The sequence below is a fragment of the Pseudomonas sp. UTLPPB19802 genome, from assembly GCF_059730225.1.
This window is the reverse complement of record NZ_AP048545.1, coordinates 6940627-6996919: the sequence shown is the minus strand read 5'-3', so window position 1 is coordinate 6996919 and position 56293 is coordinate 6940627. Positions and strand designations below refer to the sequence as shown.

Below are 56293 nucleotides of genomic sequence, written 5' to 3'. Positions count from 1 at the left end.
CAGCAGCTTCAGGTCTCCCGGAGCGAATACACGGGGGCCGCGGCCGCCGCGCTCGCGACCGGGGCGACGTTCGAAGCCGTCGTGGCCGTCGCCGAATTCGCGGTGGTGGGGAGGGTGTGGGTGATGCTCTCTCATTTTCTCTTTCTCCTCTGTGTCTTAGATATACCTTAAGATATATCTTAATTCTGAGGCAAGAAAAACCGACGAGCGTGCGTCGACGGCAGAGTTGTTGTTTTTTCTTGTGTCCTTTGGAGGTTATTCCTACATGAGCTTGCGAAAAGCACTCTGAGCAAGCGTGGGACCGCTCCGTACCATGCCGCCAGGTTTCAAAAAGGCGGTGTTTATCATGTCCCGGTTATTACCAGTCGTGCTGTCACTGTGGTTCCTGGCGGGCTCCTGGTCAGCCCAGGCCAGCCTCAATCCTGTGCAGCACTCTCCGGCCAAGGTCGCCAAGACCCGGGCCACCGAAGTGGATTCGCAGTCATCGATCAGTAATGTCATCGACCGTGCCCACCAGTTGATCGGTACGCCCTATCGATGGGGAGGCATGTCGGTCAAGGGGTTCGATTGCAGTGGGTTGCTGGTCTACCTGTTCCAGCACGAAGCCGATATCAGCTTGCCCCGGACCACGGTGGGCATGCGTCGCTCCAGTGCCAAGACCATCCAGCGTGGCAGCCTGAAGCCTGGCGATGCGGTGTTCTTCAACCGCAATGGCCAGGGCAATGTGAGCCATGTCGGGCTTTACGTGGGTGGAGGCAAGTTCATTCACTCACCGCGCAGCGGCAAGACCGTGCGCATCGACTCACTGAGCAATTCCTACTGGAAAAAGAGCTACACCCTGGCGAAGCGGTTTCACAGTGCCAACTGAAGGGTAGAGGTGTTGTTCTTGCTGGCCTCTTCGCGGATAAACCGGGACGCCGGCTCCCGTAGTTATGCGGCGTTTGCCGCAGTTCCTGGGAGCCTGTGCGATGGATCAAAGACAGTTGGCTCCCACAAGGCTGCTGTGGGAGCCGGCTTGCTGGCGATCCGTCGCAGGCGGCCATCCTTCACTCCAGGTGTGCAACGTTTTGTGGCTTGCACAGCGTATTGCTGTCCGGCTGCAGGTAGGCAGTCAGGATCGGTGCCATGCCCTTGAGTACCTGCACCGGCAACGCCGAAGTGAATTTGAAGTTCTCGGCCGAGCGTCCGGGAACGAAGGCGGTCAGGGTGCCAAAGTGATGGGCGCCGATGTAGAAGACGAACGTCGCGGTGCGATTGATCGACTTGGAATTCAGCACCCGTCCGCCGGTGCCGATGCTCTCGATCCGGTTATCCCCGGTGCCGGTCTTGCCACCCATGGCCAGCGACGTGCCGTCAGGCTGCTTGAAGCTGCCTGACACCCGCCGTGCGGTGCCCGCATCGACCACCTGCGACAAGGCTCCGCGCAGGGCCGTGGCCACTTCCGATGGCATCACCCGCTTACCCTTGCCCGGATCGTTGACCAGTTGCGTTTCGTACGGTGTATCGGCGGCGAAGTGCAGGCTGTCGATACGCAGGGTCGGCAGGCGCACGCCGTCATTGAGGATGATGCCGGTCAGTTCGGCCAACGCTGCCGGGCGATCACCGGAGCTGCCGATGGCGGTCGCCAGCGACGGCACCAGATGATCGAACGGATAGCCGACCTGCTGCCAGCGCCGGTGGATATCGAGGAACGCCTCGATCTCGACCATTACCCGGATCCGGCTGTCGCGGGCACTCTTGTGCTTGCTCTTGAACAGCCAGCCATAGACTTCCTGGCGTTCGAACTCGCTGGCGGCGACCGCCTGGCTGAACCTGGCCTGTGGATTTTTCAGCAAATAGCCCAGCAGCCACAGGTCGAGCGGGTGGACCTTGGCGATATAGCCCTGGTCCGGCAGGTCATAGGCGCCGGGGCCATAACCCTGGTAGAGCTTGGCCAGGCGCTCGTCGCTGACCTTCTCGGTCTTCAGGTGGGCCCGTACGAACGTATTGAATGCCTTCTGCGGCGCCTCCGGCAGCAGGTAGCGATGCACCGCCGCGAGGCGAATCGGCGTCGGGTGCATGCTGTCGAGGAAGGTGTCCAGGCGCTCCTGGGAATCCTTGTTCCGATACTTTTTCCAGAACCGCAGCATGAACGCCGTGCCTTCCCGGTCGGCGAAACGCGCCAGGTATTCCTGCCGACGCGGGTTGTCGTCGTCCTTGAGCAACTCGGCACTGTTGTTCGGGCCTTGGTAGGTGCTGTAGCGCACCAGGTCGCGCATCAGGCGGATGAAGGGCAGGTTGATCGACTCGCGCAGGGCATCGAGCAGGGTCGGGCTGCGACCATTGTCTTCGTTGCGAAAGTTGTGGAAGCGGTGCATGCCGCCGCCGGTGAAGAAGCTTTCGCCGGGGCTCGCCGAATACTGCCGGTTCAGCGCCGCGTCGAGCATGGCGGGCAGGTTGCGGTCGCTGTTCTGGGCCAGGTAGTCGACAGCCCAGCGGGTGAGCCGGTCCTGGTCGTCAACCTCGACTTTTTTCAGTTGCGCCGGGGATTGCTCGCCGTAGCGATCATGCAGCTCGGCGATGATCTGCAGGTAGGTGGTCAGCACCCGCAGCTTGGCGGTGGAGCCCAGTTCCAGCTTGCTGCCTTCGTTGATGTCGAATGGCTGGTCGGTGCTGTCGGTCTGCACCCGCACCCGGTAGCTGTCCGGGGTCAGCTCGAACAGGGTGAAGCTGTAGCGCACCTGCTGGGTGCTGTTGGCAGTGAGCAGGCGGTCGCCGAGCAGCCCGATGGACTTGGCGAAGTCGGGATTTGCCAGGCGCTTGAGGTAGTCGCTGACCTGGCCCTGCAGATCCGCCTGCAGGGTGCTGGTGGCCGACAGGTCGAGCCGGTCGAGGTCATAGAGTGGGCGGTCGAGCATCGCCGCCAGGCGGCTGCGGGCGGTGCTGATCCCCTTGTTCGATTCGACGGGCTGGATCGTCGGCTCCTGGATCCAGTCGCGGTAGCTGACCTTGCTCGCCAGGGCGGCATCGGCCAACTGGGCATCGATGACCGCATTCTGCGCGAGCAGGCGCAGGTGGCTGTCGGTCAGTTCGGCCAGTTCGTCGCGACCCTTGGCCAGGTAGTGGGAGGGCCGGCGTTGGGCGATCATCAGCGAGAGTACTTCGCGCAGGGCGAGACCGCGCCTGGCCAGGCTCTGCGGATCGTTGGCGGTGCTGTTCAACTGTTTGTTGACCGCCGCGAAGTCCGCGCCGTACCAGACCCGCAGCCCCTCGGCCAGGCCATGCACCTCGCCATGCCCCGGCACGGCCGACAGCGGCACGCTATTGAGGTAGTCGCGGACGACGTCCTGTCGCACCGCCAGGGTCTGCGGTCCGCCCTGGTAGGCCCGCACGCTGGCGGAAATCATCTGGCGGATCTTCTCGCCGCCAGACAGGGTCAGGCCATCCGGCGAGTGTCGATACTTCTCCAGTTGCGTCGCCAGGGTGCTGCCGCCAGCGCTCTGGCCGCCGACATGCAGGACCTTGGCGATCTGCGACAGCACCGCCTTGCCGAAGCGCGGCCAGTCCACCGCAGGGTTGGCCTGGGGCTGGTCGGGGTCGAGCAGGTCGCGGTTCTCGATGAACAGCAGGCTGTTGACCACCAGTGGCGGAATGGCCGAGAAGCTCGCGTAGAGTTGCTGCGGGTAGTTGTACTGGTAGAGGTCGGCGCCGCGGCAGTCGGTGATCGACAGCCCGGCCTGGATCTTTTCCGCGTAGGGCACGAAGAAGCCGGCCTTGCCGTAGTCGAGCAGGGCCGGGGAGAAGCGCGCCTGCGTCTCGACCAGGTAGCCGCGCTTGGCCAGCCGGCCAAGAAAGGTGCCCAGGTCGCTGTAGCCCAGGCGCTTGTCGAAGGGACCGGCGCCGGGATAGAGCATTGAGTCGCTGGGGCCCTGGGCCATGGTGTAGCCCAGGTCACTGGCAAAGCGGCTGATCTCCCGGGCCTGGAGTTTGGCGGTACGCATCTCGCGGGAGGCGGCGAAACCGAGCAGCAGCACTGCGATCAACAGCACCAACCAGAACAGTCGCCACCAGAGTCGTCGCCGACGTGGTCTTTTCGGGACGGGCGCTTCATCCGGACTGTCGGTTGCGGTCACAGTCCCGGTCGAATCGGAGTTCCACAGAGCGCCCATAGTCGATTCATCCATTCACGCAGATTGATCGCACTTGCCTGAAGCTTAGACGCTGTGACTGAACCGCGAAAATTTTGTTAACACGGTCAGTTATTTCCTACACATGGCCGTGGTTTGCCAGGACGGCGTCGGGAACACGACGTCTGTCCCGCGTCGTGGCCGGCCTGCCGGGAAATTCGCCAGCGGTAAAAGGTGCAGGCATGACGTCACCTCCCTGGCGTGCAATACTCGCCCGCGTTTTTCGTACGGCAGTACCGGCTTCAGCCAGCTAATGCACCTCTGCTTTCCGCGCTTTTGCCGAGATTTCCCGCTGAATCTTCCAGCGTTTAGAGTGAAAAGCCCTGCCGTCGGCTTTCTATACTGCACGCCCCGCCGATCCCGCAGATTTTTCCCGTGGGACGGGGCCGCTCACGACGCGGTCCCGCTGTCGGGAGACCGGGCTTACCCGTCCGTCGCTCCCTTGTTCGGTGGTTCATACCCAATAACAAGACGAGGTTGTCCCCATGCCAGTTGGCACCCATCCACCCTGCGGCGAGACCGCTAACGGCGGCCCACTCAAACGTGAACTCGGTGAACGGCACATCCGGCTGATGGCGCTTGGCGCCTGTATCGGTGTCGGCCTGTTCCTCGGCTCGGCCAAGGCCATCGAAATGGCTGGCCCGGCGATCATGCTCTCCTACATCATCGGTGGCCTGGCGATCCTGGTGATCATGCGCGCCCTTGGCGAAATGGCCGTGCACAACCCGGTGGCCGGCTCCTTCAGCCGTTATGCCCAGGACTATCTCGGCCCGCTGGCGGGCTTTCTCACCGGCTGGAACTACTGGTTCCTGTGGCTGGTGACCTGCGTCGCGGAGATCACCGCTGTCGCGGTGTACATGGGCGTCTGGTTCCCCGACGTGCCGCGCTGGATCTGGGCGCTGGCGGCGCTGGTGAGCATGGGCACCATCAACCTGATCGCGGTCAAGGCCTTTGGCGAGTTCGAGTTCTGGTTCGCCCTGATCAAGATCGTCACCATCATTGCCATGGTGATTGGCGGTGTCGGGGTGATCGCCTTCGGCTTCGGAAACGACGGGGTGGCCCTCGGCATCTCCAACCTGTGGGCCCACGGCGGCTTCATGCCCAACGGTGTCAGCGGCGTGCTGATGTCGCTGCAGATGGTGATGTTCGCCTACCTGGGCGTGGAAATGATCGGCCTGACCGCCGGTGAGGCGCGCAACCCGCAGAAGACCATTCCCAATGCCATCGGCTCGGTGTTCTGGCGCATCCTGCTGTTCTACGTCGGTGCCCTGTTCGTGATCCTCTCGATCTACCCGTGGAACGCCATCGGCACCCAGGGCAGCCCGTTCGTGATGACCTTCGAGCGCCTGGGGATCAAGACCGCCGCCGGCATCATCAATTTCGTGGTGATCACTGCCGCGCTGTCGTCGTGCAATGGCGGCATCTTCAGCACCGGGCGCATGCTCTACAGCCTGGCGCAGAACGGCCAGGCTCCGGCGACCTTCGCCAGGACCTCAAGCAATGGCGTGCCACGCCGCGCCCTGCTGCTGTCGATCGGGGCCTTGCTGCTGGGCGTGCTGCTCAACTACCTGGTACCGGAGAAGGTGTTCGTCTGGGTGACCTCCATCGCCACCTTCGGCGCGATCTGGACCTGGGTGATGATCCTGCTGGCCCAGCTGAAATTCCGCAAAGGGCTGAGCAGCTCCCAGGTCGCAGGCCTGCAGTATCGGATGTGGCTGTATCCGCTCAGCTCGTACCTGGCGCTGGCGTTCCTGGTGCTGGTGGTCGGCCTGATGGCGTACTTCCCCGACACCCGCGTCGCGCTATATATCGGCCCGGCCTTCCTGGTGCTGCTGACGCTGTTGTTCCATGTGTTCAAGTTGCAACCGAACGACATGCCGCCAGTCGCCGACCCGGTCAGGTAATCGGCAGTTGGAAAAACAAAGCCCCGGTCGAGTGACCGGGGCTTTTTGTTTGCGCGGCGAACAGTTCAGGCGGCGACGGTTCGCATTGGCTGTCCCAGGCGCTTGTTGAAGTCCAGCCAGGCGCCCAGCAGGGCCAGCAGTCCGGCACCTGCCAGTGCGGTGAAGACCTGCATGGCGAAGGCGTCGTTGGCGAGGGCGTTGACCATGTCCGCCAGCGGGGCCAGCAACACGCCCAGGCAGAACACCTCCAGCGAGTAGCGGCCCATGCGGCAGGTTTGTTGCGCCAGCCAGTTGCGGGTCCAGCTGCCCATGGGCAGCAGCTTTGCGGTCACGTAGGCCAGCGCCAGGAAATGCAGGAGGCGCACCGGCGACAGGTCGGTCTTGCTGATCGGGTACAGCCAGTTGCTGAGGGCGGCCGGCATCACCGCGTCATGAATCTCTGGCCAACGCCAGGAGACGGTGAGGACTCCGGCAAGCAGCGAATAGGCCGCCGCCGCGACGAACAGTGGCTGGCGCAGCAGCGGGCGGCTGTCCGGCAGGCGTGGCCGTTGGCTGTGAAGCGCCGCGGCACCGCCGAGAATGAACAGCAGTTGCCAGGTGACGGGGTTGAAGTACCACACGCCATCGCCGATCGCCGCCAGGTTCCAGCCCAGCAGCGGTGCCAGCAGGTACACCGCCAATGATACCGCGACCACCGCCAGCGGCTGGCGCAACAGCAGGGGCAGCACCAGCGGAAGGCCGAGCAGCAGCACGATGTACAGGGGCAGCGGGTCCATCAGGTTCGGCTTGAAGCGCAGCAGCAACTCATCCGTCAGGGCCTGTTCCGGGTGGCTGACAAAGTGCTGCAGGCCCATTTCCTGGATCAGGTCGCGGGTTTCCACATGGCTGTTGGCGAAGAACACGATGCCCATCAGCATCGCCAGCAGGAAGATATGCACCACGTAGAGCACCCAGGCACGGCGCAGGATTTTCACGCAGGCTATCAGGTAGCCATCGCGTTGCAGGATCTTGCCGTAGGCAAGGATCGCCGCGTAGCCGGCGAGGAACACGAAGACTTCCGCCGCATCGCTGAAGCCGATGTTGCGCAGGGTGATCTGGCCGAGTGGGTTGTGGGGCACGTGATCCCAGAAAATGAAGATCAGCGCCAGTCCGCGAAAAAAGTCGATGCGTGGGTCGCGTCCGTTCAGCATGGCAGCGGGCTCTGTGGGCGAATGTTGAATATGACCGTGGCGGCTGTCGGAAATTGCACTGCACGGCGGCGGCGCGCAGGGTGGCGTGAATTGTGAAGAATTGCAAAGGCGGGGTATTACTGAATGTCACATTTGTTTGGTAGCCGCTGTCCGGCCGTTGACGGTTGGACTATCCGGTCCGGACCCGCCAGGCCGGACAGTCCGGCGGCTATTTGCTGTCGAGGAAGTTCAGCAGGGCGGCATTGAAGAGCGCCGGGTCCTGCAGGAACGCGAAGTGGCTGGCATTGGGCAGGATCAGCAGCCCTGCACCGGGAATGACCGCGGCCATGTACTCGGTGTTCTCGCGCTTGATCGCTTCGTCGTGGTCGCCGTCGACGATCAGGACCGGAGTCTTGATCTTCGCCAGGTCGGCGTCGGTCCAGTTCGGCTGGCTGGCCCACATATGGCTGATCTGTTCGACGAAGGCGTCGTATTCCCCGGGGGTTGGCGACAGCTTCAGGTATTCCTTGCCGGCCCGCTCGATGTAGGCGGCGAAGGTCGGGTTCTTCTCGACGTTTTCCTTGACTCCGGCCGTGTTGCTGTTGGCGGCGAAGGCGAAGATCTTGCCAACGCGGGTCGGGTGACGGATCGCCAGGTCGAGGCCGAGGATCGCCCCGTCGCTCCAGCCGACGATGTCGGCCTTGGGGATCTTCAGGCTGTCGAGCACGGCGACCACGTCGTCGGCCATCAGGTCGTAGCCGTAGGGTTGGGTATCCCGCGAGCTGCGGCCATGGCCGCGGCTATCGAGAGTGATCACCGTATGCTTCGCCGCCAGGGCCTTGACCTGGTTGCCCCAATAGTCGGAGTTGGCGAGGCCGCCGTGCAACAGCAGCACGGGTGAGCCGTGGCCAGTGCGGGTGTAGTAGAGCTTGATGCCGTTGACCTTGGCGTAGCCACTCTGGACGCCAGCGACCGGGGCCGGTGTGGGCGGCAGGGTTTCCCAGCGTTCGGCGGCATGGGCCAGGTTGAACGACAGCATCAGGCAGGCGGCAGCGATGAAACGATTTCGCATGGTCATCTCCGGTGGAGGGGAAGTGTCGGACGGGGCTTGTCCGGCCAGGGCATGGATGACACAGCCTTGCGGGTATTGCCCAAGATCTTTTCGACCTATGTTTATATCGATGCCTTCAATGTGGTGATCCCGGCCCGGCGATCCGCCCTGTCGAGAACAGGGAGGGCCTTGCCTACGCTGCGTTCGGCTCGAAACTGTCGGCCCGGGCCATCTGCCACATGCGCGAGTAGAACTCGCCGTCGACCTCGCCGGTCAGCAGCTCGCCGGGCTTGAGGAACGTATGCAGTTGCGAGAACAGCTTGATCTCGGTGGCCGACATGCGTCGTACCAGATGCTTGGCCTCCAGTTGCGAAGGATGCTGGAGCCCTGCGGCGGCGAGCATTTCGGCCAAGGCCTTGAGGGTGTTGCGGTGGAAGCTGAACACCCGCTGGGCCTTGTCCGGGACCACCAGGGCGCGCTGGCGCAACTTGTCCTGGGTGGCGACGCCGGTCGGGCATTTGTTGGTGTGGCAGCTCTGCGACTGGATGCAGCCGATGGCGAACATGAAGCCGCGCGCCGAGTTGGCCCAGTCGGCGCCGATGGCCAGGACGCTGGCGATGTCGAAGGCGCTGACGATCTTGCCACTGGCACCGAGCTTGATCTTGTCGCGCAGGTTCAGGCCGACCAGGGTGTTGTGCACGAACAGCAGGCCTTCGCGCATCGGCGAACCCATGTGGTCGGTGAACTCCACCGGTGCGGCACCGGTGCCGCCTTCCTTGCCGTCGACGACGATGAAGTCGGGCAGGATGCCGGTCTCCAGCATCGCCTTGGCGATGCCCATGAATTCCCACGGGTGGCCCAGGCAGAACTTGAAGCCTACCGGCTTGCCGCCGGACAGCTCACGCAACTGCGCGATGAAGTGCATCATCTCGATCGGTGTCGAGAAGGCGCTGTGGCTCGACGGCGACACACAGTCTTCGCCCATCGGGATACCCCGCGTGTCGGCGATTTCCCGGGTGACCTTGTGCTTGGGCAGGATGCCGCCATGGCCGGGCTTGGCCCCCTGGCTCATCTTGATTTCGATCATGCGCACCTGCGGGCTCTGCGCCTGGGTGGCGAATTTCTCCGGGTCGAAGCGTCCGTCGCTGGTGCGGCAACCGAAGTAGCCGCTGCCGAGTTCCCAGGTCAGGTCGCCGCCATGTTCGCGGTGATAGGGGCTGATGCTGCCTTCGCCGGTGTCGTGGGCGAAATTGCCGAGCTTGGCGCCCTGGTTCAGCGCGCGGATGGCGTTGGCGCTGAGGGAGCCGAAGCTCATCGCCGAGATATTGAACACCGAGGCCGAATACGGCTGCTTGCACTGCGGCCCGCCGACGATCACCCGGAAGCTGCCGGGATCGCTCAACGGCGCCGGGCGCATCGAGTGGCCGATGAATTCGAAGCCTGATTCATACACATCGATCAGCGTGCCGAAGGGCTTGTCGCCGCCTTCGTTCTTGGCCCGTGCATACACCAGCGAGCGCTGGGAGCGCGAGAAGGGCAGGGCATCGCTGTCGGATTCGAGCAGGTACTGACGGATTTCCGGGCGAATGCCTTCGACCAGGTAGCGGATGTTGCCGAGGATCGGATAGTTGCGGCGTACCGCGTGACGGCTCTGCAGCAGGTCGAACAGGCCCAGCAGGCTCAACAACCCGGTGAGCAGGGTAAATGGCCAGAGCCAGTCGTGTTCCAGGAACGGCAGGCTGGCGAGGGTGAAGATCACGCAGCCGGCAAAGAAGGCGTAGCGGCTCAGCAGGGACAGGCTCATACGGTTTCCTTGTGTTCGGACTCTTCGGGAGGTCAGGCATTCTGCGCTTGCAGAAATATCGAGAACAGCTCGGACTGGGACTTGATCCCCAGCTTGCTGTACATGTGTTTCTTATGGACTTTCACGGTTTCGATGGAGATTTCCAGCTTGCGGGCGATCTCCTTGCTGGAGCAGCCGCTGAGCATCAGGCGGCCGACATCCAGTTCGCGGGCGGTCAGTTGCGCGCCCTTGAGCTGCTGCACCGAGGCTTCCAGCTGGATGCGCCAATCGCCCTGCTGCGGAGTGGGCGGCGTGGTGCTTTCCGGTTGTAGCTCATGCGGCAGGCGCTGACGCAAGAGGCCCAGCACCCAGGGCTGGATCAGCGAGAGCAGGGCGATCTGTTCGGCGCTGAAGGGATGCGTGGAACCCAGCGACAGGCACAGGGTGCGGTCGCCGTCGAGCTGGCAGTTGAACTGGATCTCGTCGGCCACTACGTTCAGGCGGAAGTAGCGCTGGTAGTACTCGGTCAGCTCGAAGTGTTCCGGGGCAACCTCGGCCAGGCGGTACAGGCCGGTACGCGAGTGCTCGCGGCTGGCGATGTAGAACGGGTCGAGCAGGTACAGGCCCTTGAGGTAATCCTGGAACAACTGGTCGGGGCTGCCGTCTTCGCCTGGGCACTCGGCGAACACTTCCGGGCGCCCCTGGGCGCTGAACAGCAGGGCGACCCAGCTGTCGAACGGCACGTACTGGTTGAGCAGGCGCACCAGTTGCGTCCAGAAATTGGGCCGGTCCAGGGCCTCGATCATTTGCCCCACCGAACGGTGCCAGGCGATGTCATCCAGCGACAGTGTCATTCATCTACCCCTATCGAGTTACCCCGGCGGCGTGATTCCCATGGCCCGGCGCGGGTGCGCATACTGCGGCCACCGCTAATGACCGCGCGCCCATTCTGCCAGTTCGGCGGGTCTTACCGGTTGAACAGAACAAGGAATACCCATGAAAATCGAACTTGCCCAGCTCGCGGGCCGGGATAACGATACAGCTTACAACCTCGAGCGCGCCCTTGCCGCTATCGCCGGCTGTAGTGCCGATACCCGGATGCTGGTGTTTCCGGAAACCCACCTGATGGGTTTCCCTTCCGCCGAGACCGTCGCCCAGGTCGCCGAGCCGCTGGATGGCCCGACCGTGCGGGCGCTGCAGCAGGCCGCCCGCGAGCGCGACCTGACGGTGGTGATCGGCATGGCCGAAAACGACAACGGCCAGTTCTATAACACCACCCTGATGATCACCCCCGAAGGCATTGCCCTGAGTTATCGCAAGACCCATTTGTGGGCCTCGGATCGCGGTGTGTTCAACCCCGGTGATCGCTATGCGACCTGCGAGTGGAACGGCGTGCGCGTCGGCCTGCTGATCTGCTACGACATCGAGTTCCCGGAAAGCGCCCGCGCGCTGGCGCAGTTGGGGGCTGAACTGCTGATCGTCACCAACGGCAACATGGACCCGTACGGGCCGACCCACCGCACCGCGATCATGGCCCGCGCCCAGGAAAACCAGGCGTTCGCGCTGATGGTCAACCGCGTTGGCGAGGGTGATGGCGGGCTGCTGTTCGCCGGTGGCAGTGCCCTGGTCGATCCGTTCGGGACTTTGCTCAAGGAGGCCGGGCGTGAGGAAAGCCATTTCAGCGTCGAGCTGGACCTCGGCCAGTTGGCCGCTGCGCGGCGCGACTACAGCTACCTGAACGACCAGCGCCTGCGTCTGCCGGGCGAGGTGGTCGAGCATGCAGACGGGCTGCGGGAGCTGTTGATTCCTCTGGGTTGATTCACCGGGGAGCCTTGTGCTGTTCCGGCCGGCCCTTTCGCGGGCAAGCCCTGCTCCTACAGCCATATTGCCCCCCCCTGTAGGAGCAGGGCTTGCCCGCTAAGGCGTCAGCTCTCACACCCGCAACCCCGATCCGCGCACATATAAAAATGACGCAACACCGCTAGACCTTCGCCGAACTCGGCTCTGCCATAAATCCAATAACATTCGGAGTAGTCGCCTCATGGCTCGTTTGCAACGCACCCTTTCGCTGGGGTCGGTGGTGCTGTTCGGCATCGCCTACATGACGCCGATCATCGTGCTCGGCACCTTCGGTATCCTCGCCCAGTCCACCGCCGGCATGGTGCCGGCCGCCTACCTCGCGGCACTGGTGGCGATGTTCTTCACCGCCATGAGCTACGGGCGCATGGCCGCCGCCTTTCCGGTGGCCGGTTCGGCCTATAGCTACGTGCGCAAGGCCATCAGCCCGAAACTCGGGTTCATCGCCGGCTGGGCGGTGTTGCTCGACTATCTGTTCCTGCCCATGGCGATCTGGCTGATCGGTGCGGCCTACCTCAACTCGGCGTTCCCTTCGGTACCGCAGCCGCTGTGGGTGTTGGCGTTCATCGTCATCACCAGCCTGATCAACATCGCCGGCCTGCGCCTGGCCAACGGCATCAACTCGCTGCTGATGCTGGTGCAGTTCCTGGTATTGCTGGCCTTCGTCGCCCTGGCGATCCACTACATCGGCGGTGATGCGAGCAAACCGCTGTGGACCCTGGCACCGTTCTTCAGCGGCGACATGCAGATGCCACTGGTGATGAGCGGCGCGGCCATCGCTTGCTACTCGTTCCTCGGTTTCGACGCGGTCAGCACCCTGACCGAGGAAACCCGCGATCCGCGGCGTACCATTCCGCGGGCGATCATGCTGATCACCCTGATTGGCGGGCTGATCTTCGTCGCGGTGTCGTACTTCGTGCAGTTGGCCCATCCGGCGTCCGTCTTCGACAACGTCGACTCGGCTGCCTACGAAATCGCCCGCAATATCGGCGGCGACCTGTTCGTCAGCATCTTCCTGATCGGCCTGATCGTCGGCCAGTTCGCCTCGGGGCTGTCGGCCCAGGCCAGCGGCTCGCGGCTGCTCTATGCGATGGGCCGCGACGGAGTGTTGCCGAAGTCGTTCTTCGGTGGCTTGAGCGAGCGCTTCGGCACGCCGGTCAACAGCATCCTGCTCTGCGCCGTGGTGGCCTTGCTGGCGCTGAAACTGGACGTCACCACCTCCACCTCGTTCATCAACTTCGGTGCGTTCCTGGCCTTCAGCCTGGTGAACCTGTCGGTGATTTTTCACTACTGGATTGGCGCACAGCAGCGCGGCCCGCGCGAGCTGCTGCTGTTCCTGGTCTGCCCACTGATCGGCCTGCTGGCGGACCTGTGGCTGATGGTCAGCCTCGACCACCTGGCGATCTACCTGGGGCTGAGCTGGCTGGCCATTGGCCTGGTGTACCTGGCGTTCCTCACCGGCGGTTTCCGCCAGCAGCCACCGGAGATGGATTTCCAGGAAGCAGGCTGAGTTCAGGGAAGCCCCCAGCAGGCGGGCGCGGGGCCGAAGGATGGGTTTGTTGCAAGTGGTTATCGTTTGCGGATTGATATGTTATTGTATAACAAATTAACTCGCTTCCGATTGCTGGAGACAACCATGAAACCCGGTATCCATCCCAACTACCGCACCGTCCTGTTCCATGACACGGCAGCCGATGTGCATTTCCTGATCGGCTCCACCGTCGACACCGATCGCACCCAGCTGCATAGCGATGGCAACACCTATCCCTATGTGGCTCTCGACGTGTCCAGCGCCTCCCATCCGGTGTACACCGGCCAGCAGCGCAAGACCCAGTCCGAAGGCCGTATCGCCGGTTTCAACAAGCGTTTCGCGACTTTCGGCTCGACGGGCCGCAAGGCTGACGCTTGAGCGGCACCGGTCCGCTGGCACCTGACCGCTCATGGCGTCGTTCGGTTCTGGCGGATCGGTAGCTCGATCCTGAATGTCGTGCCCACTCCCACCTCGCTGCTGACCGCATCCATGACCTCTACCCGTCGACCCTGCGGATTCGGCCGACCAGTTGCGTCAACCGAGCGCGAACGGTATCGCGGTTATCCCAAGCAGAGCGAGTCGCTACCGATGACGTTGGAGCCGATGCAGGACGCGGCCCGGCTGATCCTGCATCACCAGGAGCGGTGGGACGGCAGCGAAGCCATGTAGGGCGCCAAATACAGTGTGTTCGTCAAGGTGCCGGAGGAGCTTGCGCCGCTGGAGCAGGCCACCTGAATCCCGTCTGGCAAGCCTGCCTTTGGTGGGCTTGCCAGTTTCTCCCGCGGGTGTGATCCTGCCGCCTTTTGCCGGGATCGCGTTGACGCCATGACTGTTTCTGTTGCCTCCAAGACCATCCGCATTGCCGCGGCCCTGCTGATCGGCCCCGACGGCCGCACCCTGTTGGTACGCAAGCGCGGTACCCAGGCCTTCATGCAGCCAGGCGGCAAGATCGAGCCGCACGAGCAGCCAGCCAATGCCCTGGCTCGTGAACTCGAGGAAGAGTTGGGACTGCTGGTCGATCCAACCTCTGCCCGCTACCTCGGCCGGTTTTCCGCCCCGGCGGCCAACGAGCCGGGCTTCGAGGTGCAGGCCGAATTGTTCCTGCTGCAGATTGCCGAAACCGTCGAGCCGGCCGCCGAGATCGAGGAAGTGCAGTGGATCGACCCGGCGACCGACGGCAACCTGTGCCTGGCGCCATTGACACGGGACCTGATCCTGCCGTTCTATCGGGCTTCGCTTGAGCCCACCGCCTGATCGAGACCGAACAAGGACTGTCCATGATCCCCGCCCAAGACCTGTTGATCTTCGCCGCTGCTTCGCTGTTGATGGTCCTGACGCCGGGACCGAACATGATCTACCTGATCTCCCGTTCGATCTGCCAGGGGCCGAAGGCCGGGGTGGTGTCGCTGCTTGGGGTGGTGGGTGGCTTCTTCGTCCATCTGTTTGCCGCCGCATTGGGGCTGACCGCGGTATTCATGGCGGTGCCGCTGGCCTATGAAGTGCTCAAGTGGGCGGGTGCGCTGTACCTGCTGTGGCTGGCCTGGCAGGCGCTCAAGCCTGGCGCGCGCTCGCCGTTCGAACCGCGACAGTTGCCGCCGGACTCGTCGGTACGGCTGATGACCATGGGCTTTCTCACCAGTGCCCTGAATCCGAAGATCGCAGTGTTCTATCTCTCGGTGTTCCCGCAGTTCATCACTCCGGAACACGGCTCGGTGTTCGCCCAGAGCCTGGTTCTCGGCGTCACCCAGATCAGTGTGAGCTTCACTGTCAATCTGCTGATCGCGCTGTTTGCCGGCGGCCTGGCCAGCTGGTTCGTGCACAACCCGCGCTGGCTGGCGCTGCAGCGCTATGTCATGGGCTTCGTATTGGGCGGCCTGGCGGTGCGGTTGATGCTCGAGCAACGCCGTTCGGCCTGAGCCGGGGACGGCTGTGGCAGGACGCGACGGGGTGGGCGCAAGGCCGACCCCGTTGTTGTTTCAGCGCACCGCGCTGACGCCGTCGAGGGTCGAGAACGAAGTGTCCTTGGCCGTCAGCAGGAAGTCACGCATGTAGGGCACGTCCAGCATGTCGGTGCGAATCGCCGCGTACAGCGTGGCAAACAGGCCTTTTTCGCCCAGGCGCTTGGCCCTCACGTAACCCCGCGAGCTGTATTCGTGCAGCGCCCAGTGGGGCATGCCGCACACGCCGCGGCCGCTGGCCACCAACTGCATCATCATCACCGACAGTTCTGAAGTCCGCACCTGCGCCGGTTCGACATCGGCCGGCTCCAGGAAGCGGGTGAAGATGTCCAGCCGATCGCGTTCCACCGGGTAGGTGATCAGGGTCTCCCGGGCCAGGTCCTCGGGCATGATGTAGGGTTTGCTCGCCAGGGGATGCTGGTTGGCCACGGCGAGCATCGCCTCATAGGTGAACAGCGGCACGTAGGTGATGCCCGCCAGGTCCAGAGGGTCGGAAGTGACCACCAGGTCCAGGTCGCCACGGGCCAGGGCCGGCAGCGGGGCGAAGGCGAAGCCGGAGGCCAGGTCCAGTTCGACTTCCGGCCAGGCATCGCGGAACTGGTCGATGGTCGGCATCAGCCACTGGAAGCAGCTGTGGCATTCGATCGCCATGTGCAGTCGCCCGGCCGTGCCGCCGGCCAGCCGGGAGATATCCCGTTCGGCCGCGCGCAGCAGTGGCAGGGTGGCATCCGCCAGTTGCAGCAGGCGCAAGCCGGCGCTGGTGAAGCGTACCGGTTTGGTCTTGCGCACGAACAGCGCCATGCCCAGGCGTTCTTCCAGTTCCTTGAACTGGTGGGACAGCGCCGACTGGGTCAGGTGCAGCCGCTCGGCGGCCTCCACCAGGCTGTCGGCCTCGCGCAAGGCATGCAGGGTTTTCAAGTGACGGATTTCCAGCACCAGGGGCTCCATGAGCAAATGTTGGCAAAAAGTGCGAGGTGATTGAGTTTGTCTCATGTTGGCGCGCCTGTCGACCCGCGCGCCGATCAGTCACCACGTTCACCTGCCTGAAGGAACGATGCCGCTGGTGCAATCTTCATCAAACTGTCATTGAACTGTGGCAGCGCGCTTGAACGAATATCATCAGACTCGCGCTCCACTGGGGTTCTGCGTTTCGGTATTTTCCATGCATTCACGTTTTCTTTCTGCGGCAGTCCTGCTGGCCGCCTTGCTGTTCGGCTTGCCAGCGTTTGCCGCTGGCCGCTGCGATGTCAATGTTCCCACCGAGCATGTCGACCTGGACCAGGTCAGCCTGGCCTACCAGAGCATCGGCCGTGCTTCCGACCCGGCGCTGTTACTGATCATGGGCCTGGGTGGCCAGTTGATCCACTGGCCGGATGAGGTAGTGGTCGCGTTGTGCCAACAGGGCTTTCGGGTGATTCGCTACGACAACCGCGACGTCGGCCTGTCGACCTGGCGCCAGGCGCCGGCGGGTGCGAACCTGACATTCGAGGTACTGCGCTACAAGCTCGGCCTGCCGGTGGCGGCGCCCTACACCTTGACCGACATGGCCGGCGATGCACTGGGCTTGATGAGTGCGTTGCGGGTCGAGCGCTTTCATGTGTTGGGCGCCAGCATGGGCGGGATGATCGCCCAGCGGGTGGCGGCCATGGCGCCGCAGCGGGTCGAGAGCCTGACGCTGGTGATGAGCAGTTCCGGTGCCGAGGGCCTGCCGGCACCGAGTGCGGCGCTGGTTCAGTTGCTGTCGCGGCGCGGTGCGCCGAATCGCCAGGTGGCCCTCGAACAGCAGGCCGACCTGCTGGCGGCACTGGGCAGCCCCGAGGTCAAGGATGACCGGCACAAGCTGCTGCAACAGGCGGCGATGGCCTATGACCGGGCGTTCAATCCGGAAGGGGTGAAGCGCCAGATCATGGCGATCCTGGCGGAGCCGAGCCGGGTGCCGCTGCTCAACCAGTTGCGGGTGCCGACCCTGGTGGTGCACGGCACCGCCGATCCGTTGTTGCCGGTGATGCACGGGGTGCACCTGGCGGCGCATATCCAGGGCAGCCAGTTGGTGCTGATTCCGGGGTTGGCCCATCGCTTCCAGGAGGCGTTCAAGGCGCCGTTGCTGGCCGCCGTGCTGCCTTATCTGCGTCAGCATCAGCAGGATGTCAGCCACGTCGCGCAGCTCTGAGAGGAAAATACGCAGGGCATGTGGTTAGCGCGGTCCCTGTGGGAGCCGGCTTGCTGGCGATGACGGTATATCAGCCAGCAAGGATGTTGACTGCCAGGTCGCTATCGCCAGCAAGCCAGCTCCCACAAGGTCCAGAGGCACTTAGCGGATGATTTTCTCTACCTGGATCGCCAGTTTCTTCAGGCGATACCAGAAGCTGCGCTCGGAAATCCCGATCATTTGCGCGGCGGCGGCCTGGACGCCATTGGCTTCCTGCAAGGCCGCCATGATGTAGCCTTTCTCGACTTCCGCGAGTGCCGCGTCGAGATCCTTGGGGATCGCCGCGCCGGCATTCAGTGCGACGGCCGGGGTGCCCGGCTCGGCCGGTTGCCCGGTGAACAGGTAGGCCGGCAGGTCGCTTTCCTCGATCGTCTGGCTGGTGGCGACGATGGTCGCGCGCTCCACGCAGTTCTGCAGCTCGCGAATGTTGCCCGGCCAGCTGTAGTTGGCCATCGCCTGCAGTGCCTGGGGGCTGAAGCCGCTGATACGTTTGCCGGCGCTGGCGCCCAGCGAGTGGGCGAAATGCCGGGCCAGCGGGGCGATGTCTTCGACCCGTTCACGCAGGGCCGGCAGGGGAATCGGGAAGACGTTCAGGCGATAGTAGAGGTCCTCGCGAAACTCCTTGTTGGCCACCGCTTCGAGCAGGTTCTTGTTGGTCGCGGCAATCACCCGCACATCGACCTTGCGTTCGCGCGGGTCGCCGACCGGCTCGATCACCCGTTCCTGTAGCGCGCGCAGGATTTTCGCCTGCAGGGCCAACGGCATGTCGCCGACTTCATCAAGGAACAGCGTGCCCTTGTCCGCCTGCAGGAAGCGCCCGACCCGATCCGAAACGGCGCCGGTGAACGCGCCCTTGCGATGGCCGAACATTTCGCTTTCCAGCAGGCCTTCGGGGATCGCCGCGCAGTTGACCGCGACGAAGGGTTTGTCGGCGCGGTTGCCGTGCTTGTGGATCGCTCGGGCGACCATTTCCTTGCCGGTGCCGCTTTCGCCGGTCAGCAGGATGGTGGCGCTGCTTTCGCGCACCGAGTCGACGGCTTGCAGTACCCGGCGAAAGGTCGGGCTGTCGCCCACCAGGCTGTCGATCTGCTGGTGCTCGTCAAGCTCGGCACGCATCCGCGCATTGTCACGCAGGATGTCGCGAAACTGCAGGGCCTTGCTGACGGTGATGTCCAGCTCGTCGATGTCGAACGGCTTGGCGATGTAGTCGAAGGCGCCATTGCGCATCGATTGCACGGCGTTTTTCACCGTGCTGTAGGCGGTCATCACGATCACCGGCAAGTACGGGAAGCGCGACTTGATCTCGGCCAGCAGTTGCGGGCCGTCCATGCCGGGCATGCGCCAGTCGCTGATGACCAGGTCGATTTCCTCCTGGTCCAGCACCACCAGGGCCTGCAGGCCGTTGCCGGCGGTGAACACCTCGATATCGCCCTGACTCAGGGCCGAGCTGAGCAGGTCGCAGAGCTTGGGTTCGTCATCGACCACCAGGACCTTATGCGTCATCGTCGTGTTCCTCATCCTCGGCGTCCAGGTTTTCGCCATGGGCCGGAATGTACAACTTGAAGCTCGCGCCTGCATCTTTCTCGCTGGTGCATTCGATCCGCCCGTCATGGTTTTCCATGATCGAGTAGACCTTGGCCAGCCCCAGGCCGGTACCGGAGGCTTTGGTGGTGACGAATGGCGTGAAGATGCGTTCGATCATGTCCGGCTCGATGCCCTGGCCGGTGTCGGTGACACTGATGAGGGTGTAGTCCTGGTCACTGGCGATGCCCAGGGTCAGGCGGCCGCCGTTGGGCATGGCGTCGATGGCGTTGAGGATCAGGTTCAGGCAGGCCTGTTTCAATTGGCCTGCATCGGCATACAGGGTGGCCCCCGGCGCCTGGTCGTCGATCCGCGCATCGATGTTGTGGGTCGCCAGTTCCGGGGCGCAGAAGCCGAGAATCTCCTCGGCCAGGGCGCGGGCCGGCTGGGTCGCGCGAATCGGCGCGCTCGGCTTGGCGAAATCGAGGAATTCGGTGATCAGGTCGTTGATCCGCGAGACCTCGCTGATCACGTATTCCAGGTGGCGCTTGTCGTTGTCCGGCAGGTTGGCGCGCCGGTGCAGCAACTGCGTCGCGGTCTTGATGATGCCCAGCGGGTTGCGGATCTCGTGGGCCAGGCCCATGGCGACCTCGCCCAGCGCGTGCAGGCGGTCGCGGCGGCGCAGTTGGGCTTCCAGGTGATGCAGTTCGCCCAGGCGCTCGGTCATGTGGTTGAAGGTATGGCTGAGTTCGGCCAGTTCGTCGCTGCCTATCACCGGAATGCGTTTGTTGTAGTTGCCGGAGATGACCGCCCCGACCCCGTCGGCAAGGCCGCGCAGTGGCAGCGTGAGGCGCCGCGAGACCAGCCAGCCGGCACTGAGCGACAGGGCCGAGCCAACCAGGAAGATCAGGATGAACAGGTTGCTCTGGTTCACCAGCCCGACCAGGCTGCTGTGGCGCAACAGGCCGCTGAAGATCACCCCCTGCAGGTCACCGGCGTCGTTGAAGATCGGCCAGTACAGGCCGCTGTAGCGGTTGGTGAACAGCTCGCTGGGCAGGCGGGTCTCGCGCAGGGCCTTCTCGATTTTCGTCGGGACCTGCAGCGGGTGATCCTCGAAGCGCTGGGTCGAGAAGATTTCGGCGAAACCCTTGGGGTTCGCCAGGTACAGGCGCAGGTCGAGGGAATGCACGTCGGCCACGCTGTTGAGGAAGCTGCTGTCCAGGTAGGTGGCGATCATCAACTGGTAGTCGACGCCTTCCTGGGTGCTCTGGAAAGTCGAGACCACCACACCGGTCGGTACACCCGCCACCTTGATGGTCTGCAGGACGGCATTGGGCGTGGTGTTGATCTGTTCGACGATGTCTTCCGAGGCGGTGCTGAACACCACCTTGTGGTCCTGGGTACGGATCAGGGCGACCACGTCGATGCCCATCGCGTCGGCGATATCGGCGGTCAGCTTGTCGTGCTTGGCCGCCTGGCGCGATGTCGGCGGCCGGGTGTACAGCAGGAACAGTTGTGCGACCCGTGCGTTGTCACGCTGGATCTCGCTGATCTCGTCCTTGACGATCTTGGTCGACTCCTGCAGCCAGATACGCACGTTGCTGTCGAAGATCTGCGACAGGGTGGTCGCCGCCAGTTCGGCGGCGATCATGGTCGGCACGACACTGACCAGCCAGAACGCCAGTAACAGTTTGCGCTGCACGCTCCAGCGCGAGATCGAGAAGGGGCGGCGTTTACGGCGGCGTTCTGGAATGGAGTTCATCAGGTTTCGTTTATCGCAGCAGCCATGGCAGGGTCGAATCGATCCGGGCGGACAACCAACTTGACCAGTTTCAGGACATTGTTGACCAGCCGGTTGCGATGATGGAAGAACAGGTTGTTGCCCTGGAAGGTACAGCCCAGGCGGATTTTACTCGCATAGCCGGCCTGCCCGCATTCGTACAGGGTAATGCCCTGTTCGATACAGTACTCGACATTGGCCAGCCAACTGCGGAAATAGAGGTTGTGTTGACGGGTTTCGTTCAGGTCGTGGCCGAAAAATTTATCGATCAGCCGTTCCTTGTCCAGCAGGATCAGGTTGAACGCCACCAACCGGTCGTCGATCCAGTACAGGACACAGGCGGCGCGTTGCTCCAGATGTTCGAGCACGCCGGTGAAGTAGTCCGCCGGCAGGCGTTCGAACTGGGTCTCGCTGCGTGCCAGGGTCGACTCGTATAGGCGCATCACCTGCGGCAGCACGTCGTCGATGTTGCGTCGCCACTCGATCCGCGGGCCCGGTGCGCGCAGCTTGCGCCGCAGATCCTTGCGGGTGGATTTGCCCAGCGAGCCCAGGTACGCATCGATCGAACCGAAGGGCAGCGGCAACGTCGAGCCGGGCAGGCTGGGTAACTGCTGGAAACCGGCGATCTTGCAGGCGCTGTTCCAATCGTTGTCGGCACTGGGCGCGTCCTTGACCGCCGTGAGGCTGATTTTCCGGCTGGCGGCGTCTTCCCGCGCCAGTCGCAGCAGGCCTTCGAGCAGGGCCTGGCGGCCTTGGGCGGGTACATGGCTGGCGATACCGGCATGGCATTGCTCGGAGACGGGCGAGCCGATGGCGTAGAGCCCCAGTTCGAGCAGCCCCGGTAGCACCCGGTTGACCCAGCCGGTGATGCGCTTGGTCACGCCCTGCACCGTGGTGTCGAGCTTGTAGCGGGTGATGAAGGCGGGAGCGACGGCCAGCAGGCGGTCGCCTTCGAACAACGCCAGGTAGCGCCATTCGAAGTCGTCGATGCCGGCCTTTTCCACGGCCCGGTAGTACTCCCAATTTTCCAGTACGGCCGGGAAACAGTCGTTCCAGGCCGTGCGGTCGATCGCCTCGATGCTGGAGAAGGCTTGGGCGGTAATCACGTGGTCTGTCCCTAGGCCTGTTGCCGATAGTCTTCGCGTACGCTCGTGACGCCGCTCTGGCGTTGGATGAAGCCGGCGCTCAACTCGATCACCTCGCGATACTGCAGGTCGACGGTGATCATGTGGTAACAGTTGTCGAGCATGACCTTGGTGACCGGGCCACCCAGGTGCTTCTCGACATAATTGGCGTTCCACGGGCTGGTGATGTCGTCCTCGACGGAGTGGATCACCAGCGCCGGGGTCTTGATCGACGGCATGCGGCGCATGACCACGGCATTCATCCGGTGCAGTTCGCGCACCGTGATGCCCTCCATGGTCAGCAGCCCGGCGTCGCTGCTCTGGCCGGCCTTCATCTGGCGCTCGACGATTGCCCGCAGGCGCTCGTTCTTGATGCCGTACGGTGGCTTCTCCTCGAACCGACAGATATGTACGCCGAACGGGATCTTCATCAGCAACGGCGTCAGGAACGCCAGCTTGTTGATGCTCCAGCCGTCATAGCGCAGGGTGGTCGAGTACATCAACAACCCTGCGACCTGGCCGGGGAACTCGGAGGCCACGTACATGGACATGACTGCGCCCATGGACAGGCCGCCGACGAACACCTGCTCGTGACGCTGCTTCACGCCGACGAAGGTCTTGCGTACGCCTTCGTACCAGTCCTGCCAGCCGGTCGCCTGCAGGTCGGCATTGCCGCCGCAATGGCCAGGCAAGGTCGGTACGTACACCGTGCACGTACCGTCCTTGACCAGGCCCTGGGCGACCTTGCGCAGCTCCGTCGGCGTGCCGGTCAGGCCGTGGATCAGCAAGATCCCGACCGGACCGTCGCCGAGGACGAAGCCGGCATCGCCTTCGCCCAGATCGATCGTTGCCATGTTCACCGCTTCATGGCCCGGTTCAGCAACTGTTCGAGCAGCTTCAGGCCCAAGTCGATTTCCGGGTAGCTGATTTCCAGCGATGGAGCCAGGGTGATCACGTTCTTGTAGTAGCCGCCGACGTCGAGGATCAGGCCGAGTTTCTGGCCATCCACCACCATATCGCCCTTCATGCCTTCTTCGACCATGAAGTCCAGGGTGGCCTTGTCTGGCGTGAAACCGTCCGGGCCACAGATTTCGCAGCGCAGGGCCAGGCCCAGGCCGTCGACGTCGCCAATGATCGGGAAGCGCTTCTGCAGGTCCTGCAGGCCTTCGAGGAAGTACTTGCCCTTGGCCATGACCATTGCGCCGTAGTCGACTTCGCTGGTCATCTTGAACATTTCCAGGCCTACCGCGGTACCCAACGGGTTGGAGGCGAAGGTGGAGTGGGTCGATCCTGGCGGGAACACGGTCGGGTTGATCAGTTCTTCACGGGCCCAGATGCCGCCCAGCGGGTTCAGGCCGTTGGTCAGCGCCTTGCCGAAGACGATCACGTCCGGCTGCACGTCGAAGTGTTCGATCGACCACAGCTTGCCGGTGCGGTAGAAGCCCATCTGGATTTCGTCGACCACCAGCAGGATGCCGTGCTGGTCCAGGACCTGCTTCAGCTCGCGGTAGAAGTTCATCGGCGGGATCACGTAGCCGCCGGTGCCCTGGATCGGCTCGGCGTAGAACGCGGCGTATTCGCTGGCGCCGACCTTGGGGTCCCAGACACCGTTGTATTCGGTTTCGAACAGACGGGCGAACTGCCTGACGCACTCGCTGCCGTACTCTTCCTTGGTCATGCCTTTCGGGCCGCGGAAGTGGTAAGGGAACGGGATGAACTGCGCGCGCTCGCCGAAATGGCCGTAGCGGCGACGGTAGCGGTAGCTCGAGGTGATCGAGGATGCGCCCAGGGTACGACCGTGGTAGCCGCCTTCGAAGGCGAACATCAGGCTCTTGCCGTTGCTGGCGTTACGCACGACTTTCAGCGAGTCTTCGACCGATTGCGAACCGCCGACGTTGAAGTGCACGCGACCGTCGAGGCCGAACTTCTTCTTGGCGTCGACCGCAATCATTTCCGACAGCTCGATCTTGCCCTTGTGCAGGTACTGGCTGGCGATTTGCGGCAGGGTATCGATCTGCTGCTTCAGGGCGTTGTTCAGGCGTGGGTTGGCGTAGCCGAAGTTCACGGCCGAGTACCACATCTGCAGGTCGAGGTAGGCCTGGTCCTCGGTGTCCCAGACGTAGGAGCCTTCGCAGCGGCTGAAAATACGCGGTGGCTCGATGTAGTGGACGGTATCGCCGTAGGAGCAGTACTTGGCTTCTTTATCCAGAAGCACCTGGTCTTCGGCGGTAGCGATGCGAATCTCAGACATGGTGGAAGAGTTCCTGAGTTTGTGAAGAGTTTTCGGCGCTGTCGAGCGCGAAAGTGGTGGCGTTGGCGGCTTCGCTGCTAGGCAGCAGGGCCAGCAATGCCGGGAGTTCGGAGAACGAGTCGAAGCGCGCGTAGGGGATGCCGTTGCGTTCGCAGTGCTCGGCGAGGCGGCCCTTGGCGAACACGAAGTCGGCGGTGCCGGCCACGCACATGTCCGATTGACCGTCACCGATCACCAGCACGCGCTTGCCCTTGGGCGTGGACTTGCACTTGCAGTTGCCGGAGGCGGCGCGGCAGGCATCGCTGGCGTACGGGAAGTCGATGCGCCAGCTGTCCTGGTCGACCTGGCGCAGGCGGTTGGCCAGGATCGGCAGCAGGGTCACGTAGTTGCGTGACAGAATCCGCGCGATGCCTTGCTCGATACCATCACTGACCACTTCGATGGTTGCGCCCAGGCCCATCACGTGGTCGACGAAGTCGGGGAAGTCCGGGTCGATATCGACGGTGTCGAAGTAGGCCAGCAATTGGGCCGGGGTGGCCTTGACCAGGGCCAGTTGGCGGCTGAGGCATTCACGCGAGCCGATGTGACCGTCCAGCCATTCCTGTTCGATCGTTTCCCAGCTCGGGTCGGCGAAGCGTTCCAGAATGTTGTCGATCGCGTCGGTGCGGGAAATGGTCCCGTCGAAGTCACACACGATATGCCAGTGCATCATCTGCAGTTACCTGTTGAATAAGCGCGCAGCTTGCGCATATCAGGGCTAGAGCATGGAGCGTGCCAAGCCGCTGCAGGCCCTGTATTCACGGGGTTTGCAGATGGTTTGTATGAAATTGGCTACAATGAGCTACAATTTTTGTAGCTTGCTACAAACAAGATCAGTGCTTGCCTAGGGCAGGCACTCTGGTGATTGATGCGCGCATGTTCAGTACAAGGAAACGCCTCATGGCCAGGTTTACTCCCACATTGCTGCTTGCCGGTCTGCTGGCCCTGGGCGGCTGGAATACCGCTACGCTGGCCGAGGACGGGCTCGGCGGGCAGGTCGGACTCGGCATTGGCTACCAGCCCCACGATCCGTCGGGCAGCAGCTACGACACGGTGCCGTTGCCCTACCTCGACCTGGACTGGGGCGACGTCAGCCTCAATGGTGATGATGGCCTGACCTGGGATGCCTTCAAGGACAGCGGCTTCACCGCCGGTCCATTCATCAACTACCTGTCGGGACGCAACGCCAATGGCGATCTGCGCGGCCTGCGAAATGTTCCGGACATGGCCCAGGTCGGCGGCTATGTGCAGTATGCGCCGGATGACTTCTGGCGGGTGTTCGTGCAGGTCGGCAGCGCGGTGGGCGGTGGCAACGCCCAGGGCGGCCTGCTGGGCAAGGTCGGTGGCGAGCTGGGTTATCCACTGGGCATGGGCATCATCGGCAGCAGCAACCTGAGTGCGCATTTCGCCGATGCCCGGCAGACCCGGACCTTTTTCGGTGTGACGGCCGAGGAGGCCCAGGCTTCGGGGATCGAGCAGTACAAGCCGGGCGGCGGCCTGCAGAACTTCACCCTGACCCAGAACTTCGCGATTCCGCTGGGCGGCAGCTGGTCGCTGATGACCAGCGCCAGCTGGATTCACCTGGTGGGCAACGCGGCGGACAGCAGCATCGTCCGGGAGCGTGGCGATAACAACCAGGGGCAGGTCCAGACCGCGATCAGCTACAAGTTCTGACACCTTGTGCATCTGGCGATCAGGTCCATGGCGGCGTGGGCTGATGGTTGCCAGGCGAGTTTTGCCAGCGCCGCCTGAACTGGTCTGGCGTTTGCAGTGGACGACCCGGTAATCACTGTCCGGGAAACTTTCAGATGGCTCGTCCTGCTTATCGCCTGTTGGCCTATTCGCTCTGGGACCTGGTGCCCATTGTCATGGCACTGGCTCATTTCGCCTTCGTACTGTGGCTGGTGCTGGGTTTTCACGACCACTCCTGGTGGCTGATCATCCCGACGGCGCTGCTCTATGCGGTCAGCCTGTCGTGGAGCATCAACAGCATCTCCCACAACCAGATCCACAATCCCTATTTCACCCCGCACTGGCTGAACCGTGGTTTCGACCTGCTGCTGTCGCTGACCATCGGGTTTTCCCAGACGATGTACCGCGATATCCACAACCGCCACCATCGCGGCAACTCCGACCTGCCGCGTGAAGACGGCACCACCATCGACCCGCTGTCGATCTACCTGCATGGCAAGGACGGCCAGCCGGATAACGTCTGGGCCTACACTTTCCTCAGCTTCTTTCGCGACGATCCCAAGGCCTACTACGAGGAAATGAAGCGCAAGCATCCGGCGGATGCGCGCTGGGTCAAGGTCGAGATCTATGGGACGGTGGCGTTCTACCTGGCGCTGGCGGCCTATGACTGGCATGCGGTGCTGGTGCTGCTGCCGTTCTGGTACCTGGGGCAGTCGCTGTCTTCGCTCAATGGCTACTACGAGCACCTGGGCGGCAATCCGGACCTGCCGATCGCCTGGGGCGTGAGTTCCTACAGCAGGCTCTATAACGTGATCTGGATGAATAACGGCTATCACGCCGAACACCACTACCGGCCGAAGATGCACTGGACCAAGGTCAAGGCGTTCCATGCGCAGATCCGGGAGCAGCAGCGCGAGGCGGGGGTGAAGGTGATTCCGCTATCCCATGGGCTGGGATTTTTGCTTAAACACGACAGGTAGACCTCAGCCCCGGTTTTTGAGGCACACCAGGTAATCCTCAGGCCAGATTTTGTGGCGAGGGGGCTTGCCCCCGCTCGGCTGCGAAGCAGTCGTAGATCGGCCAATGCGTTCTGTCTGATGGACCGGGTTGGTTGGTCTGGGGCCGCTGCGCGGCCCAGCGGGGGCAAGCCCCCTCGCCACACTTCAGTTTTTCGCGCCTTTGGGGGAGATCGGTCAATACGCTTTGTCTGATGGACCGGATTGGTGGATTTGGGGCCGCTGTGCGGCCCAGCGGGGGCAAGCCCCCTCGCCACACTTCAGTTTTTCGCGCCTTTGGGGGAGATCGGTCAATACGCTTTGTCTGATGGACCGGATTGGTGGATTTGGGGCCGCTGTGCGGCCCAGCGGGGGCAAGCCCCCTCGCCACACTTCAGTTTTTCGCGCCTTTGGGGGAGATCGGTCAATACGCTTTGTCTGATGGACCGGATTGGTGGATTTGGGGCCGCTGTGCGGCCCAGCGGGGGCAAGCCCCCTCGCCACACCTCAGTTTTCCTCGCCTTCGGCGAGCAGCGCGATCCCGCCGATGATCACCAGTACGCCGACCCAGTGCAGTGTGCTGATCTGTTCGCCCAAGCCCAGCCACGAGCCGAGCAGCACCGCGATGAACACCAGTGAACTCAGGGGGAACGCCAGGGACAGGCTGCTGCGCCGCAAGATCAGCATCCAGACGAAAAATGCGCCGATGTAGCAGGCGATCGCGACCCAGACCCCCGGGTTGACCAGCACCGCAGTAAGCCATTGCAGATTGAAATCCACCTGGCCCAACTGGTCGCCACCCACTTTGGTGGCAATCTGTCCGGCACTTTCGAAAAGGATCAGCAGGGCCCAGAGGACAAGGGTACCCAGGCGGCCGTGAAGCCAGTCGATGTGTTTGGCACTACTCATAATCAGCTTCCTTCAACTTTCATCAACTGCCAGAGATGGCAACCAGCATGACGCCCAGGGTGATCACCAGGGTGCCCATCCAGCGGCGGCGGCTGACGGTTTCTCCCAGCACCACCTTGCCCGCCAGCACCACGCCGCAATAGCCCAGCGCGGCGGCCGGGAACAGCAGGCTCAGTGGCGCGCGGGACAGGGCTTCGAGCCAGACCAGGAACTCCACCGCATAGGCGCCGATACCGCACCACAGCAGAGGGGCATTGAATACCTGGCCCCAGAAGGCATTCAGGCGAAAGCCGCCTTCCAGCTCCGGCAGGCGGTCCAGGCCGATCTTGAAACAGAGTTGGCCGACCACGTCGAGGACGATGGAGAAAGCCACCAGCAGAACAACGGTCAGGGTCACGGAAACAGCTCCTCGAACAGCGAAATCAACGCTTGGTTGGTGGTCGCGTTGCGTTGCAGGTCGGCCGCGCTCCAGCGTTCGGCCGGCGGTTGGTCGGACTTGGCTTCCCAGCGCTTGAAGGCGTTGCTGAAGGCCGGCTTGGCGAATTCGCCGCAGATATCGATGCCCAGCACGCGCTTGCTTGCCGCCAGAGCGCGAAGGGCGTCGAGCAGGTGGACCAGGCGCATGCCGCCCTGGTCCCAGTTGGTGGCGGCGTCCTCGCTGGCCAGCACGTCCTTGTCGATGGTGATCCAGATCGCTTCGGTGGGCAGGCCCTGGATCAGTTGCTCGAGGAAGTTCGGCCAGTGCTCGTCGGCGAGGTTGCGCCAGTGCAGGTGGTTTTCCTGCTGCTGGTGCCCGGCGCCATCGCCGATTCGGCCCCAGACCTTGGACGGCGCATGCTGCCAGGGGAACAGTTGCAGCTTGCCGCGGCGCAGGGCGCCGAGGTTGCCACCGCGCAGTTGCGGGGTATCGAGGTCTTCGCTGCACGGGCCGAGGGTGACGATGCGCTCGATGTTTGGCAGCTTCAGGGCGCGGTTGACCCACGAACCGCAGTGCCGGCGCGGGGCCAGGTGGACCCAGTCGGGGTGGTTGTCGAAGTGGATCAGGCTGACCGGCTCCGGCAGGTCGCCGAGGAAAGCCGGGGTCAGGTGGTGGTAGTCGCCGGAGCCGACGAAGATGATCTGCGGCTTGCCGTCAGCCGGCCTGGCGAGCTGGCCCAGGCGTGCGGTGAAGCGTCGGTACTGGCGTTCGGTGGTCCACAGGCGCAGTTTCGGGCCCAGGTCGAGCAGGTCCAGGCGCGTGGCCCGGCCGTTGTCGAGCAGGCTGCGGATCGGCGCCTGGGCCGTGAGGCTGTGGTCGAGATCTAGAATGTTCAAAACGTTGATTTACCCATGGCAGCGCCCGCATGTCAGGTTGCCTGTCTCGGCTGGAGGCCAGGCAATTCGGGCTTTGGCGGGTAAATGCAAGGGGCGGGCCAGCCTCCGTGGCGGGTGATGTCGTACAGCGTATTGGTGTACAGCGCAGGAGCTTTGTAGGAGCGGGCGCTGCGGCGATCCGACTTGCCCGCGAATAGGCCAGCAAGCCCTGTATCGCCCAAGCTGCCGCCTTCGCGGGCAAGCCCTGCTCCTACAGGATCGGTGTCAGGCACGGAGCACGGGGTCAGTGCAGGCGCAGCCACAGACTGACCAGCACCGTTGCGGCGATCAGCCAGGCCACCACGGCCACCGCCAGGGACAATTCCAGGCGCAGGCGGTCGAGCATCACGTAGAGCACCGCCAGGTAGATGAAGTACGGGATGATCGACCACATGCCGAAAACAATGGTGGTCTTGAGGTCTTCCACCGAACGACCCTTGCCGACGATGTAGTGGGCGATCAGGGCAAAGGTTGGGAACAGCGGGACGAGCCCGGCGATGTAGTAGTTGCGGGTTTTCGACAGTGCGGCGAGCAACAGCACCACTACGGCGCCAAGGGCCGCCTTGAGTATCAGGTCCATATTCAGTGGCTCAAACCGTATTTTTTCACTTTGTCGAACAGGGTGGTCTTGGCCATGCCCAGTTCCTGGCTGGCCTGGGTGAGGTTGCCGCCAGTGCGTTGCAGGGCATCATTGAGCAGGTTGCGCTCGAAGGCCTCGACCGCTTCGGCGAAGCCCAGGCCGCCGGCGCTTTGCGTGCCGGATTTCTTGAAGGCCGGCAGGCCGAGGGCGAAACGTTCGGCGACGTTGCGCAGCTCGCGTACGTTGCCCGGCCAGTCGTGGCTCATCAGGCTCGACAGGGTCTGGTTGTCCAGCTCCGGTGCGGTACGATCGAAGCGTAGCGAAGACTGCTGCAGGAAGTGCTCGAACAGTTGCAGGATATCTTCGCGCCGCTCGCGCAGGGGCGGCAGTTCGAGAGTCACCACGTTCAGGCGGTAGTAGAGGTCGCTGCGGAATGCGCCGGCCTTGCCCAGCTCGTCGAGGTCGGACTTGGTCGCGGCGATCACCCGGCAGTCGACCGCCACGCTCTGGTTCGAACCCAGGCGTTCCAGGGTGCGTTCCTGCAGGACCCGCAACAGCTTGATCTGTAGCGGAATCGGCATGCTTTCCACTTCATCGAGAAACAGCGTGCCGCCATGGGCGTGTTCGATCTTGCCGATCCGTCGCTTGCCGGCGCCGGTGAAGGCGTTGGCCTCGTGGCCGAAAATCTCGCTTTCGAAGAGGTTTTCCGGCAGGCCGCCGCAGTTGAGCGCAACGAACTGTTGCGACTGGCGCCGGCTGAAATCGTGCAGGCAGCGGGCGACCAGTTCCTTGCCGGTGCCGGTCTCGCCTTCGATCAGCACGTTGGCCGAGGTGTCGGCGACGTTGGCGATCAACTCCCGCAGGTTCTGCATGGCGGGCGAGCGGCCGATGATCCGGCCCTCCAGGCTGTCGCGTTCGGCCAGTTGCCGGCGTAGCGACCAGACTTCCCGCGCCAGCCCGCGTTGCTCCAGGGCACGACGGGCGACGTCGACCAGCCGCTCGGGCGAGAAGGGCTTCTCCATGAAGTCGTAGGCGCCGGCGCGCATCGCGCCGACCGCCATGGATATGTCTCCGTGGCCGGTGATCAGCACCACCGGCAGGCTGCGGTCGCGAGCCTTGAGGCGTGTCAGCAGTTCCAGGCCGTCGATGCCCGGCAGGCGGATGTCGCTGATGACGATCCCGGGGAAGTTGTCGCCGATCCGTTCCAGGGCCGCTTCGGCACTGGCGACGCCCTCGCAGGGAATATCTTCCAGGGAGAGCGCCTGCTGGCAGCCGAGCAGCACATGGGGGTCGTCCTCGACGATGAGGACGGTCAGGTCGTTGTTCATATCGGCTCGGCCTTGGCAGGGTTGACCCGCGGTAAATGGAGGACAAAAGCGGTACCGCCGCCGTCCGGGTGTTCCACGCCCAGGTTGCCGCCAGCCGCGGCCGCCAGGCTCGCCGAGAGTGTCAGGCCGAGGCCGAGGCCCTGGGCTCCGGGCTTGGTGGTGAAGAACGGTTCGAACAGGTGCTTGCGGGCTTCCAGGCCGATGCCATGGCCGTTGTCGCGCACCTGCAGGCGATACTTGCCTTCGGCGAAGTCGCCTTCCAGCCACAGCTCCGGCAACGGCTGCGCCTGCATGGCGTCGAGGGCGTTGCTGAGCAGGTTGACCAGGATCTGCTCCAGGCGGGTCTGGTCGATCGCCAGTTGAACGTCGTCATGCTCGCGATGGATCTCCAGGTGCATGGCTTCGATGCGGCTACCCAGTACCTGCAGCGCTGCATCGATGGACTTGCCCAGGTTGGCCTCGCCCTTGTCTTCGCCACGACGGGCGAAGGCTCGCAGGCTGGCGGTGATGCGTCCCATGCGGTCGATCAGGTCGTTGATGGTCCGCAGGTTGGTGCTGGCAATCTCCAGTTCGCCGCGTTCGAGAAACCGAACGGTGTTGCCGGACAACGTGCGCAGCGCTGCCAGCGGCTGGTTCAGTTCGTGGGCAATACTGGTGGACATCTGGCCTATGGCGGCCAGCTTGCCGGCCTGGACCAGTTCGTCCTGGGCCCGGCGCAGGGTTTCCTCGGCCTGGCGCCGTTCGCGGATCTCGTCCTTGAGCCGGTCGTTGCTGGCGCGCAGGTCGGCGGTGCGTTCGGTGATCCGCCGTTCCAGCTGGCTGTTGGCTTCCTGCAGGGCTTCCCGTGCAGCGAGGCGGGTGGCAAGCACCTTGCGCCGTTCGTTCCAGGCGATCAGCAGGAACGCCACCAGGGCAAAGGCCACCGCGACCAGGATGCCCTGGTTGGCGGCTTCACGGCGCAGGTCCTGCAGGGGCGTGAGCAGGGTGAAATGCCAGGGGGTGTCGGCGAGTCCGCGGGTCTGGGCCAGGTAGCTGACGTTGTCGCCATCCTTGACCAGTTCCGTATTGGAGGGGAAGGTCAGGGTCTCGACGCCGTCACCGAGGCGTTCGCGAGCCAGCGGCTGCAACTCGTTGAGCGGCCACCAGTAGTATTGCAGGCTGCGGGCCAGGCGATCCTTGACCTCTGGCGTCAGCGGGCGGACCGACTTGAGGCGCCGGCTCGGGTCGCTGGAGAGGATGATGATGCCATTCTCGTCACTGACGAAAGCTTCCAGGCGAGCGCGCTGCCAGCGTTCTTCCAAGGCTTCGAGGCGTACCTTGATCACGGCTACGCCGATGATCTTGCCTTGCTCCTCGAGACCATGCGCCAGGTAGTAGCCGGGTTCGCCGAGGGTGCTGCCGATGCCGTAGAAACGTCCCGGCAGGCCCCTTACGGCGTCCTGGAAATAGGCGCGGAACGACAGGTCCTCGCCCAGGTAGCTGTCGCTGTCGCGCCAGTTGCTGGTGGCCAGCACCCGGCCAGTGGTGTCCAGCACGTAGATGGCCCGGCTGCGGCTGCGGCGATTGAGGCCTTCGAGGTATTCGTTGACGGTCTGGCGGTGGTCGGCATCGGGGTCGCGCAACAGGTCCGAGACGCTGGATTCAAGCTCCAGCAGGCTGGGCAGGTAGGTGTACTTGCTGATCTCGCTTTCGACGGTGCGCGCGTGCAGTTCCAGCGCGCGCTGGCCGTTTTCGCTGAGGGTGCGGATGCCGTAGTGCTCGCTGATGCGATAGCCGGCATAGCCGAGGCCGATCATGAGCAGGATGATCAGTGGCGGCAGGAACAGGTGACGGATCAGGCGGGGTTTCACGGCGAGTGATGGCGGCGTCGCACGAAAGAGATTGGGGTCGCATTTCATCACAGATGCCTTGGGTCAACCAGATCGCATTGGGGCTGATTGGGGTGTGGGAGCCAACGGCCTTGCACCCACATCCAAACTGTGGGGGCCGGATTCCGTGGGAGCGGGACTGTGGGAGCCGGATTGACCGATGCGTCGGACCGCCGCGAAGGCGTCCATGAGACTGCTAAAAGCTTCGCGGATGAATCCGGCTCCCACAATCCTGATCCCAAGGCCTGCCCCTACAGTCCGGTTCCTGCAGGCGGCTAAGCAGGGTTTCAGTGCTGCAGGATTTTTTCGAGGAAGTGCTGCGCGCGATCGGAGCGGGCGCTGATGTCGCCGAAGAACTCTTCCTTGTTGCAGTCTTCGATGATCTTGCCCTGGTCCATGAAGATCACGCGGCTGGCGACCTTGCGTGCGAAGCCCATCTCGTGGGTCACGCACATCATGGTCATGCCTTCCTGAGCCAGTTGGACCATGACGTCGAGCACTTCGTTGACCATTTCCGGGTCGAGGGCCGAGGTCGGTTCGTCGAACAGCATGACGATCGGGTCCATCGCCAGCGCCCGGGCGATTGCCACGCGCTGCTGCTGGCCGCCGGAAAGCTGGCCAGGATGCTTGTGCGCATGGGCCGACAGGCCAACGCGGTCAAGCAGTTGCAGGCCCTTCTTGGTCGCTTCTTCCTTGCTGCGGCCCAGTACCTTGATCTGCGCGATGGTCAGGTTCTCGGTGATGGTCAGGTGCGGGAACAGCTCGAAATGCTGGAACACCATGCCCACCCGCGAACGCAGTTTCGGCAGGTCGGTCTTCGGGTCGGCGATGGAGGTGCCGTCGACCACGATGTCGCCTTTCTGGAACGGTTCCAGGGCGTTGACGCACTTGATCAGGGTCGACTTGCCCGAGCCCGAGGGACCGCAGACCACCACCACTTCACCTTTTTTGACTTCGGTGCTGCAATCGGTCAGCACCTGGAAGTCGCCATACCACTTGTTGACGTTCTTGATAGAGATCATACGGCAAACCTTTTTTGCAGACGCTTGACCAGCTGCGAGGCGGCAAAGCTGATGATGAAGTAGACCAGACCGGCGAAGATCAGGAATTCGTTGGAGCGACCGACGATGTCACCGCTCGAGCGCGCGGAGTTGAGGAAGTCCACCAGGCCGACGGTGTAGACCAGCGAGGTGTCCTGAAACAGGATGATACTTTGCTGCAGCAGCAGCGGGGTCATCTTGCGGAACGCCTGCGGCAGGATGATCAGGCGCATGGTCTGGCCATAGCTCATGCCCAGTGCCTGGGCGGCACCCATCTGGCCCTTGGGGATCGACTGCACGCCAGCGCGGACGATTTCGCAGAAGTACGCCGCCTCGAACATCATGAAGGCGATGATGCAGGAGGTGAAGGCGCCGATCGGTGTGTCTTCGCCGGTGATCCAGCGCAGCACGAACGGTACAGCCAGGTAGAACCAGGTGATCACCAGCAGCAACGGGATCGAACGGAAGTAGTTGACGTAGGCACCGGCAATTCTCGACAGCAGCTTGCTGTGGGACAGGCGCATGAGTGCCAGGATGGTGCCGATGATGATCCCGCCGACGACGCCGAGGACCATCAGTTGCAGGGTCATCAGCATGCCGTTCCACAGGCCGGGGATGGCCGGGACAATGTCACTGAAGTCGAATTCCATTATTTACCCCCCACGGAGATCAGGCCGGGCACCGCAACTTTCTTCTCGACCAGGCGCATGAGCAGCATCAGGCTCATGTTCAGGGTGAAGTAGATCAGTGTCGCCAGGGTGAAGGCTTCGAACAGGTTGGCGGAGAACTCGGCGGTCTGCTTGGTCTGCGCGAGCAGTTCCATCAGGCCGATCAGCGAGGCCACGGACGAGTTCTTGAAGATGTTGAGGAATTCCGAGGTCAGTGGCGGAATGATGATCCGGTAGGCCTGGGGCAGCAGCACATTCCAGTAGATCTGCGGCAGCTTGAAGCCCATGGCGCGGGCCGCCGATTCCTGGCCGCGGGGCAGCGCCTGGATACCGGTGCGGACCTGTTCGCAGACCCGTGCGGCGGTGAACAGGCCGAGGCAGATCACGACGCTGATGTAGGCCGAGGTGGTCGGGTTCAGGTCCTGCTTGAACCAGTCCTGCAGGTTCTGCGGCAGCAGGTCGGGTACCAGGAAGTACCAGATGAACAGTTGCACCAGCAGCGGCACGTTGCGGAACAATTCGACGTAGCAGGTCGCGATGCCAGCCACCAGGCGGTTGGGTACGGTGCGCATCACGCCGAGTACGGAGCCCAGGCTTAATGCAATGATCCAGCCCACGATGGCGATCGCAATGGTCCAGCCCAGCCCGGAGATGAACCAGTCGAGATAGGTCTCGCTGCCCACGCCGGTGGTCTTGAAGAACACGCCCCAATCCCAGTTGTAATTCATTCGGGTCTCCCCTCAGGTCGATCGATGTACGAGCACGTGCTTCCGGGACTCCGCCCCGCCCGCCAGTGTCTGTCGGGCACACCGGTACCGCTCGCGGTCCGAGTGTTGTTCCATTGCGATTCAGAAGAAGCCAGTACAGCAGGTGTCCAGCAGACTTCCCAGGCTGCGCTGGCAGCCCTGGGAAGTAAGGTTAGCCGTGACTCAGATCTTTGCGTCAGGCGCTGGCTTGTCGTTCGGGTTGGCGATCAGGGCCTTGAGCTTGTCGCTCATCGGGAACTGCAGGTTCAGGCCTTTTGGTGGAATCGGCTGGGTGAACCACTTGTCGTAGATCTTGTTGATCTCGCCCGACTTGTAGAGGCCGACAATGGCGTCATCCACGGCTTTCTTGAACGCCGCGTCGTCCTTGCGGACCATGCAGCCATAGATTTCGTAGGACTGTGGAGTACCGGTCACGGCCCAGTCGGTCGGCTTCTTGGCCTTGGCCATCTCGCCGGCCAGCAGCGCGTCATCCATCATGAAGGCCACGGCACGGCCGCCTTCGAGCATCTGGAAGGACTCGCCGTGGTCCTTGGCAGAGATGACGTTCATGCCCATCTGCTTGTCGGCGTTCATGGCCTTGAGGATGCGCTCGGACGTGGTGCCGGCGGTGGTCACGACGTTCTTGCCCTTGAGGTTGTCGAAATCCTTGTATTCGGAATCCTTCTTGGCCAGCAGGCGGGTGCCGACTTCGAAGATACCGACCGAGAAATCGACCTGCTGGGCGCGTTCGGCGTTGTTGGTGGTGGAACCACACTCGACGTCGACGGTGCCGTTCTGCACCAGCGGGATACGGGTCTGGGAGGTGACCAGATTGTACTTGACCTTCAGGTCAGGCAGGTTCAGGTCTTTCTTGATGCCCTCGACGATGGCCAGCTGGATGTCGTGGGAGTAGCCCACAGGCTTGCCGGAGCTATCTGCGATGTAGGAGAACGGAATGGAACTGTCACGATGGCCGAGGGTGATGGTCCCGGACTCTTTGATCTTCTTCAGAGTGCCGGTCAGTTCGGCGGCGGAAACTGGAGTGCTGATCAGAGCGGCGGCGATTGCTGCGCCCAGGATGTGGGGAACGATGCGCATCGGTTACTTTCCTCGAGATTGTTTTTCTTATGGAGCCGTTCAGTCGGCCCTCGGATACTGCGAACAGCTCGCAGGCCCCTAGAGGCTGAGTGAGCATTCGGTGATGGAGTATAGAGCAGGACTCGTGCCATACCCGGCGAATCGAGTCTTCTATTTGATTTATAAGGGTTTTTATTTCATTTTGGCGAAATTCAAGGCGGCTTGCGTCCGGATCGCCGAATGGTGGCCGAATGAGCGTTCGGAAAACCGAATGGGGGGCGGGGATATGAAGAGGGGAATGTCTTTGCTGTGGGGCCAACAGGCTGGCCCCGCAGTGATATCGGTAGCAGCGGCCTGGACTCAGGCCGCTTCGATCTTGCCGCGAGCCTGCTCGGCCTTGTCCAGGTAGTCCTGCAGTTTCTGCTGTTGCTCGGGGCTGGTGAACAGGCCCAGTTTGCTGCGACGCCAGAGAATGTCCTGGGCCGCAGTCGCCCACTCTTCACTGCACAGGTAGTCCACCTCGCGGGTGTAGAGACCGCCGCCGATGTGCTCGCCGAGGTCGCCGAGTTCCTGGACGCCTTCGAGCAGGCGCCAGGTGCGGCTGCCGTAGGTGCTGGCCCAGCGCCGTGCGATCTCGCTTGGTACCCAGTCGAAGCGGCCGCGGATCGCCTGGGCCAGGGCTTGCGGCGTGCTCATGTCCTCACCGCCCGGCAGGGTCGAAGTGGCGGTCCAGCTTGGTCGCATCTGAGTGAAGAATGGCGCCAGCTGGGCCATCGCCGATTCCGCCAGTTTGCGGTAGGTGGTCAGCTTGCCGCCGAATACCGACAACAGTGGGGTTTCTTCGGCATTGGCCGACAACGCCAGGGTGTAGTCGCGGGTCACCGCCGAAGGGTTGTCCGACTCGTCGTTGCACAGCGGTCGAACACCGGAATAGCTGTGCAGGATGTCGCCACGACTCAGTTGCTTCTTGAAGTGCGCGTTGACCACGTTGATCAGGTAGTCGGTTTCCGCTTCGGTGATCGCCACCTTGGCTGGGTCGCCCTGGTATTCGCGATCGGTGGTGCCGATGATCGTGAAGCGCTCCAGGTACGGGATGGTGAACACGATGCGCTGGTCCTCGTTCTGCAGGATATGCGCGTGTTCGCCTTCGTACAGTCGCGGCACGATCAGGTGACTGCCCTGGATCAGGCGGATGCCGTACGGCGAATCGAGCTTGAGGTCTTCCTTGATGAACCTGGCGACCCACGGGCCGGCCGCGTTCACCAGGGCCTTGGCCTGGATAGAGAAGCGGACGCCGTCGGCGCGTTCCATCTCAAGGTGCCACAGGCCCTTGGTGCGACGGGCGCTGGTGCAGCGGGTGCGGGTGTGGATGTGTGCACCCTTTTCCCGGGCGGCCATGGCATTGAGTACCACCAGGCGAGCATCGTCGACCCAGCAGTCGGAATATTCGAAGCCACGACCGATTTCCGCCTTGAGCGGGCTATCGGGGCCGAACTTGAGGCTGCGTGAACCGGCGAGCTTTTCGCGCTTGCCCAGGTGGTCGTAGAGGAACAGGCCGGCGCGAATCATCCAGGCCGGCCGCAGGTGTGGCCGGTGCGGCAGGACGAAGCGCATGGGCTTGACGATATGCGGGGCCTTGGCCAGCAGCACTTCACGTTCGGCGAGGGCTTCGCGCACCAGGCGGAACTCGTAGTGTTCCAGGTAGCGCAGGCCACCATGGATCAGCTTGCTGCTGGCAGAGGAGGTATGGCTGGCCAGATCGTCCTTTTCACAAAGGAACACCGAAAGACCACGACCGGCTGCGTCCGCGGCGATCCCGACACCATTGATACCACCGCCTATCACGGCAATGTCATAGATCTCGGCAAGGGGTTGTGCAGGCAAGGTGGTGGAAGTCATCGGCGGCCTCGCTGGGTCTTCTATATTTGAATTCGAACATTTATGTTCATTTTCGAAAATATTAGCGGATAAGTGCGCCCACAGCCACCCGGTCTTGATTGAAAAAATTCATCAAGAATGGCTGAAAGGAAAATTATCGAACATGAGCAAGGAAGAAAGAGCGCTTGTGGGAGCGGGCTTGCCCGCAAGGCTTTTACTGGCCCTGCGGGCCTCTCGCGGACGAGCCCGCTCCCACGAATGCGATGCACGAATACCGGAGGACCTGATGGGCTCAGACCACCTCGAGACGGATCTTGTGCTGGTTGAGCAGTTGCGCCAGGGCGGGAACCGGTGCCTGATCGGTCACCAGGCAGTCGATCAGGGTGATCGGCCCCAGCCGTACCATGGCGTTGCGCCCGAATTTGCTGGAGTCGGCGGCCAGGATCACCTGGCGGGCATTGGCAATGATCGCCTGGGACACCCGCACTTCCTGGTAGTCGAAATCCAGCAGGCTGCCATCTTCGTCGATGCCGCTGATGCCCACCAGGGCGAAGTCCACCTTGAACTGGTTGATGAAGTCGACGCTGGCCTGGCCTACCACGCCACCATCGCGGCGCACGTTGCCGCCGGCCAGTTGTACTTCGAAGTCGTCCTTGGCGCTGAGGATCGAGGCGACGTGCAGGTTGTTGGTGATGATCTTCAGGTGGTTGTGGTTGAGCAGGGCGCGGGCGATCGATTCGGTGGTGGTGCCGATGTTGATGAACAGCGAGGCGTGGTCGGGGATCTGGCCAGCGATGGATTCGGCGATACGCTGCTTCTCGTCGCGCATCTGGTCGGCGCGCATGGCGTAGGCAGTGTTCTCCACGCTGGAGTCGTAGGCGGCGCCGCCATGGTAGCGACGCAACAGGTTGGAGTCTGCCAACTGGTTGATATCGCGGCGGATGGTTTGTGGGGTCACGACGAACAGCTGGGCCATTTCCTCGATGCTGACATAGCCGCGTTCGCGGACCAGTTCGAGGATTTGTTGCTGGCGGGGAGGCAGATTCATTGGGCGTCCTTTGGGCTGCCGTACAAATTCCACCATGATGCCGCAGGAAGAACCGGTCTGCCACTTGCAGGGCCGCTGAAACGTTTCTCAGGTCGCAAACCGGGCCGGTGCCGGTCGCTTGAGATGGGTGACTGGAGACGGTTCGGCTGGTCGGGGCAGGCTTGAGGTCCCATTCGCGGGCAAGCCCTGCTCCTACAGGGCCTGTGTCGTACGCAAGGTTGGTGTACACACACACTTCCTGTAGGAGCAGGGCTTGCCCGCGAATAGGCCTTCAAGCCCTGCTCATGTGTCTTACTCGCTGCCTTCGTGCGGTTCCCAGTCGCGGGTGCGGCTCACGGCTTTTTTCCAGCCACCGTAGAGCTTTTCCTTCTCGGCTTCGGCCAGTTGTGGTTCGAACTCGCGCTCGATCACGGCCTTGCCGCGCAGCTCTTCCAGGCTGCCCCAGAACCCGCAGGCCAGGCCCGCCAGGTAGGCGGCGCCGAGGGCGGTGGTCTCGCGCATTTGCGGGCGCTCGACCTGGGTGCCGAGAATGTCGGCCTGGAACTGCATCAGGAAGTTGTTGGCAACCGCGCCACCGTCCACGCGCAGGGCCTTGAGGCGCTCACCGGCGTCCTGTTGCATGGCGTCCAGCACGTCGCGGGTCTGGTAGGCGATCGACTCCAGCGCGGCGCGGATGATGTGGTCGACCTTGACCCCGCGGGTCAGGCCGAACAGTGCGCCACGGGCATAGGGGTCCCAGTACGGTGCGCCGAGGCCGGTGAAGGCAGGTACGAGGTAGACGCCGTTGCTGTCCTTGACCTTATTGGCGAAGTACTCGGTGTCGTAGGCGTCGTTGACGATTTTCAGTTCGTCACGCAGCCACTGCACGGTGGAGCCGCCGTTGAATACCGCGCCTTCCAGGGCGTAGGCCACTTCGCCGCGAGGACCGCAGGCGATGGTGGTGAGCATGCCGTGGTTGGATTTCACGGCCTTGGTACCGGTGTTCATCAGCAGGAAGCAGCCGGTGCCATAGGTGTTCTTGGCCTGGCCTGGCTCGACGCACATCTGGCCGAACAGCGCGGCCTGCTGGTCGCCAGCGATACCGCCGATGGCGATTCCGCTCTTGGTGCGGCCGTAGATTTCCGAGGACGATTTCACTTCCGGCAGCATCTCCCGGGGAATATCCAGGATTTCCAGCATCTTCGAATCCCACTCCAGGGAGTGGATGTTGAAGAGCAGGGTGCGCGAGGCGTTGGTGTAGTCGGTGACGTGAGTCTTGCCGCCGGTGAATTTCCAGATCAGCCAGCTATCGACGGTGCCGAACAGCAACTCGCCGTTGCGTGCACGCTCACGGCTGCCTTCGACGTTGTCGAGGATCCACTTGAGCTTGGTGCCGGAGAAGTACGGGTCGGTGACCAGGCCGGTGGTTTCGCGGATGTACTCTTCGTGCCCGTCGCGCTTGAGCTGCTGGCAGATCTCGGTGCTGCGACGGCATTGCCAGACGATGGCGTTGTAGATCGGCCGGCCGGTGGTCTTGTCCCAGACCACGGTGGTTTCCCGCTGGTTGGTGATACCGATGGCGGCGACCTGGTCATGATGCAGGCCGGCTTGCGCCAGGGCCTCGACCATGACCGCGCTCTGGGTGGCGAAGATTTCCATCGGGTCGTGTTCGACCCAGCCAGCCTGCGGGTAGTGCTGCTGGAATTCACGTTGGGCGGTGCAGACGACGTTGGCGTCGCGGTCGAAGATGATCGCCCGGGAGCTGGTAGTACCCTGATCGAGGGCAATGATGTAGTTCTTATTCTGAATGTCGGTCATTTTCGATTGCCTTGGACTGATATAGGGAAAAAAGCTCGGCGGGAGTCATCAGGGAAACGATGCCCGCCGGGACTGGCGTATTGCGGTGAATCAGGAAGCCTGGACCTTTTTGGCAGCGGTCGCAGGATCTTCCTCTACGGCGGCGCTGGGCAGATGGCGGGCAATCATCCCGCGATACAGCGCAGCGCCGAGGCTGGCACCGAGAATCGGTGCAAAAATCGGAATCAGGAAGTAGGGAATGTCACGTCCGCCGGTAAAGGCGACTTCACCCCAGCCAGCGAAGAATGTCATCAGCTTGGGACCGAAATCCCGTGCCGGGTTCATCGCGAAACCGGTCAGCGGGCCCATCGCGCTACCGATCACGGCGATCAGCAGGCCGATCAGCAGCGGCGCCAGCGGACCATTGGGCAAGCCATTGTTGTCGTCGGTCAGGGACATGATCACGCCCATCAGGATAGCGGTGATCACTACTTCGACCAGGAACGCCTGGGCGGTGGTCAGGGCGGCATTCGGGTAGGTGGAGAACACCGAGGCCAGTTCCAGGCTTGCCTGCGAACCTCGCACCATGTGGTGGGTCTGTTCGAAATCGAAGAAAAGATTGCTGTAGAGCGTGTAAACCAACGCGGCGGCACAGAAGGCACCGGCGATCTGGGCAATGATGTAGAACGGCAGCTTGCGCTTCTCGAAGTCGGCGAACAGGCACAGTGCAATGCTGACTGCCGGGTTGAGGTGCGCGCCGGAAACGCCTGCGGTCAGGTAGATCGCCATGCTCACGCCGATCCCCCAGATGATGCTGATTTCCCACAGGCCAAAACTGGCGCCCGCGACCTTGAGCGCGGCAACACAACCCGTACCAAAGAAAATCAGCAGCGCGGTGCCGAGAAATTCGGCGATGCATTGTCCCGAGAGCGATGGTTGTTTCAGAGCGGTAGTCATTGGACACCTCGATTTTTGTTGTTGTGTGACGCCAAGCCCGATGGTTGGCGTGGTCTTGCATCGACTTTCGGGGATCCCCATCCCTGAAGCCGACTTACCGCTGGGTACTGCTGGATTAGGACTATGATCTTCAGATTCGAAAAAATATAGACAAGAAACACTGCTGTCAAAGGTCGAAAGTGAACTGTCATCCACATTGTGACTATTGATTGAGTGAATGGCGTGGTTTTGCCTGTAGGAACACGTTGTCCAGAGCGCTCTCACTAAATTGTATCGAGCCTTGAAATAGACGGTTTTGTCTTGGCTGTGCAGCCTTTTCCCCGGCGATGGCCTAAAATCCGCGCTTATCTTTCTGTTTGCCAGGAATGACCATGACGCCCGCCTTGGACCTGTTGAAAAAAGTTCGTGCCGAACATCGCGTACATAGTTACGAACACGATCCGAAAGCCGCCTCCTACGGCCTGGAGGCGGCGGAAAAGCTCGGGCTCGCGCCGGCGCAGGTGTTCAAGACGCTGCTGGCGAGCAGTGAAAAGGCCGAGTTGCTGGTGGCCGTGGTACCCGTCGTCGGAACGCTCGATCTCAAGGCGCTGGCCCAGGCTGCCGGGGTCAAGAAAGTCGAAATGGCCGATCCTGTCGCCGCCCAGCGGGCCACTGGCTATCTATTGGGCGGGATCAGCCCGCTGGGGCAGAAGAAGCGCCTGCGCACGTTCATCGACCAGAGCGCACAAGCATTCGCGACCCTCTTCGTCAGTGCCGGGCGTCGCGGCCTGGAGGTGGAGCTGGCACCGGCGGTGCTGGCCGAGCACACCCAGGCGAAGTTCGCGGACATCGGCCGCGCCTGAGAGGCCTGTATGGTGCAAATTCACTGCTTCTGTCACTGGGAGCCGAACAATGACAGAGGCACACTGGCGTTCTTGGACAATAAAGAGAGGACGTCATGCAGCTTGAATTTCACCAGGTCGATGCTTTCAGTTCGCGGCCCTTCAGTGGCAACCCGGCGATGGTCTATCGACTCGACGCCTGGTTGGCCGATGAGTTGATGCAGCAGATCGCCGCCGAACACAATCTGGCGGAGACCGCTTTTCTGGTGCCTGAAGGTGCTGCCTGGCGCATCCGCTGGTTTACCCCCACCACCGAAGTGCCGCTGTGCGGCCACGCCACCCTGGCCAGTGCCTTCGTGCTGTTCGAGGTCTATGGCGAACAGTCGGAACGGATCGACTTCATCTGCCAGTCCGGAGCCTTGAGTGTCAGTCGTGAAGCTGATCGGTTATGGCTGGATTTCCCGGTGATCGTGCCGAGTGAAGTCGGCGTGACCCTCGACGTCGAGCGGGCGCTTGGTGCCCCGGTTGTCGATGTCTTGGGCGGTCACGAGTTGTTCGTGGTGCTGGGATCCGAACAGGCGGTGCGCGACTGTACGCCCGACTGGGCAGCCGTGGCGAAATTGCCCTGGCCAGGGGTGATCGTTACCGCCCCGGGCGAGCAGCATGATTTTGTTTCGCGCTATTTCGCTCCGGCCATTGGCATCAATGAGGACCCGGTCACCGGCTCGACCCACTGTGCGCTGATCCCTTACTGGGCGAGGCGCCTGGGCAAGTCCGAGTTGACGGCCTATCAATGTTCGCGGCGGGGCGGTGAGCTGTTCTGTCGACTTGAAGGTGATCGGGTGAAAATCGGTGGCCAGGCTACCCTGGTGGCCAGCGGACGATTGACGCTGGGTTGAGTCGATTGGTTAGCGTTGCGTTTCGCGGGCTTGCCCGCGAAGAACGATAACCCGGTCTAGCTCTGGAACAGCACCAGGTGTTCTGCCGCCACGCGAATCCCGACTTCCTCGCCGGGCTGATGATCGGCATGGCTGGGGAAGATCGACTCCAACTGGCTGCCGCTCGGCAATTGCAGGCGATAGAGGGTCGAGGAGCCGAGAAAGGTCTTGCTGGTGACACGTGCCTTCAGTGGACCTTCCGGTTCCGGAACGATGTCGTCCGGGCGCAACAGCACATCGACCGGGCTGCCTGCTGGCCAGGCGTAGGCGCGATTGCCGCGCAATACGCCCAGTTCGGTCTGCACCGATTCTGGTGTTTGCAACTGCCCGCGGATGAAATAGCCCTGGCCGATAAAACTGGCAACGAACGGTGTCGCCGGCTCGTGATAGAGGTTGTAGGGCGTATCCCACTGCTCCAGGCGGCCTTCCTTGAACACCCCGACATGATCGCTGACAGCAAAGGCTTCTTCCTGGTCGTGAGTTACCAGGATCGCGCTGGTGCCTCGCAGCTTGAGTATGTCGCGGACCTCATGACTGAGCTTGCGCCGTAATTCGCCATCAAGGTTGGAGAAGGGTTCATCGAGCAGCAGCAACTGCGGTTCCGGCGCCAATGCCCGGGCCAGTGCCACCCGTTGTTGCTGGCCGCCGGAGAGTTCGTGGGGATAGCGCTGGCCCAGGCCCTTGAGGTTCACCAGTTCCAGCAGTTCGTCGACGATCCGCTCCAGCCGTGGATGCTTGCGAATACCGAAGGCGATGTTCTGCGCGACGCTCAGGTGCGGAAACAGCGCGTAATCCTGGAACACCATTCCGATCCGACGCTTCTCAGGGGCCAGGGTGAACCCGGCTTTGGAGATGACTTCGCCAGCCAACTGGATCTCGCCGGCGTGCACTGGCTCGAAGCCGGCAATGGCGCGCAGCGTGGTGGTCTTGCCGCAACCCGAAGGGCCGAGCAGACAACCGATGTCACCGGCGTTGAGGTGCAGGTTGAGGTTCTGCACGACCCGTTGGTCCCGGTAACCGCAGGCCAGGTCGTGCAGGTTCAGCAGCAGCGAATGACTCATGCAGGCTGGTACGCGGGCTTGACCAGGAACTCCAGCAGGGCCTTTTGCGCATGCAGGCGGTTCTCGGCCTGGTCCCAGGCCACCGACCGCTTGTCGTCGAGCAGGTCGAGGCTGATTTCCTCGCCACGGTGGGCTGGCAGGCAATGCATGAACACCACGTCCGGGGCGGCCAGGTCGAGCAGTTCGCGGGTCACCTGCAGGGGGGCGAACAGCTCCAGGCGCTTGGCGGTTTCCTCTTCCTGGCCCATGGAGGTCCAGACATCGGTACTCACCAGGTGTGCGCCGCGGACCGCTTCCCGTGGGTCACGGACCAGTTGCACTCGCTCACCGGCCTGGGCCAGCAGCGCCGGGCTCGGGTCGTAGCCTTCCGGGCAACTGACGCGCAGTTGGAAGTCGAACTGGATGGCCGCTTCGATGTAGCTGTTGCACATGTTGTTGCCGTCGCCGATCCAGGTCACGGTCTTGCCCTGGATCGAACCGCGATGTTCGAGGAACGTCTGCATGTCCGCGAGCAACTGGCATGGATGCAGTTCGTCGGACAGACCGTTGATCACCGGTACGCGGGAGTGGGCGGCGAACTCGGTCAGGGTGCTGTGCTTGAAGGTGCGGAGCATGACCACGTCGAGCATGCTCGATAGCACGATGGCGCTGTCGCCGATCGGTTCGCCACGGCCCAGTTGGGTATCGCGTGGCGAGAGGAAAATCGCCTGGCCGCCCAGCTGGATCATGCCTGCCTCGAACGACACGCGGGTACGGGTCGAGGATTTCTCGAAGATCATGCCGAGAATCCGACCCTTGAGTGGCTCGAACAGCACGCTTCGGTCACGCAGGTTCTTCAGCTCGATGCCTCGACGAATCAGCCCGGCCAGTTCAGCGGGCGTGCAATCCATCAGGGAGAGAAAGTTCCTAGCGCTCATCATTGACTACCTTTTTGCAACAGACCGCAGATGCTCAAAACCGGGTTTTTCGGAAAAACGGGTGAGACCTGCGGCGTAAGCCGCACGGGGCGACGAAATAGGGGGAGACGCGATCGTATAAGAAAATGTCGCGTGTTACCAATAGCAGGCTTGGTTTCGGAATGCTGGAACGGTGACTCGCGTGTTATTTCCGCGCTTTTTGCTACAGTTTTCCGAGCCTGTACCGATAATCGCATTGTGCCAGTTGTACACTGGGGCCACCGCCTTTGGCAATTGATGCGGCGGGCGCAGGCGGGTTCGGGTCGTTTTCCGAACGGGTGGTCGAATCTTTTGCGGGCATGCTCGGACAGCCGGTAAAAGTAGAAACATTTCCTAAACTATGTGGCTAGGTTATAAATGTGTCATTGCAGACACACAGAGGCTTTGGAATGGAATCGAAAGAGCAACAGCTCATGGAGTTGCTGAAGCTGACTGCACAGGCGCTGACGCACATGACCGCCTCTGTGACCGCGATGTCCTTCGAATTGTTGCGCAGTGACGATGAGGTCACGCGGGCATCGGGGCGGCGAATGATTGATCGCATGGCGACCATCAGTTCCGGTCTCGACGAACATTGGCGGCTGATCGGCGAGTTGACTGGCGTGCAGGTTTCCCATGAGCAGGTCCAGACCGTCCAGGAAATCCAGATGCAGACCACTCCCAGGCTGCCCTTGTCCTGACCCTTGCGGGCGCCATCCGCTCGCCTGATATCCCCCGATTCACGAGACTGACGTCGCTGGCGGGCCTTTGCGTCACGGGCCATAGTTCTGTTTCCGCAGCCTGTCCGGCTGCCCAGAACAAGACAGAGACTGGCCATGACCAAGACTCTCCACCACCGTGCCTGCCATCTGTGCGAGGCCATCTGCGGCCTGACCATCGAAACCACCGCCACCGAGGACCAGGTCCGCATCACTTCGATCAAGGGTGATGCCCAGGACACGTTCAGCCGCGGTCATATCTGCCCCAAGGCCGTCGCCTTGCAAGACATCCAGAACGATCCGGACCGTCTGCGCCAGCCCATGCGACGAGTGGGCGAGCAGTGGCAGCCGATTGGCTGGGAAGAAGCTTTCGCGCTGGTGGCCGAACGCCTGGCGGCGATCCAGCAGGCGCATGGGCAGAACGCCGTGGCGATCTATCAAGGCAACCCCAGCGTGCACAACTATGGGTTGATGACCCACAGCAACTATTTCCTCGGGCTGTTGAAAACCCGCAATCGCTTTTCCGCGACCTCGGTCGACCAACTGCCGCAGCACCTGAGCAGCTACCTGATGTATGGCCATGGACTGCTGCTGCCGATTCCCGATATCGATCACACCGACTTCATGCTGATCCTGGGTGGCAACCCCCTGGCTTCCAATGGCAGCATCATGACGGTGCCCGACGTGGAGAAGCGCCTGAAGGCGATCCAGGCCCGTGGCGGCAAGCTGGTGGTGGTCGATCCACGCCGAAGCGAAACTGCAGCCATGGCCGACCAGCACCTGTTCGTACGCCCAGGTGGCGATGCGGCGTTGCTGTTTGGCTTGCTCAACACCCTTTTTGCGGAAGGCCTGGTCCGGGACAGTCATTTGCCGGTGGATGGCTTGGAGGAGGTTCGGACAGCGGTTGCAGGGTTCACGGCGGAGGCAATGAGCCCGCTGTGCGCGATTCCTGCAGGACAGATCCGGCAACTGGCGCGGGACTTCGCCGCAGCGGACAAGGCGGTCTGTTATGGCCGGATGGGCGTTTCCACCCAGGCATTCGGCACTCTTTGCCACTGGCTGGTGCAGTTGATCAACCTGGTAACCGGTAATCTCGATCGGGTCGGCGGAGCGTTGTGCACCGAGCCGGCGCTGGATCTTGTGGCCTCCACCAGCGGTGGGCATTTCAACCGCTGGCAGAGCCGGATTTCCGGTTTGCCCGAGTACGGCGGCGAGTTGCCGGTATCCGCGCTCGCCGAGGAAATGCTCAGCCCCGGAGAGGGGCAGATACGGGCGCTGGTAACGGTGGCCGGCAACCCGGTGCTATCGACGCCGAATGGTCGGCAGATGGAGCAGGCGCTCGATGGCCTGGAGTTCATGGTCAGCGTCGACCTGTACATCAACGAGACCACCCGCTACGCCGACCTGATCCTGCCGTCGACCTCGGCGCTGGAGAATGATCACTACGACACCACCTTCAACATGTTCGCGGTACGCAATGTCACCCGTTTCAACCGGGCGATCCTGGCCAAGCCGGAGGGTGCGCTGCATGACTGGGAGATCTTTGTCGGCCTGGCCAGGGCCTTTGCCGAGCGTACCGGCAAGGAGTTGAAACCGACCATGCCGCCGGCGCAGATGATCGACATGGGCCTGCGCCTGGGGCGCTATGGCGATGCGTCCGAGTACAAGCTGTCGGTGCAGAGACTCGCCGAGCATCCCCATGGCGTCGATCTGGGGGCGTTGGGCCCCAATCTTGGCAAGCGGCTGAAGACTCCCGGCCAGCGTATCCAGGCCGCGCCTGCGGAAATTCTCGCCGACCTCGCGCGCTTTGCCGCGCAGCAAATGCCGGAGGCGGACGAGCTGTTGATGATCGGTCGCCGGCATGTGCGCAGCAATAACTCCTGGATGCACAACTACCACCGCCTGGTGAAGGGCAAGCCGCGGCATCAATTGTTGATGCACCCCGACGACCTGGCCAGCCGCGGGCTCGATGACGGGCAGCGGGTGCGGGTCAGCTCGCGGGTCGGGACGATAGAGGTCGAGGTGGTCGCCAGCCTCGAAATGATGCCGGGCGTGGTGAGCCTGCCCCATGGCTGGGGACATGCGCGGCCGGGTGTACGGATGGCCATCGCCAGCGGCCAGCCGGGCTCCAGTGCCAATGACCTGACCGATGAGAGGCAAGTCGACCGGGTGTCCGGGAATGCGGCGTTGAACGGGGTGCCCGTGCGGGTAGCTGCGGCCTGAATGGGTGTGGCCGCCTACCGCGAACCGCCGTAGGCGGCCATGCCCATGCGATTATCAGCGGGGAGACCGAGCAGCGCGCTCGCCTTTCCGATACAATGCCTCACCGTGCCGACAACCAAGTCGGAAAGTTTTTGCCGAGGTGTTCCATGGATATCATCGAAACGATTAAAGAGCAGATTGCCAACAACACCATTCTGCTTTACATGAAAGGCTCGCCGAATGCCCCGCAGTGTGGCTTCTCCGCGAAAGCCGCGCAGGCTGTGATGGGTTGTGGCGAGAAGTTCGCCTACGTGGACATCCTGCAGAACCCGGAAATTCGTGCCAACCTGCCCAAGTACGCCAACTGGCCAACCTTCCCGCAACTGTGGGTGGCCGGTGAACTGGTCGGCGGCAGCGATATCATGGCCGAGATGTTCGCCAACGGTGAACTGCAGACCCTGATCAAGGACGCGGCCGAGAAAGCCGCAGCCAAGACCGAAGCCTGATTCGCGCTTCGGTGCCCGACTCCACAGCGGAGTCGGGCGCATGAAAAAGCCCCGCCTCTCGACAAGAGGGCGGGGCTTTTTTACGGGTGGGCGGTTATTCGTCGCCCATCTGCGATTGCAGATAGTTTTCAAGGCTGACCTTGTCGATCAGGCCCAACTGGGTTTCCAGCCAGTCGATATGTTCCTCTTGGGATTCGAGGATATCTTCGAGCAACTCACGGCTGCCGAAATCACCGGATTTCTCGCAGTGGGCAATCGCTTCCTTCAGATCCGTGTGGCTGGTTTTCTCGATCTTCAGGTCGCACCCGAGCATTTCCCGGGTGTTTTCGCCGATATGCAACTTGCCCAGGTCCTGCACGTTCGGCAGACCTTCCAGGAACAGGATGCGCTTGATCAGCTTGTCCGCGTCCTTCATCGCGTGGATGGACTCGCGGTATTCGAGTTTGCCCAGCTTGTTCAGGCCCCAGTCTTCATACATGCGTGCATGCAGGAAGTATTGATTGATCGCAATCAGCTCATTGGCAAGGATCTTGTTGAGGTGCTGGATGACTGATTTGTCGCCTTTCATGATGGGGTCCTGCCCTGTAATCGCTGTCTATAGGGCGGAGTTTGATCCCGGCAACTTCGAGTGTCAAACCTAAGTTATTGAATAATATATGAAAATTAATCGGAATAAGAATGTTTGTATTCCGCATTTTGCATCTAAGCGATTGAATTGCAGGCATAAAAAAACCGGACACTAAGTCCGGTTCTTTAAAATTCGCTGTTTTACGCCGCTGAAAATTCTGCCGCGTAGGGTAGGGCAGCCTGGCTGCTCTGCAGTTCGGTCAGGGTCTCGCGTACCACTTGCTTGGCCAGGCACGCACATTTGCCGCATTGGCTGGCAACACCGGTCGCTTGACGTACTTCGCGGTAGCTGCAGCAGCCTTCGAAGATCGCTTCGCGAATTTGTCCGTCGGTGACGCCAGTGCAGAGGCAGACATACATAAGGTGAGAACCGTCGCTGATTAGAACTCGATTGCTGTTGATCTTAATGTTAACGAGAATGATTGTCAAAGTGGTTTGACCCGGCTTTTCGGCGATTCGGATACTGCCTGACGAATGGCGGATGACAGTCTCGGAGCGGCTTTGCAAAAACCGTTTAGGAGCGTCAAAAAACGCGGTGTATGATGGTCGGTTCCAAGGATGCGAGGTCGTCGCGTCATGGGCTTGTCGCTTTAAGAGGGCATCCTTGCACCGACCTCGTTCTGAACGTGACTACCACCAGGAGATATCCAATGAGCGTACTCGTAGGCAAACCAGCCCCCGACTTCACCGTGCCGGCCGTACTGGGCAATGGCGAAATCGTCGACAGCTTCACCCTGTCCTCGGCCATCAAGGGCAAATATGGCCTGGTGTTCTTCTACCCGCTGGACTTCACCTTCGTCTGCCCGTCCGAGCTGATCGCCCTGGACCACCGCATGGACGACTTCAAGGCGCGTAACGTCGAAGTGGTTGCCGTTTCCATCGACTCGCACTTCACCCACAACGCCTGGCGCAACACCGCCATCAACGATGGCGGCATCGGCAAGGTCAAGTACACCATGGCTGCCGACATGAAGCACGAAATCGCCAAGGCGTACGACGTTGAGTCCGAAGGCGGCGTGGCTTTCCGTGGCGCGTTCCTGATCGACGACAAGGGCGTTGTTCGCTCGCAGATCATCAATGACCTGCCTCTGGGCCGTAACATGGAAGAGCTGATCCGCCTGGTCGACGCTCTGCAATTCCACGAAGAGCACGGCGAAGTCTGCCCTGCCAACTGGAAAAAAGGTGACAAGGGCATGAACGCCTCGCCAGAAGGCGTTGCTGCCTACCTGTCCGAGAACGCCGGCAAGCTGTAAGCCGCCGTTTCACGGATAAAAAAACCGGCCTCAGGGCCGGTTTTTTCATGGGCGCGATTCACTCGGGCAGGATCAGTCGCTGAAGTCTTCCCAGCCGCCCATTTCCTTCCAGCGGTTGACGATGCCGCAGAACAGCTCGGCGGTCTTTTCGGTGTCGTAGCGTGCCGAGTGGGCTTCACGACCGTCGAAGTCGATACCGGCAGCCTGGCAGGCCTTGGCCAGCACGGTCTGGCCATAGGCGAGGCCGGCTAGGCTGGCGGTGTCGAAGCTGGAGAACGGGTGAAACGGGTTGCGTTTCATGTCCAGGCGCGCGACGGCGGCGTTGAGGAAACCGAGGTCGAAGCTGCTGTTGTGACCGACCAGGATTGCCCGCTTGCAGCCGTTGGCCTTGAGTGCCTTGCGTACGCCACGGAAGATGTCGGTCAGCGCGGTTTCCTCGCTGACGGCCATGCGCAGCGGGTGATCGAGCTTGATCCCGGTGAACTCCAGGGCTGCCGCCTCGATGTTGGCGCCTTCGAACGGCTCGACCCGGAAGAAGTGGGTGTGTTCGGGGAACACGAAGCCATCTTCGTCCATGCCGATGGTGGTCGCGGCGATTTCCAGCAGGGCATCGGTGGCTGCGTTGAAACCGCCAGTCTCTACGTCGACGACGACCGGCAGGTAGCCGCGAAAGCGCGCGGCCATCGGATGGCGAGGGCCGCCCGAAGGGCCGTTGCCGTCCAGTTCGTCGTCGAAATGATCGTCACTCACAGGGTTTCCTCCAGCAGGCGCCAGCGCAGTTTTTCACCGGCGCGCAGCGGAATCACGGACAGCTCGCCAAATGGCAGGCTGGCAGGGGCGGTCCATTCGTCTCGAACCAGAGTAATGCGCTCGCTGTTCGGCGCCAGGCCGTAGAAGCGTGGGCCGTGCAGGCTGGCGAAGCCTTCGAGCTTGTCCAGGGCATTGCGTTGTTCGAATGCCTCGGCGTACAGCTCGATGGCCGCGTAGGCGGTGTAGCAACCGGCGCAACCGCAGGCTGCTTCCTTGGCGTGCTGGGCATGGGGCGCCGAGTCGGTGCCGAGGAAGAACTTCTCGCTGCCGCTGGTGGCGGCGTCGAGCAGGGCCGACTGATGCGTGTTGCGCTTGAGAATCGGCAGGCAGTAGAAGTGCGGCCGGATCCCGCCCACCAGCATGTGGTTGCGGTTGTACAGCAGGTGGTGCGCGGTGATGGTCGCGCCGACGTTGGCCGAAGCCTCGTTGACGAACTGCACCGCGTCGGCGGTGGTAATGTGCTCGAATACCACCTTCAGGGTCGGGAAGCGTTCGACCACGCGGCGCATGTGCTCGTCGATGAACTGCTTCTCGCGGTCGAATACGTCGACTTCGCTGCGGGTCACTTCACCGTGCACCAGCAGGGGCATGCCGACTTCGGCCATGGCTTGCAAGACGTCGAAGATCTTGTCGACGCTGGTCACGCCGGAGTCCGAGTTGGTGGTCGCGCCGGCCGGATACAGCTTGGCTGCGTAGACGAAACCGCTGGCCTTGGCGGCGCGGATTTCCTCGGGCTGGGTGCGGTCGGTGAGGTAGAGCACCATCAGCGGTTCGAAACGGCTGCCGGCCGGCCGCGCCGCCAGAATGCGCTGGCGATAGGCGTCGGCTTCGGCGGCGTTGCGTACCGGCGGCACCAGGTTGGGCATGATGATGGCGCGGCCAAAGGTGCGCGCAACATCGGCAACAGTGTGGGGTAACGCAGCACCATCGCGAAGATGGATATGCCAGTCGTCGGGACGCAGCAGGGTCAGGCGGTCGGACATTGGGGATTCCAGGCGGGTCGAACTCAAGGGAATGCTACCGGAAAAGACTCTCTCAGGCACTCGCTATCAAGTTTTGCCGGACGCAACCGATACCCCGGAGGTATGGCGTAGAAGCGGTACGCCAGTCTCACAGTCGTAGAACCATTGGAGCCTCCCGTGCGCCAGCGTTATTTAGCCTTGCTCAGTATGTTTGCCAGCCTGCCGGCCATGGCGTTGACTTTCCAGACTCGTCTGGAGAGCATCGAGTGGAAGGTGGAAGGGGACAAATTCGAGTGTCGGCTGACACAGCCGATCACCGACTTCGGTGCCGGCGAGTTCGTGCGACGTGCGGGCGAGCAGGCGATTTTCCGGCTCAAATCCAATAATCACGTGTTGGGTGGCGGTTCGGCGACCCTGCTGGCGGCCGCGGCGCCCTGGCAGCCCGGACGCGGTGACATCAACCTGGGTACAGTGAAAGTCAATAATGGCGATGTACTCTTCAACAGTTCCCAAGGCCAGGCGGGTGGCTTGTTCCACGGCCTGCTAGAGGGTCGCAGCCCGTTGATCCGGCACTACTCCCGCGAGGGCGGGGTTTCCGAGGTTCGTCTGCTGCCTGTGAAGTTCAACCAGGCCTACAACGATTTCCAGAGCTGCACCGCCAAGTTGCTGCCGAAAAACTTCGAGCAGATCAAACAGGGCGAAATCGGCTTTCCCGATGGTGGTATCGAACTCAACGCCCAGGCCAAGGCCCAGTTGCAGGGGATGCTGGACTTCATGAAGGCCGACCCGACCGTCAATCACATCGAACTCGATGGGCACTCGGACAACAGCGGCAACCGCCTGACCAACCGCGACCTGTCGCGGCGGCGCGCGCTGGCAGTGATGGACTTCTTCAAGGCTGCCGGCATTCCGGAGTCACAGATCGTCATGCGTTTCCATGGCGAGCGTTATCCGCTGGTGCCCAACACCAATCCGGCCAACCGGGCGAAGAACCGCCGGGTGAATATCCATCTCGAACGAGCACCGGAGGCGCCCGCGCCCGCCGCGACAGCCCCTGCTGCGCCGACTCCCGTGAAGCCGGCCGAGAAACCAGCGCCGACCGCAGCGGCTGGCAGCGCGGCGAGAACATCCTGAAACGGCTGTTCTCGTCGCGCTCCCGACATTATCTGTCGCTTTGACGTCCTTCGCTGTCGCGCCTCTGTAAATCCACGTGGTTGGCCGGTAGAATCGGCCCTTTCCGTACAACCCCCCGTGGAGTGATGGCATGGCCGACGTAAAAAAGGTCGTTCTCGCGTATTCCGGCGGCCTGGACACTTCGGTGATCCTCAAGTGGCTGCAGGATACTTATAACTGTGAAGTGGTGACTTTTACCGCTGACCTGGGTCAGGGCGAGGAGGTCGAGCCTGCTCGTGCCAAGGCGCAGGCCATGGGCGTCAAAGAGATCTACATCGACGACCTGCGCGAAGAGTTCGTACGCGATTTCGTCTTCCCGATGTTCCGTGCCAACACCGTCTACGAAGGCGAGTACCTGCTGGGTACCTCCATCGCGCGTCCGCTGATCGCCAAGCGCCTGATCGAAATCGCCAACGAAACCGGCGCCGATGCCATTTCCCACGGCGCGACCGGCAAGGGCAACGACCAGGTGCGTTTCGAACTGGGTGCCTATGCACTCAAGCCGGGTGTGAAGGTTATCGCTCCGTGGCGCGAATGGGACCTGCTGTCCCGTGAGAAGCTGATGGACTATGCCGAGAAGCACGCGATCCCGATCGAGCGTCATGGCAAGAAGAAATCCCCGTACTCCATGGATGCCAACCTGCTGCACATCTCCTATGAAGGCGGCGTGCTGGAAGACACCTGGACCGAGCACGAAGAAGACATGTGGCGCTGGACCGTCTCCCCGGAGAACGCTCCCGACAAGCCGCAGTACCTGGAACTGACCTACCGCAACGGCGACATCGTCGCGCTGGACGGCGTCGAAATGACTCCGGCCACCGTGCTGGCGACCCTGAACCGTATCGGTGGCGCCCACGGTATCGGCCGTCTGGACATCGTCGAAAACCGCTATGTGGGCATGAAGTCCCGCGGTTGCTACGAAACGCCTGGCGGTACCATCATGCTGCGTGCGCACCGGGCGATCGAGTCGATCACCCTGGACCGTGAGGTCGCTCACCTCAAGGATGAGCTGATGGCGAAGTACGCCAGCCTGATCTACACCGGCTACTGGTGGAGCCCGGAGCGCCTGATGCTGCAGCAGATGATCGACGCTTCGCAGGTCAACGTGAACGGTGTGGTCCGCCTGAAGCTGTACAAGGGCAACGTAATCGTGACCGGCCGCAAGTCCGACGATTCGCTGTTCGATGCCAACATTGCGACCTTCGAGGAAGATGGCGGAGCCTACAACCAGGCCGATGCTGCCGGCTTCATTAAGCTCAATGCGCTGCGCATGCGCATTGCCGCGAATAAAGGGCGCAAGTTGTTCTGATCCTGCCCTTGCCTCAAAAAGACCCGGCCGTGCAGGCCGGGTTTTTTTTGCCGTCGGGAGCATGGTGATTCGCGGTGAAAGCTGCAAGCCTGGTGGCTCGAATGGATGTGGTTGCCGCGGCAGGGGAGGTCAGGCTTCCGCGATCACTCTTCGTGTTCCTCCCGTTGATGCCTGGGTTCGAAGCGGTAGTTCTTCGCCAACTCCCACACCTGGCGTACGCTCAGTTCCAGTGTCTGTGCGATTTCCAGCGCCGTGTAGCCCAGGGCTGCGTAATGCATGGCGTGCCCGGCGACCACGTCGTCATCCCGTGCGGTGGCTGGTGCCGGTTGGGTATTGCGAAATTTCCTGGCAGGGCACAAGGGGCGTCGATAGGTGATTTTCAGGCCCTGCTCGCGGGCCATCCTTTTTATCTCATCCTTGTTCATCTTCAGCGAATACTGCAGGGCGGATATTCCCGCGCCTTTTGTTATCAAGTCTTTCAGCATCTCCATTTTTCTTGTGTACTCATCTGTTGTTTCGCCAGGACTCTCCGACAGGTCTGGCGTCGCGTGACGTTTTGTTTCAGGTTCTTTTTGAAATGTTGAATTTATGGTGCCACCACGGCTGATGAACTCGGTAATGGCCAGTTCCAGTTCGTGGGGTTTGCAGTGGTTATTCTCTTTGTTTATATTTATGTTTATCTTGGTGCTTTTCATGAGGTATAGCCTGCTCGTGGAAGG

The 56293-nt window shown here is 62.3% G+C and carries 52 protein-coding genes and 1 pseudogene (1 of these 53 cut by a window edge); 19 read left to right on the top strand and 34 right to left on the bottom strand.

Annotated features, from left to right (window positions below; all coding sequences use genetic code 11):
- Positions 1–135 carry the beginning of a PadR family transcriptional regulator gene (locus AC6I6U_RS30900; RefSeq protein WP_497879719.1) on the bottom strand. It extends 453 nt beyond the left edge of the window, so the window shows 135 of its 588 coding nt (coding positions 1–135); it begins with the start codon at positions 133–135; its stop codon lies beyond the left edge, outside the window.
- Between the two features lie 211 nt (positions 136–346).
- On the opposite strand from AC6I6U_RS30900, the gene AC6I6U_RS30895 reads away from it, so the two are divergent.
- The gene (locus AC6I6U_RS30895) at positions 347–868 is read left to right on the top strand and encodes a C40 family peptidase (RefSeq protein ID WP_497879718.1); all 522 of its coding nucleotides are present in this window, start codon (positions 347–349) and stop codon (positions 866–868) included.
- Positions 869–1046: 178 nt separating this feature from the next.
- On the opposite strand, the gene AC6I6U_RS30890 is transcribed toward AC6I6U_RS30895, so the two are convergent.
- Positions 1047–4148, bottom strand: coding sequence for a transglycosylase domain-containing protein (locus AC6I6U_RS30890; RefSeq protein WP_497879717.1), 3102 nt, complete (start codon positions 4146–4148; stop codon positions 1047–1049).
- Positions 4149–4651: 503 nt separating this feature from the next.
- Here AC6I6U_RS30890 and AC6I6U_RS30885 point away from each other — a divergent pair.
- Positions 4652–6070 (top strand): amino acid permease, encoded by a 1419-nt coding sequence (locus AC6I6U_RS30885; RefSeq protein WP_497879716.1) that lies wholly within the window; start codon positions 4652–4654, stop codon positions 6068–6070.
- Positions 6071–6135: 65 nt separating this feature from the next.
- On the opposite strand, the gene AC6I6U_RS30880 is transcribed toward AC6I6U_RS30885, so the two are convergent.
- The 4 genes from AC6I6U_RS30880 to AC6I6U_RS30865 all read right to left on the bottom strand — a co-directional run bounded on the left by AC6I6U_RS30880 (position 6136) and on the right by AC6I6U_RS30865 (position 10927).
- On the bottom strand, positions 6136–7260 hold the full coding sequence (locus AC6I6U_RS30880; protein ID WP_497879715.1) for an OpgC family protein: 1125 nt from the start codon (positions 7258–7260) through the stop codon (positions 6136–6138).
- A 208-nt stretch (positions 7261–7468) separates the two neighbouring features.
- On the bottom strand, positions 7469–8311 hold the full coding sequence (locus AC6I6U_RS30875; protein ID WP_497879714.1) for an alpha/beta fold hydrolase: 843 nt from the start codon (positions 8309–8311) through the stop codon (positions 7469–7471).
- A gap of 172 nt (positions 8312–8483) precedes the next feature.
- Positions 8484–10094 (bottom strand): FMN-binding glutamate synthase family protein, encoded by a 1611-nt coding sequence (locus AC6I6U_RS30870; RefSeq protein ID WP_497879713.1) that lies wholly within the window; start codon positions 10092–10094, stop codon positions 8484–8486.
- A gap of 32 nt (positions 10095–10126) precedes the next feature.
- A complete protein-coding gene (locus AC6I6U_RS30865) occupies positions 10127–10927 on the bottom strand; it encodes a helix-turn-helix transcriptional regulator (RefSeq protein ID WP_497879712.1) in 801 nt (266 codons plus the stop codon).
- Positions 10928–11069: 142 nt separating this feature from the next.
- On the opposite strand from AC6I6U_RS30865, the gene AC6I6U_RS30860 reads away from it, so the two are divergent.
- From AC6I6U_RS30860 to AC6I6U_RS30835, 6 genes and pseudogenes are all read left to right on the top strand, one after another.
- Positions 11070–11891 carry a carbon-nitrogen hydrolase family protein gene (locus AC6I6U_RS30860; protein WP_497879711.1) on the top strand — a complete coding sequence of 274 codons (822 nt, stop codon included), beginning with the start codon at positions 11070–11072 and terminating at the stop codon, positions 11889–11891.
- Positions 11892–12114: 223 nt separating this feature from the next.
- Positions 12115–13440, top strand: a complete 1326-nt coding sequence (locus AC6I6U_RS30855; protein ID WP_497879710.1) for an APC family permease — start codon at positions 12115–12117, stop codon at positions 13438–13440.
- Positions 13441–13566: 126 nt separating this feature from the next.
- Positions 13567–13839, top strand: a complete 273-nt coding sequence (locus AC6I6U_RS30850) for a type B 50S ribosomal protein L31 (protein WP_497879709.1) — start codon at positions 13567–13569, stop codon at positions 13837–13839.
- A 162-nt stretch (positions 13840–14001) separates the two neighbouring features.
- Positions 14002–14118, top strand: a pseudogene (locus tag AC6I6U_RS30845) (HD domain-containing phosphohydrolase); the annotation flags it as partial.
- Positions 14119–14286: 168 nt separating this feature from the next.
- Positions 14287–14715: an NUDIX hydrolase gene (locus AC6I6U_RS30840; RefSeq protein ID WP_497879708.1), complete on the top strand. Its 429-nt coding sequence runs from the start codon at positions 14287–14289 to the stop codon at positions 14713–14715.
- A gap of 23 nt (positions 14716–14738) precedes the next feature.
- A complete protein-coding gene (locus AC6I6U_RS30835) occupies positions 14739–15377 on the top strand; it encodes a LysE family translocator (RefSeq protein WP_497879707.1) in 639 nt (212 codons plus the stop codon).
- Positions 15378–15437: 60 nt separating this feature from the next.
- Here AC6I6U_RS30835 and metR read toward each other — a convergent pair whose 3' ends face one another.
- Positions 15438–16355: a transcriptional regulator MetR gene (gene metR, locus AC6I6U_RS30830; RefSeq protein WP_497879706.1), complete on the bottom strand. Its 918-nt coding sequence runs from the start codon at positions 16353–16355 to the stop codon at positions 15438–15440.
- Between the two features lie 226 nt (positions 16356–16581).
- Between metR and AC6I6U_RS30825 the strand changes: the two genes are divergently transcribed.
- The gene (locus AC6I6U_RS30825) at positions 16582–17589 is read left to right on the top strand and encodes an alpha/beta fold hydrolase (RefSeq protein WP_497879705.1); all 1008 of its coding nucleotides are present in this window, start codon (positions 16582–16584) and stop codon (positions 17587–17589) included.
- Positions 17590–17730: 141 nt separating this feature from the next.
- On the opposite strand, the gene AC6I6U_RS30820 is transcribed toward AC6I6U_RS30825, so the two are convergent.
- From AC6I6U_RS30820 to AC6I6U_RS30795, 6 genes are read right to left on the bottom strand one after another with little or no spacing between them, the layout of a single operon-like run.
- Entirely contained in the window at positions 17731–19131 is a 1401-nt protein-coding gene (locus tag AC6I6U_RS30820) for a sigma-54-dependent transcriptional regulator (protein ID WP_497879704.1), read from the bottom strand.
- Positions 19121–20911: a sensor histidine kinase gene (locus AC6I6U_RS30815; RefSeq protein ID WP_497879703.1), complete on the bottom strand. Its 1791-nt coding sequence runs from the start codon at positions 20909–20911 to the stop codon at positions 19121–19123. Before AC6I6U_RS30815 ends, AC6I6U_RS30820 begins: the two co-directional genes overlap by 11 nt.
- Positions 20911–22035 carry a GNAT family N-acetyltransferase gene (locus AC6I6U_RS30810; RefSeq protein ID WP_497879702.1) on the bottom strand — a complete coding sequence of 375 codons (1125 nt, stop codon included), beginning with the start codon at positions 22033–22035 and terminating at the stop codon, positions 20911–20913. The genes AC6I6U_RS30815 and AC6I6U_RS30810 overlap by 1 nt, the downstream gene beginning before the upstream one ends.
- Before the next feature lie 11 nt (positions 22036–22046).
- Entirely contained in the window at positions 22047–22913 is an 867-nt protein-coding gene (locus tag AC6I6U_RS30805; RefSeq protein WP_497879701.1) for an alpha/beta hydrolase, read from the bottom strand.
- The gene (locus tag AC6I6U_RS30800; protein WP_497879700.1) at positions 22910–24304 is read right to left on the bottom strand and encodes an aspartate aminotransferase family protein; all 1395 of its coding nucleotides are present in this window, start codon (positions 24302–24304) and stop codon (positions 22910–22912) included. The genes AC6I6U_RS30805 and AC6I6U_RS30800 overlap by 4 nt, the downstream gene beginning before the upstream one ends.
- Complete coding sequence (locus AC6I6U_RS30795; protein WP_497879699.1) at positions 24297–25016, bottom strand: HAD-IB family phosphatase; 720 nt, start codon at positions 25014–25016, stop codon at positions 24297–24299. The genes AC6I6U_RS30800 and AC6I6U_RS30795 overlap by 8 nt, the downstream gene beginning before the upstream one ends.
- Before the next feature lie 227 nt (positions 25017–25243).
- Here AC6I6U_RS30795 and AC6I6U_RS30790 point away from each other — a divergent pair, with 227 nt between their 5' ends.
- Entirely contained in the window at positions 25244–26017 is a 774-nt protein-coding gene (locus AC6I6U_RS30790) for a MipA/OmpV family protein (protein ID WP_497879698.1), read from the top strand.
- A 134-nt stretch (positions 26018–26151) separates the two neighbouring features.
- Positions 26152–27015: a fatty acid desaturase family protein gene (locus AC6I6U_RS30785; protein WP_497879697.1), complete on the top strand. Its 864-nt coding sequence runs from the start codon at positions 26152–26154 to the stop codon at positions 27013–27015.
- A gap of 522 nt (positions 27016–27537) precedes the next feature.
- Here the strand turns inward: AC6I6U_RS30785 and AC6I6U_RS30780 are convergent.
- The 14 genes from AC6I6U_RS30780 to AC6I6U_RS30715 form a co-directional block, all read right to left on the bottom strand.
- Positions 27538–27939 (bottom strand): DMT family transporter, encoded by a 402-nt coding sequence (locus tag AC6I6U_RS30780; protein WP_497879696.1) that lies wholly within the window; start codon positions 27937–27939, stop codon positions 27538–27540.
- Positions 27940–27961: 22 nt separating this feature from the next.
- Positions 27962–28336 carry a DMT family transporter gene (locus AC6I6U_RS30775; protein WP_497879695.1) on the bottom strand — a complete coding sequence of 125 codons (375 nt, stop codon included), beginning with the start codon at positions 28334–28336 and terminating at the stop codon, positions 27962–27964.
- On the bottom strand, positions 28333–29253 hold the full coding sequence (locus AC6I6U_RS30770; protein WP_497879694.1) for an arginase family protein: 921 nt from the start codon (positions 29251–29253) through the stop codon (positions 28333–28335). The genes AC6I6U_RS30775 and AC6I6U_RS30770 overlap by 4 nt, the downstream gene beginning before the upstream one ends.
- Before the next feature lie 283 nt (positions 29254–29536).
- Complete coding sequence (locus AC6I6U_RS30765; RefSeq protein ID WP_497883140.1) at positions 29537–29863, bottom strand: GlpM family protein; 327 nt, start codon at positions 29861–29863, stop codon at positions 29537–29539.
- Between the two features lie 11 nt (positions 29864–29874).
- A complete protein-coding gene (gene aauR / locus AC6I6U_RS30760) occupies positions 29875–31200 on the bottom strand; it encodes a two-component response regulator AauR (RefSeq protein WP_497879693.1) in 1326 nt (441 codons plus the stop codon).
- Positions 31197–33098, bottom strand: coding sequence for a two-component sensor histidine kinase AauS (gene aauS / locus AC6I6U_RS30755; RefSeq protein ID WP_497879692.1), 1902 nt, complete (start codon positions 33096–33098; stop codon positions 31197–31199). The genes aauR and aauS overlap by 4 nt, the downstream gene beginning before the upstream one ends.
- Positions 33099–33355: 257 nt before the next feature.
- Positions 33356–34090 carry an amino acid ABC transporter ATP-binding protein gene (locus tag AC6I6U_RS30750; RefSeq protein WP_054057467.1) on the bottom strand — a complete coding sequence of 245 codons (735 nt, stop codon included), beginning with the start codon at positions 34088–34090 and terminating at the stop codon, positions 33356–33358.
- On the bottom strand, positions 34087–34758 hold the full coding sequence (locus AC6I6U_RS30745; protein ID WP_497879691.1) for an amino acid ABC transporter permease: 672 nt from the start codon (positions 34756–34758) through the stop codon (positions 34087–34089). The genes AC6I6U_RS30750 and AC6I6U_RS30745 overlap by 4 nt, the downstream gene beginning before the upstream one ends.
- Complete coding sequence (locus tag AC6I6U_RS30740; protein ID WP_497879690.1) at positions 34758–35504, bottom strand: amino acid ABC transporter permease; 747 nt, start codon at positions 35502–35504, stop codon at positions 34758–34760. Before AC6I6U_RS30740 ends, AC6I6U_RS30745 begins: the two co-directional genes overlap by 1 nt.
- A 201-nt stretch (positions 35505–35705) precedes the next feature.
- Positions 35706–36620: a glutamate/aspartate ABC transporter substrate-binding protein gene (locus AC6I6U_RS30735; RefSeq protein ID WP_497879689.1), complete on the bottom strand. Its 915-nt coding sequence runs from the start codon at positions 36618–36620 to the stop codon at positions 35706–35708.
- A gap of 339 nt (positions 36621–36959) precedes the next feature.
- Positions 36960–38498 (bottom strand): glycerol-3-phosphate dehydrogenase, encoded by a 1539-nt coding sequence (gene glpD, locus AC6I6U_RS30730; RefSeq protein WP_497879688.1) that lies wholly within the window; start codon positions 38496–38498, stop codon positions 36960–36962.
- A gap of 271 nt (positions 38499–38769) precedes the next feature.
- Positions 38770–39525: a DeoR/GlpR family transcriptional regulator gene (locus AC6I6U_RS30725; protein ID WP_497879687.1), complete on the bottom strand. Its 756-nt coding sequence runs from the start codon at positions 39523–39525 to the stop codon at positions 38770–38772.
- A 291-nt stretch (positions 39526–39816) separates the two neighbouring features.
- Entirely contained in the window at positions 39817–41322 is a 1506-nt protein-coding gene (gene glpK, locus AC6I6U_RS30720; RefSeq protein ID WP_497879686.1) for a glycerol kinase GlpK, read from the bottom strand.
- Between the two features lie 90 nt (positions 41323–41412).
- Entirely contained in the window at positions 41413–42258 is an 846-nt protein-coding gene (locus tag AC6I6U_RS30715; protein ID WP_497879685.1) for an MIP/aquaporin family protein, read from the bottom strand.
- Between the two features lie 371 nt (positions 42259–42629).
- Between AC6I6U_RS30715 and ybaK the strand changes: the two genes are divergently transcribed.
- Complete coding sequence (ybaK, locus tag AC6I6U_RS30710) at positions 42630–43100, top strand: Cys-tRNA(Pro) deacylase (protein ID WP_497879684.1); 471 nt, start codon at positions 42630–42632, stop codon at positions 43098–43100.
- Between the two features lie 95 nt (positions 43101–43195).
- Positions 43196–43978: a PhzF family phenazine biosynthesis protein gene (locus AC6I6U_RS30705; RefSeq protein ID WP_497879683.1), complete on the top strand. Its 783-nt coding sequence runs from the start codon at positions 43196–43198 to the stop codon at positions 43976–43978.
- 56 nt (positions 43979–44034) lie between these two features.
- On the opposite strand, the gene AC6I6U_RS30700 is transcribed toward AC6I6U_RS30705, so the two are convergent.
- Together AC6I6U_RS30700 and argF are read right to left on the bottom strand one after the other, a co-directional pair.
- Entirely contained in the window at positions 44035–45078 is a 1044-nt protein-coding gene (locus AC6I6U_RS30700; protein WP_497879682.1) for an ABC transporter ATP-binding protein, read from the bottom strand.
- Positions 45075–45995, bottom strand: coding sequence for an ornithine carbamoyltransferase (gene argF, locus AC6I6U_RS30695; protein WP_497879681.1), 921 nt, complete (start codon positions 45993–45995; stop codon positions 45075–45077). The genes AC6I6U_RS30700 and argF overlap by 4 nt, the downstream gene beginning before the upstream one ends.
- Before the next feature lie 428 nt (positions 45996–46423).
- On the opposite strand from argF, the gene plzR reads away from it, so the two are divergent.
- The 3 genes from plzR (at position 46424) to grxD (ending at position 49440) form a co-directional block, all read left to right on the top strand.
- Positions 46424–46714 (top strand): PlzR type 4 pili assembly inhibitor, encoded by a 291-nt coding sequence (plzR, locus tag AC6I6U_RS30690; protein ID WP_497879680.1) that lies wholly within the window; start codon positions 46424–46426, stop codon positions 46712–46714.
- Positions 46715–46849: 135 nt separating this feature from the next.
- A complete protein-coding gene (locus AC6I6U_RS30685; RefSeq protein ID WP_497879679.1) occupies positions 46850–48955 on the top strand; it encodes a molybdopterin oxidoreductase family protein in 2106 nt (701 codons plus the stop codon).
- A 146-nt stretch (positions 48956–49101) separates the two neighbouring features.
- Complete coding sequence (grxD, locus tag AC6I6U_RS30680; protein WP_075121425.1) at positions 49102–49440, top strand: Grx4 family monothiol glutaredoxin; 339 nt, start codon at positions 49102–49104, stop codon at positions 49438–49440.
- Positions 49441–49534: 94 nt separating this feature from the next.
- Here the strand turns inward: grxD and bfr are convergent, their stop codons facing one another.
- The gene (gene bfr, locus AC6I6U_RS30675) at positions 49535–50008 is read right to left on the bottom strand and encodes a bacterioferritin (RefSeq protein ID WP_497879678.1); all 474 of its coding nucleotides are present in this window, start codon (positions 50006–50008) and stop codon (positions 49535–49537) included.
- Positions 50009–50208: 200 nt separating this feature from the next.
- The gene (locus AC6I6U_RS30670) at positions 50209–50427 is read right to left on the bottom strand and encodes a bacterioferritin-associated ferredoxin (protein WP_497879677.1); all 219 of its coding nucleotides are present in this window, start codon (positions 50425–50427) and stop codon (positions 50209–50211) included.
- Positions 50428–50717: 290 nt separating this feature from the next.
- On the opposite strand from AC6I6U_RS30670, the gene AC6I6U_RS30665 reads away from it, so the two are divergent.
- Positions 50718–51320 (top strand): peroxiredoxin, encoded by a 603-nt coding sequence (locus AC6I6U_RS30665; protein WP_497879676.1) that lies wholly within the window; start codon positions 50718–50720, stop codon positions 51318–51320.
- A gap of 72 nt (positions 51321–51392) precedes the next feature.
- On the opposite strand, the gene rnt is transcribed toward AC6I6U_RS30665, so the two are convergent.
- Together rnt and pyrC are read right to left on the bottom strand one after the other, a co-directional pair.
- Positions 51393–52070, bottom strand: coding sequence for a ribonuclease T (rnt, locus tag AC6I6U_RS30660; protein ID WP_497879675.1), 678 nt, complete (start codon positions 52068–52070; stop codon positions 51393–51395).
- Positions 52067–53113, bottom strand: coding sequence for a dihydroorotase (gene pyrC, locus AC6I6U_RS30655; RefSeq protein ID WP_497879674.1), 1047 nt, complete (start codon positions 53111–53113; stop codon positions 52067–52069). Before pyrC ends, rnt begins: the two co-directional genes overlap by 4 nt.
- Before the next feature lie 156 nt (positions 53114–53269).
- On the opposite strand from pyrC, the gene AC6I6U_RS30650 reads away from it, so the two are divergent.
- Positions 53270–54226, top strand: coding sequence for a flagellar protein MotY (locus AC6I6U_RS30650; RefSeq protein ID WP_497879673.1), 957 nt, complete (start codon positions 53270–53272; stop codon positions 54224–54226).
- A 130-nt stretch (positions 54227–54356) separates the two neighbouring features.
- Positions 54357–55574 (top strand): argininosuccinate synthase, encoded by a 1218-nt coding sequence (locus AC6I6U_RS30645; RefSeq protein WP_497879672.1) that lies wholly within the window; start codon positions 54357–54359, stop codon positions 55572–55574.
- Between the two features lie 143 nt (positions 55575–55717).
- On the opposite strand, the gene AC6I6U_RS30640 is transcribed toward AC6I6U_RS30645, so the two are convergent.
- Entirely contained in the window at positions 55718–56269 is a 552-nt protein-coding gene (locus AC6I6U_RS30640; protein ID WP_497879671.1) for a hypothetical protein, read from the bottom strand.
- Positions 56270–56293: the final 24 nt, after the last annotated feature.

Bases quoted from the DNA above. Each gene is read 5' to 3' on its own strand.
- AC6I6U_RS30895 (WP_497879718.1), top strand. From the start codon at position 347: ATGTCCCGGTTATTACCAGTCGTGCTGTCACTGTGGTTCCTGGCGGGC.
- AC6I6U_RS30890 (WP_497879717.1), bottom strand. From the start codon at position 4,148: ATGGGCGCTCTGTGGAACTCCGATTCGACCGGGACTGTGACCGCAACC.
- AC6I6U_RS30885 (WP_497879716.1), top strand. From the start codon at position 4,652: ATGCCAGTTGGCACCCATCCACCCTGCGGCGAGACCGCTAACGGCGGC.
- AC6I6U_RS30880 (WP_497879715.1), bottom strand. From the start codon at position 7,260: ATGCTGAACGGACGCGACCCACGCATCGACTTTTTTCGCGGACTGGCG.
- AC6I6U_RS30875 (WP_497879714.1), bottom strand. From the start codon at position 8,311: ATGCGAAATCGTTTCATCGCTGCCGCCTGCCTGATGCTGTCGTTCAAC.
- AC6I6U_RS30870 (WP_497879713.1), bottom strand. From the start codon at position 10,094: ATGAGCCTGTCCCTGCTGAGCCGCTACGCCTTCTTTGCCGGCTGCGTG.
- AC6I6U_RS30865 (WP_497879712.1), bottom strand. From the start codon at position 10,927: ATGACACTGTCGCTGGATGACATCGCCTGGCACCGTTCGGTGGGGCAA.
- AC6I6U_RS30860 (WP_497879711.1), top strand. From the start codon at position 11,070: ATGAAAATCGAACTTGCCCAGCTCGCGGGCCGGGATAACGATACAGCT.
- AC6I6U_RS30855 (WP_497879710.1), top strand. From the start codon at position 12,115: ATGGCTCGTTTGCAACGCACCCTTTCGCTGGGGTCGGTGGTGCTGTTC.
- AC6I6U_RS30850 (WP_497879709.1), top strand. From the start codon at position 13,567: ATGAAACCCGGTATCCATCCCAACTACCGCACCGTCCTGTTCCATGAC.
- AC6I6U_RS30840 (WP_497879708.1), top strand. From the start codon at position 14,287: ATGACTGTTTCTGTTGCCTCCAAGACCATCCGCATTGCCGCGGCCCTG.
- AC6I6U_RS30835 (WP_497879707.1), top strand. From the start codon at position 14,739: ATGATCCCCGCCCAAGACCTGTTGATCTTCGCCGCTGCTTCGCTGTTG.
- AC6I6U_RS30825 (WP_497879705.1), top strand. From the start codon at position 16,582: ATGCATTCACGTTTTCTTTCTGCGGCAGTCCTGCTGGCCGCCTTGCTG.
- AC6I6U_RS30820 (WP_497879704.1), bottom strand. From the start codon at position 19,131: ATGACGCATAAGGTCCTGGTGGTCGATGACGAACCCAAGCTCTGCGAC.
- AC6I6U_RS30815 (WP_497879703.1), bottom strand. From the start codon at position 20,911: ATGAACTCCATTCCAGAACGCCGCCGTAAACGCCGCCCCTTCTCGATC.
- AC6I6U_RS30800 (WP_497879700.1), bottom strand. From the start codon at position 24,304: ATGTCTGAGATTCGCATCGCTACCGCCGAAGACCAGGTGCTTCTGGAT.
- AC6I6U_RS30795 (WP_497879699.1), bottom strand. From the start codon at position 25,016: ATGATGCACTGGCATATCGTGTGTGACTTCGACGGGACCATTTCCCGC.
- AC6I6U_RS30790 (WP_497879698.1), top strand. From the start codon at position 25,244: ATGGCCAGGTTTACTCCCACATTGCTGCTTGCCGGTCTGCTGGCCCTG.
- AC6I6U_RS30785 (WP_497879697.1), top strand. From the start codon at position 26,152: ATGGCTCGTCCTGCTTATCGCCTGTTGGCCTATTCGCTCTGGGACCTG.
- AC6I6U_RS30780 (WP_497879696.1), bottom strand. From the start codon at position 27,939: ATGAGTAGTGCCAAACACATCGACTGGCTTCACGGCCGCCTGGGTACC.
- aauR (WP_497879693.1), bottom strand. From the start codon at position 31,200: ATGAACAACGACCTGACCGTCCTCATCGTCGAGGACGACCCCCATGTG.
- aauS (WP_497879692.1), bottom strand. From the start codon at position 33,098: ATGAAATGCGACCCCAATCTCTTTCGTGCGACGCCGCCATCACTCGCC.
- AC6I6U_RS30750 (WP_054057467.1), bottom strand. From the start codon at position 34,090: ATGATCTCTATCAAGAACGTCAACAAGTGGTATGGCGACTTCCAGGTG.
- AC6I6U_RS30745 (WP_497879691.1), bottom strand. From the start codon at position 34,758: ATGGAATTCGACTTCAGTGACATTGTCCCGGCCATCCCCGGCCTGTGG.
- AC6I6U_RS30740 (WP_497879690.1), bottom strand. From the start codon at position 35,504: ATGAATTACAACTGGGATTGGGGCGTGTTCTTCAAGACCACCGGCGTG.
- AC6I6U_RS30735 (WP_497879689.1), bottom strand. From the start codon at position 36,620: ATGCGCATCGTTCCCCACATCCTGGGCGCAGCAATCGCCGCCGCTCTG.
- glpD (WP_497879688.1), bottom strand. From the start codon at position 38,498: ATGACTTCCACCACCTTGCCTGCACAACCCCTTGCCGAGATCTATGAC.
- AC6I6U_RS30725 (WP_497879687.1), bottom strand. From the start codon at position 39,525: ATGAATCTGCCTCCCCGCCAGCAACAAATCCTCGAACTGGTCCGCGAA.
- glpK (WP_497879686.1), bottom strand. From the start codon at position 41,322: ATGACCGACATTCAGAATAAGAACTACATCATTGCCCTCGATCAGGGT.
- AC6I6U_RS30715 (WP_497879685.1), bottom strand. From the start codon at position 42,258: ATGACTACCGCTCTGAAACAACCATCGCTCTCGGGACAATGCATCGCC.
- ybaK (WP_497879684.1), top strand. From the start codon at position 42,630: ATGACGCCCGCCTTGGACCTGTTGAAAAAAGTTCGTGCCGAACATCGC.
- AC6I6U_RS30705 (WP_497879683.1), top strand. From the start codon at position 43,196: ATGCAGCTTGAATTTCACCAGGTCGATGCTTTCAGTTCGCGGCCCTTC.
- AC6I6U_RS30700 (WP_497879682.1), bottom strand. From the start codon at position 45,078: ATGAGTCATTCGCTGCTGCTGAACCTGCACGACCTGGCCTGCGGTTAC.
- argF (WP_497879681.1), bottom strand. From the start codon at position 45,995: ATGAGCGCTAGGAACTTTCTCTCCCTGATGGATTGCACGCCCGCTGAA.
- plzR (WP_497879680.1), top strand. From the start codon at position 46,424: ATGGAATCGAAAGAGCAACAGCTCATGGAGTTGCTGAAGCTGACTGCA.
- AC6I6U_RS30685 (WP_497879679.1), top strand. From the start codon at position 46,850: ATGACCAAGACTCTCCACCACCGTGCCTGCCATCTGTGCGAGGCCATC.
- grxD (WP_075121425.1), top strand. From the start codon at position 49,102: ATGGATATCATCGAAACGATTAAAGAGCAGATTGCCAACAACACCATT.
- bfr (WP_497879678.1), bottom strand. From the start codon at position 50,008: ATGAAAGGCGACAAATCAGTCATCCAGCACCTCAACAAGATCCTTGCC.
- AC6I6U_RS30670 (WP_497879677.1), bottom strand. From the start codon at position 50,427: ATGTATGTCTGCCTCTGCACTGGCGTCACCGACGGACAAATTCGCGAA.
- AC6I6U_RS30665 (WP_497879676.1), top strand. From the start codon at position 50,718: ATGAGCGTACTCGTAGGCAAACCAGCCCCCGACTTCACCGTGCCGGCC.
- pyrC (WP_497879674.1), bottom strand. From the start codon at position 53,113: ATGTCCGACCGCCTGACCCTGCTGCGTCCCGACGACTGGCATATCCAT.
- AC6I6U_RS30645 (WP_497879672.1), top strand. From the start codon at position 54,357: ATGGCCGACGTAAAAAAGGTCGTTCTCGCGTATTCCGGCGGCCTGGAC.
- AC6I6U_RS30640 (WP_497879671.1), bottom strand. From the start codon at position 56,269: ATGAAAAGCACCAAGATAAACATAAATATAAACAAAGAGAATAACCAC.